The organism is Streptomyces sp. NPDC043861, assembly GCF_056435905.1.
This window is the reverse complement of sequence record NZ_JBWKDP010000017.1, coordinates 1-56922: the sequence shown is the minus strand read 5'-3', so window position 1 is coordinate 56922 and position 56922 is coordinate 1. Positions and strand designations below refer to the sequence as shown.

Genomic DNA, 56922 nt, shown 5'->3' with positions numbered 1-56922 from the left:
CGGTATCGGTGCCATGGGACCTCACCGTAGGCGGCAGCGGACGGTGACGGAAGTCCCGTCGAGCGGGCCTCCGTACATGTATCCCGATCCCCACGTACCTCAGCGGTCACACTTGTGTCACAGGATCACGACACGTGTTTGATGTTGACGCCTCCATTCGCACAGCTAAACGGGGCAGCCCGCGCACGAATTCCACCGACCCCGCGGGAGGCCGTCACAGGAAAACATTCCCATGACGGAATTCGCCCCGCCGAACCCCCTTCTCCAACTACCGCGCAACCACCGCGAGACCAGGAATTCATCATTCCTTATGGACTCCCTACTTCAGGACAAAGCGGCCCGTCACCCATACGCGTATCGCGCCGTGTCCGCATCCGTGTCCTCACCCTGTCGGGTGGTCCCGCACACCTAGCATCGTGGCTCCAGCCCGAGACCGGACCAGGGCCGAACCACGACCGGACGAGGCCCGCACCGGTGACCGCGAGGGGGCAACGATGGGGACGGACACCGCGGGGCCGACAGCAGCCGTGACTCCCCTGCGGCGGCGGGGCCGGCTCCTCGTGGACTGGCTCACGACGACCGACCACAAGAAGATCGGGCATCTCTACCTGGTCACATCGTTCGGCTTCTTCCTGGCAGCCGGGTTCCTGGCCATGCTGATGCGGGCCGAGCTGGCCCGGCCCGGGCTCCAGCTGATGACGAACCAGCAGTTCAACCAGGCGTTCACCCTGCACGGCGCGATCATGCTGCTGCTCTTCGCGACGCCGACCTTCGCGGGCTTCGCCAATGAGATCGTGCCGCTGCAGATCGGCGCGCCGGATGTGGCGTTCCCACGACTGAACATGTTCTCGTACTGGCTGTTCCTCTTCGGCGGGCTGATGGTGCTGGGCTCCCTGCTGGTGCCCACCGGCCCCGCCGCGTTCGGCTGGACCGCCTATGCCCCGCTCAACAGCCTGGACCGGTCACCCGGCGTGGGCATCGATCTCTGGATCATGGGGCTCGCCTTCTCCGGCTTCGGCACGATCCTCACTTCGGTGAACTTCCTGACGACGATCATCGCGATGCGGGCGCCGGGCATGACGATGTTCCGGATGCCGATCTTCACCTGGAACATCCTCTTCACCACGATCCTGGTCCTCGCCGCCTTTCCGGTGCTGGCCGCGGCGCTGCTGGTGCTGGAATCGGACCGCAGGTTCGGCTCGGTGGTCTTCCAGGCCGAGAACGGCGGTGCGCTGCTGTGGCAGCACCTCTTCTGGTTCTTCGGCCACCCCGAGGTCTACATCATCGCCCTGCCGTTCTTCGGCATCATCACCGAGATCATCCCGGTCTTCTCCCGGAAGCCGGTCTTCGGCTACGTCACGCTCGTCGGCGCCACGATGGCCATCACCGGACTCTCGGTCGTGGTGTGGGCGCACCATATGTTCGCCACCGGGGCGGTGCTGCTGCCCTTCTTCTCCCTGCTGTCGTTCCTGATCGCCGTGCCGACCGGGGTGAAGTTCTTCAACTGGAGCGGCACCATGCTCAGAGGGTCGCTGTCGTTCGAGACACCGATGCTGTGGGCGGTCGGCTTCCTGGTGTCGTTCCTGCTCGGCGGGCTCACCGGCGTCATCCTCGCGTCCCCGCCGATGGACTTCCAGGTGACCGACTCGTACTTCGTCGTCGCCCACTTCCACTACACGGTCTTCGGCACGGTCGTCTTCGCGATGTTCGCCGGGTTCTACTTCTGGTGGCCCAAGTTCACCGGCAAGATGCTCGACGAGCGGCTCGGCAGGATGCACTTCTGGACGCTCTTCATCGGCTTCCAGATCACCTTCCTGGTGCAGCACTGGCTGGGTGCGGAGGGGATGCCGCGGCGGTATGCGGACTATCTGGCGGCCGACGGTTTCACCGCGCTCAACACGGTGTCCACCATCGGCGCCTTCCTGCTGGGCTCGTCCACGCTGCCGTTCCTCTACAACGTCTGGAGGACCGCGAAGTACGCGAAGAAGGTGGAGGTGGACGATCCCTGGGGCTTCGGACGGTCGCTGGAGTGGGCGACCTCGTGCCCTCCGCCCCGGCACAACTTCACCGCCATCCCGCGGATCCGCTCCGAGTCCCCCGCCTTCGATCTGCACCACCCCGGGTTCGCGGCACAGCGCGAACTGCCGCACGGCGGCCGGCCGGTCATTCCCCCAGAGCCCGGGACAGCCGGTCGCGGATCGTCCTGATGTGTTCGGCCAGCTCCTCCGGCTCCACGACCTCGAAGTCGAAGCCCATCATCATCACATGAACGACCATCACCTCGAGGCTCCCCGCCCCGGTGTGCAGCAGACAGCTGTCGGGTCCCTCGGCCTCCAGCGTGCCGGCCGACGGTGACACTGTCCCGGCTGCCTGCTCGGCCGGTACATGCAGCCTGATCACCGCCTTCGCGGCGTAGGCGGCCGTCGACACCCCTTTCGACACATACGCGGCGAGGTCCTCGGCGGGTGGTGTCCGCGGGGCGAAGCGCGGTCCGTGCGGCGGCTTCGGAGTGATCCGGTCGGCACGGAACGTACGCCAGTCCGCACGGTCCACGTCCCAGCCGACGAGATACCAGCGGTGCTCGGTGCACACCAGACGGTGCGGCTCCACCGTGCGCCGGGTGGCCGAACCGTTGTGGTCCTCGTACGCGAAGCGCAGCCGCTCACTGTCCCGACAGGCGTTCGCCAGCTGGGTCAGGACCGAGGGATCGACCTGTGCCCGTGGAGCGCGCAGCATCGGCACGGTGAAGGCGTTGAGTGCGCCGACCCGGCGCCGCAGCCGATTGGGCAGCACCTGCTCCAGCTTCGCCAGGGCGCGTACGGAGGTCTCGCCGATGCCTTCGATGCCGTTGCCCGCGGCGGTGCGCAGGCCGACGGCGACCGCGACGGCCTCGTCGTCGTCGAGCAGCAGCGGCGGCATCTGGGCGCCCGCTCCGAGCTGATAGCCGCCGCCCGTGCCCGGGCTGGCATTGACGGGGTAGCCGAGCTCGCGCAGCCGCTCGACGTCCCGCCGCACGGTGCGCGGGGTGACGCCGAGCCGGTCCGCGAGATCGGCACCCGACCATTCGCGGTGGGCCTGCAGCAGGGAGAGGAGGCGCAGAAGTCGTGCCGAGGTTTCCAGCATGGGGCCGAGTCTGCCAGGCATCGAGGACAGCAACTGTCCGCAAGGCCTCCCGCCGTGAGGGACACGGCGGAAGAGCAAGGGAACGAGGACACGGCCACGGGCCCGGAGAACGTCGGGCAGCAGGAGAGTGCCGTGGAGCAAGGTGGAGCAAGGTGGAGCAAGATGGCAAGGAGAGTGCCGTGGACCGGGCGAGCCGGGAGATGCTTCCCTTCAGGATCGAGGTCCCTCAGGGTCGGAGTTCGACCGGCGCGGGCACGTCGCCGCCCCGGAGGTCCCCGAACTGCCGGCCGGGGGACGTCCGGGAAGCGTTCTTCAAGTCACTTCGCGGTCAGGCGCACGCACAGGTCGTTGTCGTTGCTGTAGCACGGCGTGGCCCGGTACTCGCCGGCGTCGTGGACCGGATAGACGAAGATGCTCTTCCGGTCCCACACGTCGTCGAGGAGGCGGGAGATCCGCACCGGTTTCGCGCCCTCGGACGGGCGCAGCCAGAGCGTCCACATCTGCTGCTTCACCACGGGCGCCTCGACGAGCGTGGCGTACGGCAGGGTGAAGCCGAAGGCTCCGCCGCCCTCGCTCGTCACCGCGAGCGGATGCACCTTGCCCCCGAGCCGCGCCTCCGCGACCGCGCCTTGGCCGAGCACGGCCCCGTACAGCACGCCCTCGACCACACAGGATCCCTGCTCGAAGCCGATGTCCCCGGCCTCGGCGTGCGGGTCGCGCACCCAGGAGCGCAGCGCGAGCAGCCCCTCCGCCGTCGGGTAGGGCACGCGCACGGCGACCCGGCCGGCCTCCGGAACCCGGTCCATGAGCGCCCTCAGGTCGCGGATGCCGGGCTCCACGGCGGCGCCGTCGTCCCTGAAGGCATCCCAGTGGCCCTCGGCGAGCTCCACCGTGCTGGGCAGGACGGCCCGGGAGCGGTCGCCCCCGGCCGAGGTGAGCGGCAGCCGCACGGTGTCCCCGGGGGCCGTGCCGCCACGCCGGCGCAGCACCAACGCCGCATCCTCCGCCGCAGCCCCGGCCATGTCGAAGGTGACGCCCCCGGCGGAGTCGGCGATGCAGTCGGCACGCGGCGTCAGCCCGCCCGTGGACGTGGTCATGCCGTTCTCCTCTTCCGGATCACATCTGCGGCCTTGTAGCGCAGACCGTACGCCCCGTCGAGCACCAGACCGCGCGAGCGGTGCACGGCGTCCCGCAGCGCTCCCCGCGAACGGCAGTTGGTGCCCTGGGCGATCAGATCGGCGAAGAGCGCCTCGTGCCGTTCCGCGATCCGGGCGGGGTCGAAGCGCTCGGCGGCCTTGCGGGCCGCCTCTCCGGTGCGCCGGCGCAACTCGTCGTCGTTGATCAGGTCGAGCAGCGCATCGGCGATCGCGTCCTCGTCGCCCACCGGTACCAGCCGTCCGTCGATCCCGTCCCCGATGATCTCGCCGGGCCCGTGCGGGCAGTCGGTGGAGACGACGGGAACGCCGCAGCGCATCGCCTCCACGATGGTCATCCCGAAGGACTCCCTGCTGGAGGTGACGGCGGCGAGCGAGCCCTTGACCCACTCCGGCTCCAGCGGATTGGCCGGTCCCATCAGGAAGACGTGGTTGTGCAGCCCGCGCTGTTCGATCAGCCCGCGCAGTGCACCCCGCTCGTTGCCGGTCGCATCACCGGTGCCGTAGATCCGCAGCCGCCAGTCGGGACGGGCGGCGACGACCTTGGAGAAGGCCTTGACCAGCAGGTCGTACCGCTTGACCTTGGTGAGCCGCCCGGCCGCGATCACCCACTTGGCGGCGGGGTCGGCAGGCGCCACATTCGGTGCGGGCACGCTGTTGGGCACGGACTCGATCCGCACACCGGGCAGCTTCAGCTGTGTGCGGTAGGCCCGGGCGTCGGCCTCGGTGACCGTCGTGACGGCGTCGAGCAGAGCGTAGCGGTGGCCGATCTCGCGGCGCAGCCGGTAGCCGTGGCTGTCCAGCGTGAGGTGCTCCTGACCCACACGGACCGTGCTGCGCGGGGCATGGCGGGCGATGTGGACGTTCAGACCGGGGCGGGTACCGACGACGACATCAGCCTCCAGCGACTTCAGATGGGCGGCGATACGCGCGTCGGTGAGCCGGCTGTACTGCTTCCAGCGGCCGTCGCCACGCGGGAACACCTTCGCGGGACGGGAGTATTCCGGGTTCGCGGTGTCGTTGGTGGGACTGCCCTTGCGCAGATCCACGAGATGGCGCATCACGACACCGGCGGGGGCGCCGAGTATCGGCTCCTCACGATGCCGGAAGACCGAGACGATCTCGACGTCGTGCCGCTCGGCCAGGATCCGGGCGAGGTTGAACGTCGTGCGGATCGTCCCTCCGATCCCGTACGCGTTGTGGAGCAGGAATGAGATGTGCATGCGCTGCCGCGTCCCCCGATGTTCATGATGGTCAGTGATGGACTGTACTCGCCGCGTGCAGGCGGTCCGTGGGCCGGGGACGCTGAGCCCATTCTCCGTCAGTTCGCCGCTCCCCGCTGCTCCGGTGCCTGCTGTGCAGTCAACGAGCCACGGGCGGAAAGGTCTTACGGGCGGGCCGGGGCTCGTGTGCCGCAACGCCTTCGTGTTCGGCCGTCGCGTCAGCCGTCGTGCCGCGCGGTGGCACGTTCGAGCGTCCGAACATCGATGTGTCGACTTGACGATCTGTCGCTCACTACCCCTTCACGCGTGACTCCTGCCGCGGATCGCCCGTTGTGCTCGTTATGAGCCGGGGACCCCCCGGCACCAACCAAGCACCGAGTCCGAGGAGCCACCCGTGCCGCGCATGCTCGACGTCAGCGAGGACGTACGCGCCGAGATCGGCGACGAAGAAGCCGACCGGCTGCTCGCCGGCGAGAACGCCCCGGGCAGCTACGACTGCACCTCCTGCCGCACCCCGGGGGACTCCGAGCAGGAACGGACCAGCACCGTGCTGTTCGTCGGCGAGGAGACCGCCGTACTCGCGTTCGCCCACGCCACCTGCATCCCTTCGCAGGTCGTCCAGGTCGCCGAGGAGCAGCTGAGGGGCGCCGTCCGGTCGATCACCGGCGAGACGCCCGCCCCGGCCGCCTATGGCGCCCCCGCGGCCCAGCCGGACCAAGCCGCGGGGAACGCGGCCCCCGGGCCCGCCGTGCTCGGCGTCACCAGCGGTCTGGTGCTGATCGGGGACGACCTCCACCCGGCACTCGTCGTCGAACCGACCGGGCCGATCGCCCGCCCCGGATCGCTGGGCGGCGGCGACGACTTCCTGCCGCTGCTGATCGAGCAGGGATTCCTGCCCGTGTCCGCGATCAACGAGGTGCCCCCGTCGCTGCACGGATGGTCGGTCCTGCTCGCCATGGGCCAGCTGCACGCCGTGCTCCAGCCGGGCACGGGCGGTGGCGGCCAGGTCGCCTGGTGGCAGGCCCATCAGCCGCTCCAGGTCACGGAGGGCTGGCGCACCGCGGCCAACAAGTCCCACAGGGTCCTGGTCTTCGCCGCCCCTGTCGGCTCCATCGGTCAGCAGCCGCGCGAGGACCTGCTGCGTGACGCGCTGGAGAAGGCGGCGGCGAACGGGCGGCTGGTCGCCGCCTCGATGCCGCTGGCGGGCACGTGACCCGGCTGGGGCCCTGCGATGGGTCCGGGCTGACCGGACCCATGCCCCGATGCGCCCCTCCTACCCCCGCCGAACTGCGATTTCCCGGACCGGCCCGCATCCGACGGGCATGAAGGTCGTTGGCTCATACGTGCACACATACGACCCCCTCCACGAGCCGTACCCGAGCCACATCCCCTCGGCCACCCCGATCTACGACGCCTTGTACTCCGAGTACCGGAGGGCGTTCCGGGCACTGCCCGGGGACCGGAGCGGCGAGGAGGATCTCGGCTTCAAGGGCTTCGGATCCGGTCCCCACAGCAGCCACACCGGATTCGGCTCAGGCTTCAGCTCGGGATTCAGTGGGGATCTGAGCATCTGGCAGGCCGGCGTCCGGCGGCGCACCGGGCAGCATCACGCAGCCCCTGCGGCGCTGCCGCCGGCGCCCCGCAGGGGGCTCTGACCGCCGCGGACATCATCCGAAGTGGCCGGGGCGTCTGTCGCCCCGGCCACTCGGTCGTTGTCGCGGGTCACCGCGGGCCGTCGGGTCCGCGGCTTCCTCCTGCCCCGTGGGCTACTTCTTCCGGCCGCGCTTCTCCCGAACCCGCACCGAGATGTGGATGGGTGTCCCCTCGAAGCCGAACTCCTCGCGCAGCCGCCGCTCGACGAAGCGCCGGTACCCGTGCTCCAGGAAGCCGGACGCGAAGAGCACGAAGCGCGGGGGCTTGGTGCCCGCCTGCGTACCGAACAGGATCCGCGGCTGCTTGCCGCCGCGGATGGGGTGCGGGTGGGCGGCGACGAGCTCACCGAGGAAGGCGTTGAGGCGGCCGGTCGGGACGCGGGTCTCCCACCCTTCCAGGGCCGTCTCGATCGCCGGGACCAGCTTGTCCATGTGCCGGCCGGTCGAGGCCGAGACATTGACCCGGGGCGCCCAGGAGACCTGCTGCATCTCCGTCTCGATCTCGCGCTCCAGGTAGTAGCGACGCTCCTCGTCGAGGGTGTCCCACTTGTTGTACGCGATCACGAGGGCACGGCCCGCCTCGACGGCCATCGTGATGATGCGCTGGTCCTGGACGGAGATGGACTCGCTCGTGTCGATCAGTACGACGGCCACCTCGGCCTTCTCGACGGCGGCGGCGGTGCGCAGCGACGCGTAGTAGTCCGCGCCCTCCTGGAGGTGGACCTTCTTGCGGATACCGGCGGTGTCGACGAACTTCCAGGTGGTGCCGCCGAGTTCGATGAGCTCGTCGACCGGGTCCCGGGTGGTGCCGGCCATTTCGTTGACGACGACCCGCTCCTCGCCGGCGACCTTGTTCAGCAGGGACGACTTGCCGACGTTCGGGCGGCCGATGAGCGCGATGCGGCGCGGGCCGCCGACGGCGGCGCCGAAGGTCTGCGCAGGGGCCTCGGGGAGAGCCTTCAGCACCTCGTCGAGGAGGTCACCGGTACCGCGGCCGTGCAGCGCCGAGACCGGGTACGGCTCACCGAGCCCGAGCGACCAGAGCATCGCGGCATCGGCCTCGGCGGACGGGCCGTCGACCTTGTTGGCGGCGAGGACGACGGGCTTCCCGGCGCGACGCAGAAGCTTGACGACGGCTTCGTCGGTGTCGGTGGCGCCGACGGTCGCGTCGACGACGAAGACCACCGCGTCGGCGGCCTCGATCGCGAACTCGGCCTGGGCGGCGACGGAGGCGTCGATGCCGAGGACGTCCTGCTCCCAGCCGCCGGTGTCGACGACCTTGAAGCGGCGGCCGGCCCACTCGGCCTCGTAGGTGACACGGTCGCGGGTGACGCCCGGCTTGTCCTCGACGACGGCCTCGCGGCGGCCGATGATGCGGTTGACCAGGGTCGACTTGCCGACGTTCGGACGTCCGACGACAGCGAGGACGGGGAGCGGGCCGTGACCGGCCTCCTCGATCGCGCCCTCGACGTCCTCGAGGTCGAAGCCCTCCTCGGCGGCGAGCTCCATGAACTCCGTGTACTCGGTGTCGCCGAGTGCCCCGTGGTCGTGCTGGTCGTTCATGAAGTCCGTTTCCTTGATCTTCCGTGGTGATCGGTGAGCGCCCGGCAGGCCCGCGGCCCGGGGGCTCACTACTTGAAGTCTCGCTCAGCGCCCGGTGAGGCGCCTGGCGTTTTCCAGGTGGGCGGTGAGCCGCTCCTGGATGTGTACGGTCGCCTCGTCGAGCGCGGCGCGCGTGCGACGGCCGGTGCCGTCGCCCGCGATGAAAGCATCTCCGAAGACGATGTCGACACGGCTGCGCAGCGGAGGCAGCGCACGTATCAGCCGTCCGCCCCGCTCACTGCTTCCCAGCACGGCGACCGGGACGATCCGGGCTCCGGAGCGTACGGCGAAGTAGGCGAGGCCGGCGCGGATCGAGGTGAAGTCGCCTTCGCCCCGGGTGCCCTCGGGAAAGATGCCGAGGACGCCGCCGTTCTCGAGCACGCCGAGGGCATGGGTGATGGCTGCGCGGTCGGCGCTCGTGCGGTCCACCTTGAGCTGCCCGATTCCGGTGAGGAACGAGCCGAGGGGACCGATGAAGGCCTCTTTCTTGATCAGGAAGTGAACCGGCCGGGGGGACGTGCCCATGAGCATGGGCCCGTCGATGTTGTGCGCGTGATTGACGGCGAGGATCACCGGGCCGGCGGCCGGTACCCGCCAGGCGCCGAAGATGCGGGGCCGCCACAGCCCGTGCATCAGACCGATGCCGATCCGCCGGCCGACGGCGGCGCCCTTCGCGGACGGAACGGTCACTTCGCGGCCCGCTTCTCCTCGTGTCCGGCCGTGCTCCGCCGCTCCTCGACCAGGGTCACGACGCACTCGATGACCTGCCGGAGGGTGAGCTCGGTGGTGTCGACCTCGACGGCGTCGCCCGCCTTGGCGAGCGGGGAGGTCTTCCGGCTGGAGTCGGCGGCGTCCCGCTTGATCAGCGCCTCGCGGGTGCTGGCGAGGTCGGCCGCCTCCTTGCCCTTCAGCTCCCCGCTGCGGCGGGCGGCGCGGGCCTCCGGGGACGCGGTCAGGAAGATCTTCAGATCGGCGTCGGGCAGCACGGTCGTACCGATGTCACGGCCCTCGACGACGATCCCCTTCTCCGCGGCCGTGGCGATGTTCCGCTGCAGCTCGGTGATCCGGGCACGTACCTCCGGGACCGCGCTGACCGCGCTGACCTTGGAGGTCACCTCCTGGGTACGGATCGGACCTGAGGCGTCCAGGCCATCGACGGTGATCGTCGGTGCGAGCGGGTCGGTACCGGACTCGATCACGGGCTTGCCCGAGGCGTTCGCGATCGCGGCCGGGTCGGCGATGTCGACCCCGTTGCTCAGCATCCACCAGGTGATCGCCCGGTACTGCGCGCCTGTGTCCAGGTAGCTCAGCCCCAGCTCTGCGGCGACCGCCTTGGAGGTGCTCGACTTGCCCGTGCCAGAGGGGCCGTCGATGGCGACGATCACGGATTCCACGGTGTCGGAGACCTTCCTCATACGCGTCTACGGGCAGGCCGGAATGCCAAGGTGCCCCGGACAAGGTTACCGAGTGCGGCAGAGGGCCCGTGCACCGCTTTCACGGACGGGCCCCGAGACCCCGCCGGGCGGCGCCCGGCGGGGGCAGTTCCGGCGACCGAGCCGAGGGGCCCCGCCCCCCGAGCGGCACACCGCCGGTGCGGTGTGCCCTACCGGCGGCGAACCGAGCCTCGGGACGGGCGGGGCGCGGCCCCGCTACTGCCGAAGGGCCCAGCCCCGCTCCCGCAGTGCGGTGCTCAGGACCGTCGCGGCGGTCGGCTCCACCATGAGCTGGACCAGACCCGCCTGCTGGCCCGTGGCGTGCTCGATGCGGACGTCCTCGATATTGACGCCCGCGCGACCCGCGTCCGCGAAGATGCGGGCCAGTTCGCCGGGCTGGTCGCTGATGAGCACGGCGACGATCTCGTACGTGGCCGGAGCCGCGCCGTGCTTGCCGGGAACGCGATCGCGGCCCGCGTTGCCGCGGCGCAGAACGTCCTCGACGCCGGCGGTGCCGTCGCGGCGCTTGTCCTCGTCCGAGGACTGGAGAGACCGCAGGGCACGGACCGTCTCGTCGAGGTCGGCCGCCACACCTGCGAGGACGTCGGCGACCGGACCCGGGTTCGCGGAGAGGATGTCGACCCACATCCGCGGATCCGATGCCGCGATACGGGTGACGTCGCGGATGCCCTGCCCGCAGAGCCGTACCGCCGTCTCGTCCGCGTCCGCCAGCCGCGCCGCCACCATCGACGAGATCAGCTGCGGGGTGTGGGAGACCAGCGCGACGGCCCGGTCGTGGGCATCGGCGTCCATCACCACCGGAACCGCCCGGCACAGCGCGACCAGCTCGAGCGCCAGGTTCAGCACCTCGGTGTCGGTGTCCCGGGTCGGTGTGAGCACCCATGGCCGGCCTTCGAAGAGGTCGGCGGTCGCGGCGAGCGGGCCCGAACGCTCCTTGCCGGACATGGGGTGCGTACCGATGTACGCGGACATGTCCACACCGAGGGCTTCGAGCTCCCGCCGCGGTCCGCCCTTCACGCTGGCCACGTCGAGATAGCCGCGCGCGATCCCGGCACGCATGGCGTCGGCGAGCGCGACGGGCACGAACGCCGGCGGCACGGCCACGATCGCGAGGTCGGCACGCCCCTCGAGTGCCTCGTCCGTACCCGCGCCGAGCGCGGCCGCGGTCCTCGCCTGCGCCGGGTCGTGGTCCTGGAGGTGGACGGTGACGCCCCGCCCGGCGAGGGCCAGTGCGGCGGAGGTGCCGATCAGCCCGGTTCCGATGACGATCGCGGTCCTCACTGGGCGATGTCCTTGCGCAGGGCGGCCGCGGCACCGAGGTACACATGCGCGATCTGGGACCTGGGCTTGTCGGACTCGATGTGCGCGAGGATCCGCACGACCCGGGGCATGGCCCCCTCGATGTCCAGTTCCTGGGCGCAGATGAGCGGTACGTCGACGATGCCGAGCCCGCGCGCGGCCGCGGCCGGGAAGTCGCTGCGCAGATCCGGCGTGGCCGTGAACCAGATGCTGATCAGGTCGTCCGCGGTGAGCCCGTTGCGCTCCATGATGGCGGTGAGCAGCACGCTGACCTGCTCGTCCATGTGTCCGGCATCGTCCCGTTCCAACTGGACGGCCCCCCGGACGGCTCGTACCGCCACGTCACGCTCCTTCACTCGGCAACAGCTCCGGCCAGCGTAGTCAGCCGCCCGGACGTACCAGCGCGGCGACCGCCCACCGAGACACGGGGACGGCCGCCGCGGACGGCGCGCGGAATACGATCAGATCCGCTGGGCCTTGATCAGCTCCTCCAGGGAGCCGCTCTTCGGGAGCTGTCCGTTCGGCGTCAGCCTGTCGACGGCCTTCGGCAGGGACTGGGCAATCTCGTCGGCCGCCTGCTGCGTCGACACTCCCGTCTCCTGTGCGACCTTCTCCAGGGTCTTGTCCGGCAGCGCCTCGGTGATCTGTGCGCCGCTGACCGGCTTGTTCTCGCCTGTGCCGATCCAGGACTGGGCCTGCTCGACGAGACCGGACTTGGTCAGCATGTCCATCAGTCCGGCGAGCGGGTTACCGCCGTTCGCTCCCGCGCCGCTGCTCGCGCCCTTGGCTCCGTTGCCACTGAAGGCGCCGAGAAGCGCGCCCAGGATGTTTCCGGCACTGCTCTGACCGCCGGTCTGGCCGCCGCTCTGCCCGCCGCCGAGGAGACTGCCCAGAAGACTGCCGAGATCGTTTCCCGCCATGGTCCTGCCTTTCGCGGAGTGGAAAAAGGGGGGATCACGGTCAATGTCACCCACACTCGGCGCTGCCGCCACCTGGACCACTACGGAGCGTCGACCGGTGGACACATCGCGTCACGTCCGTTTGCATGGAGTTCTCACTGCCCGCCATCCCTGCGGGAGGGGTCGATGAAGCACCCAGGACCACTGATCACCTTGTTCGTCGGGCTGGCGCTCGGTCTGTTCATGCTCTCGCTCAACGCCACCACAGGTGAGCCCGCGCCCACATCGCGTCAGCGTCCGGCCACCAGTGCGGCGCCGAGTGCGCGTCCGAGTCCGCCCGTGTCCCCCTCCCCGACGCCGACCCCGCCGCCCGCGGCCACCACCGCGGCCGCCCAGCCGCAGACCGAGTACGCGGGCCGCACGACCGACGACAGCGCGTCCGTCGCCATCTCGCTCCGCGGCGACAAGGCCGTCGCGTACTTCTGCGACGGCCGCACCCAGGAGGCATGGATGCGCGGGCCGGTGGAGGACGACGGGGACATGCATCTGAGCAGCAGCGAGACCAACGCGAAGCTGGACGCCGTCCTGACCGGGGGCAAGGTCACCGGAACGGTGCAGATCGGCGACCGCAACTGGCCGTTCACCGCCGACAAGGCGGTCAAGCCGTCAGGGCTGTACCGCGCCACCGCCCAGGTGCGTGGCGCCGAGCTCAGGGGCGGCTGGATCATCACGCAGGACGGCCGCCAGGTCGGCATCGTCAGCCGAGACGGCAAGCCCGCCGCCGCTCCCCCGATCGACCCGGCCACGGGTGCCGTCACCGTGGACGGCACCGAGCTGACCGCCCGCCCCGTCGTCCCCTGAGCGTCCCCGAGGTGCGTCATGAGTGTGGACCCGAATGCGCGGAGCGGAGACTTCCCGCCACCTCCGCCGCCACCGCCCCCGTCCTCGTCCCCGCCCGGGGTCACCGGCTCCGGGGCTGTGCGCTTCCTCCTTCCCGCCCTGGTCGCAGCGGCCGTCGCGGTCATCCTCGGGGTGTACGGGAAGGTGCACGACCCGTCCGCCACCGCGTTCAATCTGGCGGGTTTCACCAGCCCGAGCGCAGTGAAGTCCTGGCTGGCCACGGGCGCCCTGCTGTTCGCCCTCGTGCAGCTCTTCACCGCGCTCACGATGTACGGGCAGATGCCGGGCGTACGGACCGCTCCTCCCTGGACGCCCGTGCTGCACCGCTGGTCGGGACGGGTCGCGTTTCTGCTCAGCGTGCCCGTGGCCGTGCACTGCCTGTATGCGCTCGGCTATGAGACGACCACCGCGCGGGCGGCATGGCACTCGTTCCTCGGCTGCTTCTTTTTCGGGGCATTCAGCGCAAAGATGTTGCTGTTGCGCATGGAGCGACTGCCGGGGTGGCTGATGCCGCTTGTCGGCGGGCTGGTTTTCGTCACGCTCACCTTGGTCTGGCTGACCTCGGCGCTCTGGTTCTTCCGCACGTTCGGAGTGACGACATGAGTGACCGCGCGAGCAGTAAGGGCACCACCCGCCGTACGGTTCTGGTGACCGGCGGCGCCGCCGTCCTGGCGGCAGCCGGCTGCACCAAGTACGGGGACGAGAGCGGTGGTGGTGAGTCGTTCGAGCCGGCACCGACCTCGCCCGGCTCGTCCCCCGCCCAGGAGAACGGCAGCGCTCAGCCCCCCGCCGGTGAGCCGCTGGGCACCACCTCCGAGGTGCCGGAGGGCGGCGGAAAGGTCTTCGAGGAGCAGAAGGTCGTGGTGACCCAGCCGACGCGGGGCGACTTCAAGGCGTTCACGGCGATCTGCACCCACCAGGGATGCACGGTCGACAAAGTCGAGAACGGCACCATCGACTGCCCCTGCCACGGAAGCAAGTTCCGTATCGAGGACGGCTCGGTGGCGCGCGGTCCGGCACAGCGGCCACTGGAAGCGAAGAAGATCACCGTTTCCGGGGAGCAGATCCGCCTCACGTAGCCTGTCGCGCATGACTCCCGAGGCACTCGTACGCGATCACACGATCTACTCCTGTGTGATGGGCTCCCGGGCCTTCGGACTGGCGACGGAGGACAGCGACACGGACCGCCGCGGGGTCTATCTGGCGCCCACCCCGCTGTACTGGCGCTTCGACAAGCCCCCGACCCATCTGGAAGGGCCTGCCGACGAGCAGTTCAGCTGGGAACTGGAGCGTTTCTGCGAGCTGGCGCTGCGGGCCAATCCGAACATCCTGGAGTGTCTCCACTCCCCTCTCGTCGAGCATGTCGACGACACCGGTCGCGAACTGCTCGCCCTGCGCGGAGCGTTCCTGTCGCGCCAGGCCCATGTGACGTTCGTACGCTACGCGGACGGACAGCGCCGCAAGCTGGAGGCAGACGTACGGCAGCACGGGGCACCGCGCTGGAAGCACGCCATGCATCTGCTGCGGCTGCTGGGGAGCTGCCGGGATCTGCTCCGCACCGGCCGGCTGGTCATCGACGTGGGCGACGATCGCGAGCGCCTGCTGGCCGTCAAGCGCGGCGAGGTCCCCTGGTCCGAGGTCGAGTCCTGGATGATCCGGCTGGCCGAGGAGGCGGACACGGCCGCTGCGCGGACGCCGCTCCCCGAGGACCCGGACCGCGCCCGCGTCGAGGATTTCCTCATCCGCGCCCGTCGGGCGTCCGCCATGTGAGCGGCCTTGGGGAACATCGGTACAGCTTCTCCGCGATCCCCGGACCGGGGACGCCCTTGTTGGGGTCGTGGAGGCCGGTGAGCGGGCCCGTGAGGAGCAGAACCCTCACAGATGGTCGTTCATGAGAGAGGGCTACGGTTTCCTCCGATGTCCGCGGCGATGGCCAATCGGGAGGCTAGCCGGTGGCACGCGTGTGCGAGTTCGGGCGGGCGGAGATCGGTGAGTTCGGCATCGAAGGTGGCGAGGATCCCGGCGATGCCGGCCCAGGACCAGGCGCCGAGGGTGAGGCGGCAGTGCTCGGTATCGAGGTGTTCGACGACCGAGCCGCTTGGTGCCCAGCGGGCGACGATGCCGGCCGGCAAGTTGAGTCGGGCTTTGCCGGTGCACTCCCAGGCGGCGGGGGTGTCGCCGCGATCGTGACTGCTCATGACGAACTGAGCGAGGTCGTCGTAGGGAGGCTGGCGCGGACCGAAGCGGTGTGTCGTGGGGCGGGGGCGGAGCCGGTCGACACGGTGCACTCGCCACTGGTGGTCTCCGAGGTCGTAGGCGACCAGGTACCAGCGGCCGGCCCAGACGACCAGATGGTGGGGCTCGATGCGGCGGGCGGGCAGGAAGTCGTCGTCGCCGGTTTCGGGGCGTGAGCCGTCGGGGCGCAGCGTTTCGGTGACGAGTACGTGGCGGTGGCGCACCGCGGCCCCGACGGCGGTGAGCGCGGTCGTTTCGATGGGGGGTGTGGGGAACTCCCAGTAGTTCTGCAACCTGGTCAGGCGTAGGGATTTCATCGATTCCCGCAGCGCGGCGGGCATGGCCTGTTCCAGGGTGACCAGCGCCCGCGCTGCGTCGTCTCTCAGGCCGAACACCGTGCTGGGCGCGGTTTGCAGGGCCACCGCGACCGCAAGGGCCTGATCGTGGTCGAACACCAGCGGCGGGAGGGTGTGCCCTGCGCCGAGCTGATAACCGCCATCGGGCCCGTGGACGGTGGTGATCGGGTATCCGAGCTGGCGCAGGGTCTCGATGTCACGGCGGACGGTGCGCTCGCTGACCCCGAGCGCGGTGGCGAACTCGCGCAGGGGCCACAAGCGGCGCGATCCGAACAGGGACAGGAGTCGCAAGGCCCGTCGTGAGGTGTCCGCCATCGTTCCATCATCCCCGGTAGTGGCCACTCCGTGTCCACTACCGGTGTCACTGTTGAGTGCCCGTGCAGGCAAACAGTGAGGGAAAAGGACGGACAGGTATGCGTGTTGTCGTGGTCGGTGGCGGGATCGGTGGACTCGCACTGGGGGCGGGGTTGCGCCGCAGAGGGTTCGAGGTGGCGGTGTTCGACCGCGACACCGACGTGGCGGCGACAGGCGGTTACCACATCACCCTGGACGAGCGGGCCCAGTCGGCGCTGCGTGGGTTGGTGGCGCCGGAGATCATGCAGCGGCTGCTGGCGTCGGCGTCCGCGCTGCGGCTGCGCGACCGCGACGCGTTCTGGGACCGTCACGGCCGACTGCTCGGCCGCGGGCCGGATCTCAGCGGCGATTCCGGCATCGATGTCGATCGCATCACTCTGCGCATGCTGCTGGCCGAGGAGGTCGGCGATGACCTGCATCTGGGTCGGACGGTGTCCGAAGTCGGCCAGGGCGACGACGGCGCACCCCGAGTGCTGTTCGCCGACGCCGCACCTGTCCCGGCGGATCTGGTGGTGGGCGCGGACGGCACCCACTCCCTGGTTGCCCAGCACCTGGCGGGAGGCCGGACCAACAGCCCGGCGGGCATCATCGGGTTCTCCGGCCGTACCCTCCGCACGGATTTGAGTCCCGGTGAACAGCAACGGCTCGGACCACGATCAGGGCTGGCGATCGGCCCACGGGGTGCAGCGCTGTACGTCGGCTTCCTCGACCCGGTCGGCAACGCCACGCTCGACGCCCCCGAGCTGCGGATGTCCGTCACCACCGGTCCCACCTACATCTGGGGCGCCATGTTCCCCGAATCCCCCGCGACCGACTCCCTACGCGAACTGCGCGACGGCGAGTTGCAGGCCGCGCTGCTCGGACGGTTCCGCGAGCAGGGCTGGGCCGAGCACACGCTTGAAGTCATCGCCCGCGCCGACCCGCACAGCGTGGCCGCGTACCGCTTCAATGCCGCCTCGACCCGCGCCACCGAGCTCGCGCCATGGCCTGCGGGCCGCATCACCGCGCTTGGCGACGCCGTCCACGCGACACCACCCACCGCCGGAATGGGGGCCGGCGCGGCAATCCGCGATGCTGCCGCCCTGCTTCAGCACCTGGGCGACGTCAATGACGGCGATACGACGACAGCCGAGGCCGTGAGGCAATTCGAGGCGGGGATGCGCCGGCGCGGCAGCGAGGTCCTCACCCTTGCCATGAGAACGGTCCGCTTGATCCTGGCCACCGACACCACAGTCGGCGCCGCCGCTACCGCCGTGACCACCCCGATCCTGGCCGCTGCCGCCCGGCTGCGTCATCGATGATCAATGTCGGGTGAGCCGCGCGCTCGTCCTCGGGTCCGTCGTCATCGTCGGCCGGCTCCACCGCGCCCGGGTCACGCACACACGACGGGTCCTCGACGCCGAGCTGCGCAGCCAGGTGCTCGACCACCGGCCACGGCACCGTGAGGGAGTCCTCCAGGAACAGCCCCACGTAGCGGACTGTGCACATCTGGAGGGCAAGCCCCATGGGTGATGCTGGGTACGCCGTAACGCGATCAGGCCGCGGTCCACGTCGTCCAGGAAGAAGAACCGCTCCAGCTCCGGACGCGTGGGCTCCTCGGCGAACTTCCCGTACGCCTCAGCCCGCTCATCAGTGAGTACTCCACCGGCATGCCCGAACCGTAGCCAGGATCCACCCGGGATCAACGATCCTTCAGGGAACCCGAGTAGCGCAGACGATCACTGTGCCGGCCGACCGTGATCGTTCTCAGCGCCAACGGCTGTAACGATGTTTCCCGAGGCCGGTGAGGGTCAGCGCGGCTCCGGGCCGCGCGCGGCAGGCACGGCATCCGGTGACGCCAGGCGCACCCGCACGACGAAGTCGTGCAGTTCTTCGCGCACTCCCGGTTCCAGCGGCAGCTGCGAGTCGGCACAGGCAGAGTCGAGTACGCCGTGCAGCTCCTCGAAGTCCGCACGGACGGCCTCGGCGTCCATTCCCTGGGCCAGGCCGTGCTCCGCCGCGGTCTTCGCCTCGATCAGCTCGGGCAGGTACGCCGGTGCCTGAACCTCTTCCAGCAGGGTCGGCAGATGGGCCTGGACCTGCTGCGCCCGCATCAGATGTATTCCGGTCAGCAGCGCTCGGAACGCATAGAGCACCGGCTTCATTTCCCCGGTCTTCATGAACAGCCGCCACTGTGTGTTCGCGAACCCGCGGTAGTGGTGTGCATGGTGCCGGGTGAGTACTCCCGGAGCCAGCGCCACCAGCTCCGCGTGCTCCGGCGTCGTGTGCACCACCAGCGGCGACAGCAGCTGCTCCAGCACGTACCCGTTGCGCCGCAGCATCAGCCGGACGAACTTCCGCACATCGTGCGTGACCAGGTCCATCTCGGTGCCGTCCCGGTCCCACATCCGGGACCGGGTCTCCTCCGGTTCGTCCAGCCCGATGAGCCGCTCCACCGGGAGCACATGGACCCCCCGCAGGTCCACGTCGGAGTCCCGCGAGGGGAATCCGTAAAGGTGCGCACCGGAGACGGTCGCGAACAGCAACGGATCGGGCTGTTCGGCGACGACGGGCGAGAGGTCGGTACTCAGGGCATCCAGCACGGATCAAGCATCCCAGAGAGCCCCCAGCGTCAGCAGCTCGCTCCGGTACTCGATCCGTTCCGCCCATTCCTTGGGCCAGGCACGCGCCCCCAGGTGCGCCCCCGCGAAGGCGCCGGCGAGGCAGGCGATCGAGTCGGAGTCGCCGCGGGTGCACGCGGCGCGCCGCAGGGCCAGGAGGGGCTGCTCGGGGAAGAGAAGGAAACAGTGCAGCGCCGTCGCCAGGGCCTCCTCGGCGATCCAGCCGTCGCCGGTCGCGAGGCAGGGGTCGTTCTCCGGGTCCGCGTCGCGCTGCGCGGCGGCCAGTCGTTCCAGGGCCCGCAGGCACTCGTCCCAGCCGCGCTCGATGAAGTCCTCGGGCGTGGCGTCGTGCGCGTACGTCCACAGGTCGCCGAGCCAGCGGTGGTGGTAGCGGGAGCGGTTCTCGTAGGCGTACGAGCGCAGCCGGCCGACCAGACCCAGTGGCTCCGTGCCCTGGGCGAGCAGGAACACGGCACGGGCCGTGAGGTCGGACGCGGCCAGCGCCGTGGGGTGGCCGTGGGTGAGCGCGGCCTGGAGCTGAGCCGCGCCCGCACGCTGTCCTTCGCTGAGCCCGGGCACGAGCCCGACCGGTGCGACGCGCATATTGGCGCCACAGCCCTTGGAGCCGATCTGGCTGGCCTCCTGCCACGGCATGTCGCTGTCGAGCTTGTGGCAGGCGACCAAGCACGTGCGGCCGGGGGCGCGGTTGTTCTCCGGGGAGTGGTACCAGTCCACGAACTCCTCGCGCACCGGGCGCGTCAGCCGCAGCGGCGCGAGCAGTCCGCGGTCCATCGCGGTACGTATCCCGCGCGCGAGGGCGAGGGTCATCTGGGTGTCGTCGGTGACGATCGCAGGCTTGGGCAGCGGCATCTCGCGCCACGGCCCGAACTTGGCCAGGATCGACGGCACATCGTTGAATTCGGTGGGGAAGCCGAGCGCGTCACCGAGCGCCAGTCCGGTCAGGGTGCCGGTGGCGGCCTGCTTGGTGGCGGTCCTCGTGGCGGTCATGTCGGGCGCCGTCCTTCCGGTCGCAGGAGGGGAGGATGCAGGGCGTTCGCCGGCCCCGCACGGTAGAGCGCGGCCGGTTTCCCCCGGCCGCCGGTCAGGCGCGCGGCTCCCGCCATCGCCTCGACGAAGCCGGGCGTGGTGAGGACCTTGCGCCGGAAGTTGGGGCGGTCCAGCTCGACGCCCCAGACCGTCTCGTACACCTGCCGCAGCTCGCCGAGCGTGAACTCGGCCGGGCAGAAGGCGGTGGCGAGGCAGGTGTACTCGAGTTTGGCCCCGATCCGTTCGTGGGCGTCGGCGAGGATGCGGTCGTGGTCGAAGGCGAGCCGGCCGTGACTGCCGTGGGGCATCCACTGGGCGTGCGCGGCGTCACCGCCGCCGTGCGGCTCCGGCAGGTCCGGTATCAGCGCGGTGTACGCGACGGACACGACCCGCATCCGGGGGTCACGGTCCGGGTCGCTGTAGGTACGCAGCTGCTCCAGGTGGAGCGCGGCGGCCGTGCTCGCCGACAGGCCGGTCTCCTCGGCGAGTTCGCGGCGCGCGGCCTGGCCCGCGGACTCCCTCGGCAGCACGAATCCGCCGGGCAGCGCCCATGCGCCCTTGTACGGCTCCTGGCCCCGTTCGATGAGCAGCACATGCAGCTCGCCGTCGCGAACCGTGAAGACGGCGAGGTCGACGGTGACCGCGAAGGGAGGGAAGGCGCGGGGGTCGTAGCCGACGGGGTCGTCGCTCTCGGACATGTCGCTCACCGCCTCTCGGGAAGGGGGTCGGCGAAGTGCCAGCCCTCGGCGAGCAGGGCGTCGACTGCTGCGACGGCCCGGGACAGCCGTTGTTCGTGCGGGCCGCTCAGCGTGATGAACCTCCGTCCGGTACGGGCGAGCTGGGCGGCGAAGCGTGCGGTCATCCAGGGTCGCAGGTGCTCGCCGTCGCGCAGCCCGTCGTCCTCGAACGGTACGGCCCGGTGGTCGGTGAGCAGCCACAGATCACCGCGGCCGCGCGCCGCGATCTCCGCGACCTCGTCGTTGGGCCCGCCCAGGTATCTCTCGTGCCAGATGGTCGTCGCAAAGGCGTCGGTGTCGCAGATCAGCACGGGTGAGCCGATGCGCGCCGCGGCGTCCTCCCGTTCGGTCTGCCGTGCGGCGATCACCGGAAAGTCGTCGGTGGAGAACCGCACGTCGGACCAGCCGGCACCGGGCCGCACGGCACGCAGCCGGGCCAGCATGCGCTCGCTGAACTCCCTGCCGTACTCGGGTACGCAGCCGGTGCGCGACCAGACTCCGCCGCGTCCGCGGAAGTGTTCGGCGAGTGCCGTGGCCAGGGTGGTGGTGCCGGTCGACTCGGCGCCGATCACAACGACGCGGCGGGCGAGTGCGGCACGCACGGGCGGCTCCAGGAAGTCCCAGCAGCCGACGGGGTCCTTGCGCACGGCGGTGCCGGAGACCGGGAAGACGGTACGGCCGGGGTCCACGCAGACGGAGTCGGCGCGGAAGCGGCGGGCGAGTTCGTCCCCGTACGCCTCCGAGGTGAAGACGGCGTTCACCCGCTCCGGGACCGCCGCGCGGAACACCTCCATGTGGGCGTCCCAGACCGCCGGGTCGGTCAGGTCCACGGGGATGTCGTCGATGGCGCCCACCACCCGTACGCCGGGGTGCACTTCACTCATCCACGCCATGCGCTCGTCGAGCGGGATCGACTCGACGGACGCGGCACAGACGAGCACGGTGAGCCGGTCGCAGCGGTCGGCGGCGGTGCGTACGAGGTGGTGGTGGCCGGCGTGCGGCGGGTAGAACTTGCCCAGTACGAGGCCGTGCCGGTAGCGCTTCATGCCGTCGCCTCCACCAGCTGTCGTTCGCGCGCGGACCGGTCGCACGTCCAGTTGCGCAGGCCCTGTACGCAGAGGGCCATGAAGCCCACGTACAGCAGCGACGTGAGGTAGAGCCCCTTGTGGGCGTACAGCGGTACGTAGACGATGTCGGCCGCGATCCACAGCCACCACGACTCCAGACGCTTGCGGCACTGCCCGTATGTCGCCATGAGGGACAGAGAGGTGGTCAGCGCGTCCCAGAAGGGGACCGTCGAGTCGGTGGCGTGGTGCAGCAGCAGGGTCAGCCCGAGGGTCCCCACCACCCCCGCCGCGAGCAGCCAAGTCCACTCGATGCGCGTGGTACGGCGCACCGGGAGGGCGTCGGAGCCTGGTCCACCCCCGTGGGTCCAGGTCCACCAGCCGTACACGGCGAGGGTGATGAAGACGACCTGCAGCGCCGCGTCGGCGTACAGGCCGGCCTGGGCGAACAGCAGGACGAAGAGGGCGTTGTTGGCGATGCCGACGGGCCAGTTGGCGATGTGCTGACGGGCCACGAGCCAGACGCACAGCGCACCGCTGCCGAATCCGAGGACTTCGGTCCAGCTGACCGGTGTGTCGAGCAGCGTGAACAGCGGCCGCTGCAGTGGTTGGAGTACGTCTGCCAGGCTCACGCCCCGCCCCCTTCTTAAGAGTCACTCTGACTATAAAGGCGAAGGGGCGGGCGGGACAAGCGCGGAAGAGCCGCCGGCCGCCGCCGGAACCATCGCGGATGCCGCCATGAGTAGGCTGACGTGCCGCAGGGTGCGGGACGGCGTCCTTCGCTCCCGGCAGCCATGGTTCTTGTTCGAGCTCCTGGAAGGGATCCGGAATGAGCAGGCCCGTGCTGCACAGGCGCTTTCCCGGGCTGACCGCGTCGCTGCCGCACCTGGCGCTCGGCGACGGGCCGACGCCGGTGCGCGAGTTGCCGGGGCTCACGCGAGGAGTCCCGCTCTGGTGCAAGGACGAGAGCGGATTCGGCTCGGGAGGATGGGGCGGCAACAAGGTCCGCAAACTGGAGTGGATCCTTCCCGATGTACGGCGTAGCGGGGCGGGCACGATCCTCACGGTGGGCGGTCTCGGCACGAACTGGGGCCTGGCCACCGCCCTCTACGCACGGGACCAGGGCCTGCGGACCGCCCTCGCGCTGATCGACCAGCCGGTCGACGACCACGTCCGCAAACAGATCGAGCGGCTCCGGCGGTCGGGCGCCACCCTCCACTTCACCCGTACGAAGCCCCGGACGATCGCCGCCGCCCCGTGGCTCTTCCTGCGCCATACGGCACGCGGACGGCTGCCGTACTTCCTCCCGGCAGGCGGTTCCGCGCCGGTGGGTACGCTCGGTTACGTCGAGGCGGCCCTCGAACTCGCGGACCAGATAGCCGCCCAGGCGCTCCCCGAGCCCGCCCATGTGGTCACCGCGGTCGGCTCGGGCGGAACGGCCGCGGGACTCGCGCTCGGCCTCCGGCTGGCCGGACTGGAGCGCACACGGGTCGTCGGGGTCGTCGTCAACGACACACTGCGGCTCGACGCGGACGCCGTCGCCGCCCTGGCCGGAAGAACCGAACGGCTGCTGCGCGAGCGGGGAGCGGACATCCCTCCCGTGCGGATCGCGCCGGACGATGTGACGATGGTGCGGGACTGGCTGGGACCCGGATACGGACACGCGACGCGCAGGGCACTGGAGGCACAGCACCTTGCTGCCGGCACCGGCCAGTTGGAGCTTGAACCGGTCTACACGGCGAAGGCCCTGGGCGCCCTGCTCGACTTGGCGGCCGAGGGCCGCCTCGGCAGCGGACCCGTGCTGTTCCTCCAGACCCACGGGCCCCGGGACGTCGTCTGAGCCCAGGCCCGGGCGACGCACGGCGCTTGCTGCTTCCGCACCCGGGTGTCGGACACCCGCGCACCCCGGTGTCAGACACCCGCCAGGGCGTCCCGCAACCGCCGGGCCTGCTTGATCAGTTGGGACGACCCGGCCCGCTCGGCGATCGCGGTCACCTCGGGCACGTCACCCCGCGCACCCGATCCCTGTGCGCAGTCCGCGCCGATGGCCAGCAGCGCGCCGTGCCGCTGAGGGCTGGTGTGGGTCAGAAGCCCGGGAAGTGCGGCGGCCATGACCTCCCAGACCGGGCCGGTGCCACCCGGCGCCGCGGCCGCCGCACGGAGCGAGTCGGCCAGCAGCGGCACCTTCAGAGTCCCCAGACCCACCAGCTCACCGATCTCACGGCCGAGCAGCGCACCGTCCAGCCGGCCCCGGTCGGCGAGCAGCCCCAACGCGCGTGCGGCGGCCAGCCGGTCGCCCTCCGGCTCCGCGGCGAGTCCATAGGCCACGGCCAGATGCACGGCAGGCCCGGCCGGGCCCTCGCTCATGGCCAGCTCGGGGAGGAACTGCGGTGCACCGCAACCGTTCCGGTCGGCGACCGAGGCGACCTCGGCCAAGTGCCGGGCCGCCACGATCTCGGGGTGCCACGGCAGCACCGAGACCTCGTACGCGTCACGGCCCGACAGGCCCCCATGCGCACAGCCGATGTGCGGCTCGAACCTCCGGAACAGCGACCAGAAACGTCTGGGGAACTCACCGCGCCCCTCGATGGCCTCCGTCCCCACGAGGATGCGCCGTCCTCTGCGGGCACCCCAGCGCCTGCTGGGCCGCTCCGGCTCGCCGGCCTCCCGTTCCCGCGACCACGCCGGGTGTGGCAGTCCGCCCTGCCGCAGCCAGGCGACGACCCGAGGCCCCTCGGGAAGCTCCAGGGCCTCCGCCGCCCGCAGCACTTCGGGCCCGGGCGGACCGCCTCCGCAGCGCAGCAGCGCCAGGCCCAGGTCCGTCGGACCGGGACGCGCTCCCGCGCGCTCGTACTCGATGAGACGGGCGACGAGGTCGTACGCCTCCACGGCCCCGCCCGGCCGGCTCGGTTCCGACAGCAGGAACGGGACGGGATCGCCGGCCCGCAGCCTGCCGCAGATCTCGCTCATCCGCGCGCCGACGATGTAGGCCACGGCCTGGTGCAGGCACAGCTCGAGCCAGCCCCGCTCGCCGTCCTCGCCGGGCCCGTCGGCCTGCACGGGCTCCACGGCGCAGGACACCACGGCGCGCAGGAGGCGTCCGCCGGTCGGGCTCCGGCCGGCCCTCCCGCCGAGCTCCCCGAGAACGGGTCCGAGGGCGCGGGCAAGCCGGTCCCGGTCGCGATACGACCAGACCACCACGGAGTTGAGCAGCCGCTCGAACGTCGCGACGCCCGGGTCGCCCCGGCGGAGCAGTTCCGCGACCTCCTCGGCGAGTTCGCCGAGCGGCAATGCTGTGGACTTCCCCTCGATCATGTGCCGAAGGCTAGCCCGCGGCGCCGACAACGGTTCCCGGAGGCGGTGTTGGGCCTCGCGAGCCGCCCCACCCGTGCCCGCCGCAGGGCGACTGTCAGAGGCCGACTTCCTTCATCAGCATGCCGACCTCGGTGTTGGTCAGCCGGCGCAGCCAGCCCGACTTCTGGTCGCCCAGCGCGATCGGGCCGAAGGACGTGCGTACGAGCTTGTCGACGGGGAAGCCCGCCTCGGCGAGCATCCGGCGCACGATGTGCTTGCGGCCTTCGTGGAGCGTGACCTCGACGAGGTAGTTCTTGCCGGTCTGCTCGACGACCCGGAAGTGATCGGCGCGTGCGTACCCGTCCTCGAGCGGGATGCCGTCCTTGAGGCGCTTGCCGACCTCGCGGGGAAGCGGTCCCTGGATCGCGGCGAGATAGGTCTTCTTGACGCCGTACTTGGGGTGGGTGAGACGGTGGGCCAGCTCGCCGTGGTTGGTGAGCAGGATGATGCCTTCGGTCTCGGTGTCGAGGCGGCCGACGTGGAAGAGCCGGGTCTCGCGGTTGGTGACGTAGTCACCGAGGCACTGGCGGCCGTCGGGGTCCTCCATGGTGGAGACGACACCGGCGGGCTTGTTGAGCGCGAAGAACAGGTACGACTGGGTGGCGACGGTCAGGCCGTCGACCTTGATCTCGTCCGACTCCGGGTCGACGCGGACTCCCTGCTCGATCACGATCTTGCCGTTGACCTCGACACGGCCGGCGTCGATCAGCTCCTCGCAGGCGCGGCGCGAGCCCACGCCCGCGCGGGCGAGCACCTTCTGCAGCCGTTCGCCCTCCTGCTCCGCTCCCGGGAAGGTCTTGGGCGTCTTGATCTGGGGCTTGTTCGCGTAGCGCTCGCGGTTGCGCTCCTCGGTGCGGGCGTCGTACTCGCGGGAGCGGGCCGGGGCGGTGCGGCCTCCGCCACGCTGCGGAGACTGCTTCGGGCCGCCCTTGGCGCCGCCGCGGGCAGCCGCACCCCGGCCCTTCTTCGGCCCGTCGGCCGCCGAACCCCCGACGTCGTAGCGGCGCTCCTCGGGACGGGGCTTGCCCGCGCGCTTCTGCTTGTCGTCGCGAGAGTTACCGGCACCCCGGTAGTTGCCGCGTCCGCTGCTGTTCCTGCCGCTGCTTCGCATCAAAGTTCCGTTGGATTGTTCGGATGTCTGTCATCGTCTGTGTCCGGAGCGTCCGGATCGAACGACGGGACTCCTTCCTGGGTCTCGGCCTCGATCGCGTCCGCCTCGGGGAGGAACGGTGCCAGCTCCGGGAGCTCCTCCAGACCCCGCAGGCCCATCCGCTCCAGAAAGTAGTTCGTCGTCCTGTACAGGATCGCACCTGTTTCGGGTTCCGCGCCCGCCTCCTCGACGAGACCGCGCTGGAGGAGGGTGCGCATGACGCCGTCGCAGTTCACTCCGCGCACGGCCGAGACCCGGGAACGGCTGACGGGCTGGCGGTACGCGACCACCGCGAGCGTCTCCAGGGCAGCCTGGGTGAGCCGGGCCTGCTGCCCGTCGAGGACGAAGCGCTCGACGGCCTCCGCGTGCTCGGGGCGGGTGTAGAAGCGCCACCCGCCCGCGACGAGGCGGAGCTCGAAGCCCCGGCCCTGGACCGTGTACTCGTCGGCGAGCTCGCGCAGGGTGTCGGCCACCTCCCTGCGGGGCCGCTCCAGGACCTTGGCGAGGTGTTCCTCGGTGGCCGGCTCGTCGACGACCATGAGGACGGCTTCAAGGGCGGGCTTGAGGTCACTCATGGCTTCTCCTCCGGGTTCTCGGGGGCTCGGTCGAATTCATCGGTCACCCTCACCTGGGCGACGGCATCGCCCGCGGCCCAGGTGATGACCAGCTCCCCCAGGGCGTCCTCCTGGTCGAGGGCGACCGCCTTCTCACGGTAGAGCTCGAGGAGGGCGAGGAAGCGGGCGACGACGGTGAGGGTGTCGTCGACGCCCTCGGTCAGCTCTCGGAAGCTGACCCGCCCGCGCTCGCGCAGCATGCCCACGACCACCTCGGCCTGCTCGCGCACGCTGACGAGCGGTGCGTGGATGTGGTCCACGTACACCTGCGGCTTCGGCTTCGGCTGCATCGCCTTGACGGCGAGCCTGGCGAAGCCTTCGGCGCCGATGCTGATGACGACCTCGGGGAGCAGCTCCGCGTGGTGGTCCTCGAGCCCGACGGTGCGGGGGTGGCGTCGGGCCTCCTCGTCGAGGCGGCTGCTGAAGATCTCCGCGATCTGCTTGTAGGCGCGGTACTGCAGCAGTCGCGCGAACAGCAGGTCCCGCGCCTCCAGCAGTGCGAGGTCCGCCTCGTCCTCCACCTCGGCGGCGGGCAGGAGACGGGCGGCCTTCAGATCGAGCAGCGTCGCGGCGACGACGAGGAACTCCGTGGTCTGGTCGAGGTCCCAGTCGGGTCCCATGGCCCTGATGTGTGCCATGAACTCGTCGGTGACCTTGGACAGGGCGACCTCGGTCACGTCCAGCTTGTGCTTGGAGATCAGTTGCAGGAGGAGATCGAAGGGCCCCTCGAAGTTCGCCAGCCGCACGGTGAAGCGTCCGTCGTCGGCCGGGGTGGGATCTTCCGGGGACGTGCCTCCGGGGGCCACGTGCTCCGGGTCCCGCACCGGCGCGGTGCCGTCCGCCGTGGCCGTGGCCGTGTCCGCTCCGGCACCGGAGCCGGCCGATTCGCCCGGCCGGGCCGTCGGCCGGGCGGCGGGGGCTCCTGCGTCCGTGGCCATCTCGACGGCGACGGGGCTGGGATCGCCGGGCCTCGCGGAGGCCGACCGCCCTGTCGGGCCAACGGACTCCGGCGTTCCACGCAGCAGGGACGGGGATTCCTCCCCTGTCCGCGCGAGGTGCAGGGACGCGTCGTGCGTCTCCACGTGTCCGGGGCTCCCGCACACGTCCACGTCCGTCGCGGCTGCGCTCACCCGGGCGGGGCTCGTGTCCTGCGCCGGGAGGGCCGGTCGCTGCGCGGCGGGGGACGGGTGGGGGCCGGCCTCGACGTCTCCTGGGCCGGATGTCCCGGTGTCCGTGAGCGCCGAGGGCGTGGGGCCGGGGCCAAGGGACTCCGCCGTCCCGGGCGCCGCGCCGGGGGGCACCTCGGGCACCGGGGGCAGGCCGTCGGAACGCGGCCCGGACGCGCCCGGGCCGCGGCCCAGCACGCGACGGGGGGCACGCGGGGCGGGGGCGGAGGCGTCGTCGGTGGGGGGCATGGTGGTCCAGAGTGCGGAAAACGAAGGGGCGCGCGCAGGCTACCCCGTCAGCGGCCGCGAAGCCGTCGCACCAGGATGCTCGCGTCGCCCCGGGACTCCAGGTCCGCGAGTACGACGGCGACCGCCTCGCGCACGATGCGTCCGCGGTCCACGGCGAGCCCGTGCTCTCCGCGGAGCACGAGACGTGCGTGCTCGAGGTCCATCAGTTCCTCGGCCGAGACATAGACCGTGATCTTCTCGTCGTGCCGCTCGCGCCCGCTCGGCCGGCGGCTTGCCGAGGAGCGGCCCCGCCGCCGCGGCGCCGCCGCCGCGGGGGCGGCGGAGCCGGATCCGGGGGCGGCCGCAGCGCGGCCCTTCGCCGCTGCGGTCTGATCGGCCTCCGTGGCCGCGGTCCGGCTCCGCGGCTCGGCGGTCTCCGCCTCGTCCGCCGGGGAGTGCTCCTCAGCGGCGGAGGACGGCTCCTCCGCCGGAGCGGGAGCCTGGGCGGGTACCGGTACCCTCGCCTCCTGGCCGGCGCCGTTCGCCGCCCGCCTCGGGGACGACGACTGCAGCCCCATGCCCCCGGTCGTACGGAACAGCTCGTCGGCCCCGGGCAGACTCACTCGGCGTGACACCGGGCGAGCACCTCCCTGGCGAGCTGACGATAGGCGGCGGCACCGACCGAGTTGGACGCGTACGTCGTGATGGGCTCACCCGCGACCGTGGTCTCCGGGAAGCGCACCGTGCGCCCGATGACCGTGTGGTAGACGTGGTCGTCGAACGCCTCGACGACGCGTGCCAGCACCTCGCGGCTGTGGACGGTGCGCGAGTCGTACATCGTGGCGAGAATGCCGTCGAGCTCCAGGTCGGGGTTGAGCCGCTCCTGGACCTTCTCGATCGTCTCGGTCAGCAGCGCCACACCGCGCAGGGCGAAGAACTCGCACTCCAGCGGCACGATCACCTTGTGGGCGGCCGTCAGGGCGTTCACCGTGAGCAGGCCGAGCGAGGGCTGGCAGTCGATCACGATGTAGTCGTAGTCCTGCATCAGCGGCTTGAGAGCCCGCTGCAGTGTCGACTCGCGCGCGACCTCGCTCACGAGCTGGACCTCGGCCGCGGAGAGGTCGATGTTGCTCGGCAGCAGGTCCATGTTGGGCACGGCGGTCTTCAGCAGGACCTCGTCCGCGGACATGCCCCGCTCCATGAGCAGGTTGTAGACCGTGAGGTCGAGCTCCATCGGGTTCACGCCGAGACCGACCGACAGGGCTCCCTGCGGGTCGAAGTCGACGAGCAGGACACGCCGTCCGTACTCGGCGAGTGCCGCGCCCAGGTTGATGGTCGACGTCGTCTTGCCGACGCCGCCCTTCTGGTTGCACATCGCGATGATCTTGGCGGGACCGTGGTCGGTCAGTGGGCCCGGGATCGGGAAGTACGGCAACGGCCGCCCTGTGGGTCCGATCCGCTCACGGCGCTGGCGGGCCGCATCGGGCGCGAGTGTGGCCGCGTACTCGGGGTCGGGCTCGTACTCGGCGTCGGGGTCGTAGAAGTGCCCCTCGGGCACCTCGTCGTAGGCGGCGAAGTGGGTGGACTCTCGGCCACTCTCGTTGCCGGCCATGGCGTTCACGTGTTGGCCGTCCATCATCTTCATCGTGTGGGCTGTCGTCGTCATGTGCTGGTGGGTCGCGAAGGTTCGGACAGCGACAGAGCCGACAGCTTCGAGCCCGGACTCAGGACCGTGGTCCCGCGCGGGCGGTACCTCCATGCCCTCGGGGCATAGGGGGCGCATGCCTGCTTGACCACCCCCGGGAGAAAATGTCGACTCATTCACAAGTCGTCTTACCTCCTTGGACGTGACCAGGAAACTTATCGATTCGTCAGCGTGGCACCATGCCGACGGTTTGCGACTCTATGGCGTGTCACCGGTCCGCAGCAACACAATCCGCCGGACCCGGCCCGATGTGTCGGCGACCGAACACCCCGCTGTCAAGGGCGCGCAGGGGCCGGTCCGTGTGTTTCGCGGGTGTACGAAACGGCTAAAGAGTTACGTTCGAGGCGAGTTGAGCACGGACGGTGACGTGTCCGGACACACGTCCGGCCGGACCTTGCTCGACAAGGTCCGGCCGGATACGCGAGGTTGACGACCAGTATTGACTGGTTGGTCGCTTGTCGTCGCCGAACGCGTCAGCCGAGCAGCGCGCCCAGTTCGACGGACTCGAGGCCGTGCGCCTCGGCGACCTCCTTGTAGACGACCTTGCCGTCGTGGGTGTTGAGACCCTTGGCCAGCGCGGGGTCACGGCGCAGGGCCTCCACCCAGCCGTTGTTGGCCAGGGACACGATGTACGGCAGCGTCGCGTTGGTGAGCGCGTAGGTGGAGGTGTTCGGCACCGCACCCGGCATGTTGGCGACGCAGTAGAAGACCGAGTTGTGGACCGGGAAGGTCGGCTCGGCGTGCGTGGTGGGGTGCGAGTCCTCGAAGCAACCGCCCTGGTCGATGGCAATGTCGACAAGGACACTTCCGGGCTTCATCTTGGCGACGAGCTCGTTGGTGACCAGCTTCGGGGCCTTCGCGCCCGGGATCAGCACGGCGCCGATGACGAGGTCGGCCTCGATGACGGCCTTCTCCAGCTCGTAGGCGTTGGACGCGATCGTCTGCACCTTGGTGCCGAAGATCCTGTCGGCCTCGCGCAGCTTGTTGATGTCCCTGTCGAGCAGGGTCACATGGAAGCCCATGCCGACCGCGATCTGGGTGGCGCTCCAGCCGGAGACACCGCCACCGATGACGACAGCCCTGCCCGCGTGGGTGCCCGGGACACCGCCGGGCAGGACGCCACGGCCGCCGGCCGAGCGCATCAGGTGGTACGCACCGACCTGGGGGGCCAGCCGGCCCGCGACCTCGGACATCGGGGCGAGCAGCGGCAGCGCACGGTTCGCGGTCTCGACGGTCTCGTACGCGATCGCGGTGGTACCGGACTCGAGCAGGGCGTCGGTGCACTCACGGGAGGCGGCGAGGTGCAGATAGGTGAAGAGGGTCTGGTCCTTGCGGAGCCGGTGGTACTCCTCGGCAATGGGTTCCTTGACCTTCAGCAGCAGGTCGGCGGTCGCCCAGACCTCGTCGGCGGTGGGCAGGATCTGCGCACCGGCGGCGACGAACTCCTCGTCCGTGATCGAGGAGCCGACACCTGCGTTGGCCTCGATGAAGACCTGGTGGCCGTTGCGCACGAGCTCGTGCACGCCGGCAGGGGTGATCGCCACCCGGAACTCGTTGTTCTTGACCTCGCGGGGGATGCCGACCTTCACGTCGATCACGGTCCTTGGCTCAGGGGGATTTCTGGTGCAATTCCATACTTACCCGGATGCGCCCGGCGCAACGGATAGACCGGGGGGCGACCCGGCAGAGCCAGTCTAATGAAGGACTTCTCGCTGTCTAGCCTTGCAAAGCAAAATTCTCAGATGGAACCACTACGGATTTCGCAGGCCGGAAGAGTCGCGGTCAAGCAACTGCTCGGCAGCGGTGCGATGCAGTCGGGCCGCGGTCGGATCACCCAGACGCTCCAGCGTGTCGGCCAGCCTGAGCTGCAGCGCAGCCTGGAGTCGCACCTCTCCGGCCTGCCGTGCCCAGGCGACGGCCTCCTCACATGTGCGCAGGCATTCACGCGGCCTCCCTGCGTACTCCTGAACCCTCGCCACCTCGCCCAACGCCCGGGCGTGGGCGGGCAGATCGCCGAGCCTGCGGTATCCGGCCGCGGCGGCGCGCCAGCTGCGCAGAGCCTCGCCGTAACGGCCGGCATAGGTGTGCACGGTGCCGAGGCGGCTGTACAGCCGTGCCTCGTCGGCACGCTCGCCCCGGGCGAGACGCTGGGAGAGGGCGCGCCCGTACCAGTCGGCGGACCGCTGCCAGTCCTCGAGCTCCTGATATGCGCCGCCTACGGATTCCATCGCGCGACCCATGGCGTACGGGTCCTTTGCTCTGCGTCCGGCCTCCAGAGCCGATCTGTAGCGCAGCAGTGCGTCCTCGGCGCGGCCGGTCTGCGCATCCAGATCGCCGAGGTTGAGCAGTGCCGCGGCCTCCTCGCGGTGCAGCTGACGGCGCTCGGCGACACCGAGAACCAGCTGATGGAGTCCGTACAGCTCGGGCGCCGCCGCTTCCGCACCACGATGCGCGACCAGCGCGCGTACGAGTGCGGCGATCAGACGGCGGGCAAGGGTGTCGAGCTCGCCGTCGGCGACGGCGAGACGCGCCGACGCGGCCAGCATGGGGCGGCGGGCCAGCAACCATGCCCCTGCGGCCTCGGCGCTCGGGAAGCGCAGGGCACGCGGCAGTCCGGCGAGCCTGCGGCGGTCCGCCGACCCGTCGGGCTCGGTGACGGCCCGGCAGGACTGCAGGAGCCGTACGGTCCGCTCCAGCATCCGGGCCCGGGCCAGCTGGATCTCGGCGGGCCGGTCGTGGACCGTCATCAGCTCGTGCAGGACGGGGGCGAGGCAGCCGGGCACCTCGTACGGCTCGGCGTCCGCGCCCGCCCGCAGCAGCCCGAGCGAGGCGAGGTCCTCGAGTGTCGTCCGGGCGACCGAGAGAGAGCAGCCGGCCAGCGCGGACCCGGTCTGCTCGTCGATGAGCCCGGCGGGCGCGAGGGCGAGCATCCGCAGCGTACGGGCCGCGGGCTGCGGCAGCGATTCGTACAGGAGCCGGAAGGCACGGGCCAGCGGGCGGGCGCCGGCGGGCTGCTCGGGGTCGTCCGGGAGTCCGCGCAGCCTCTTCGCGGCGTCGGCGACGGAGGCGTTGGGGCGGGCCGCCAGCCAGCCGCCGGCCAGGACCATCGCAGCGGGCTGTCCGCCGCACTGCTCGACGAGCAGCTCCGCGGCCTGCGGGTCGACGGTGATCCGGACCTCGCCGGTGAAGCGGCCGAGCAGCTCGATCGCCGACTTCGGGTCCATCCCGCCGAGGGTGCAGGGACGCACGTCGGGGATTCCCGTGAGCGGACCCTGTGCGACCGCGAGGACCAGGCAGTCGGGGTTGTCGGGGATCAGGGGGTCGACCTGTTCTGCGTCGGCCGCGTCGTCGAGGAGCAGCAGGCAGCGGCGTTCGGCCAGCGCGTCGCGGACCATTCCGGTGAGTTCGTCCTGGTCCCCGCCGGGCGGGGGGACGATCCCCAGCGTGTCCAGCAGCTCGCCGGCGGTGCGCTCGGGGGGAACGGGAACGCCGCCCGGCTCGGTGAGCCGGGCCAGCAGCACCCCGTCGGGATAGTCGTCGGCCAGCTGCCGGGCCAGTTCGCCGGCGAGCGCGCTCCGGCCGGAGCCGGGCCGCCCCGCGATCAGCAGCACCCTGGCGCGCGGCGCCTTCCGCCCCGAGATGGTGTCGAGACCGGCCCGCTCGATGTCGGACCGCAGTGCCTTCAACTCGCGCTGGCGCCCGATGAATTGCCCACCCACACCGATGACGGTCCCATGCCCCGGACGCTCCGTCGCCGCGGGGGCGTCCGCCGGTGACGGGCGGCCCTGGGAGGAGGGACCGTTCGCATCCACCGACTGATCCCTCACGGGCCACGCTCCAGTCCGCCACCGCACGAGCCGAACCCGACGGGGTTCCCCGTGCGGGCGTTACGAGCGTAGGACAGTCAACTCGCCCGACCGCACCGGGCGCTGCGGCGCGTGGCCCCGGGTTCCCTCGATCGGATCAGCGGATCGTCGCACCGGGGACGGCGCGCGGAGCGCAGTGGGGGCGCGCCCGCACGCGAACACCGTGCGCCCGAGACGTGCCCGCACAGGAAGCCGTCCGCCGACGGGCACGACCCCGCGGCATCCGGTGTGCGGCTCCGGGTCCGAGGGCTCGGCAGACATCGTGCAGGCGTCCGCGAGCCCCGCGGGTCTGCGCAGCCCCCGGGCCCACAGGGTCAGGCCACGGCCCTTATGCGCCGAAGGGCCGTGCAGGCCAGGGCGCCTCCGCAGGGCGCAGGGACTCCACCCCGTCGCCCGCCAGCGCCGCCGTGAGTGACAGCACGCCCACGACCAGGCAGTTGTTGTGCAGCTCCCCTGCCAGAACACCCCGCACCAGGTCCTCCAGCGGCACCCGGGCCAGTTCCATGTCGGCCTCCTCCTCGGAGACCTGGAAGCGCTCGCCCTCGGCGGCGGAGAGATCGCGGGCGAGGAAGATCCGCACGGCCTCGTCACAGCCGCCCGGCGTGGTGTAGACGTCGGCGAGGACCCGCCAGTCGACCGCCTTGACGTGCGCCTCCTCGTACAGCTCGCGCTGCGCGGCGGTCAGCGGGTTCTCGCCGGGGACGTCGAGGAGGCCGGCGGGGATCTCCCAGAGCTTCTGGCGCACGGGGTGCCGGTACTGGCGGAGCACGAGGACGCGACCGGACTCGTCCAGGGCGAGCACCGCCACGGAGCCCGGGTGGACCTGGTAGTCCCGGCGCGCGACCGTGCCGTCGGGCATGACCACGTCGTCGGTGCGGACACTCGTCTTGTTGCCCTGGAACGGGGTCGCGGTCGCGGTGACCCGCCACTCCTCGGGGGTGTCCTTGATGGTCATCTACGTCCTCCCAAACGCCGGAACCGGGGCACGGGACCTCTCTCGGTCCGTGCCCCGGTCCACCGTAATGCCTTTGCGTTACTTGCCCGTCTTGCCCACTGCCTGCTGCCGCTCCACGGCCGCCTTCACCAGGCCCGCGAAGAGCGGGTGGGGGCGAGTGGGACGGGATCGCAGCTCGGGGTGGGCCTGGGTGGCGACGAGGTACGGGTGCACCTCGCGCGGGTACTCGACGTACTCGACCAGCTTGTTGTCCGGGGACGTGCCCGAGAAGACGATGCCGGCCTTCTTCTCCAGCTCCGCGCGGTAGGCGTTGTTCACCTCGTAGCGGTGGCGGTGGCGCTCCTCGACGTAGGGCTGGTCGTCGTACACCTCACGGACGATCGAGCCCTCGGCGAGCTTCGCCGGGTAGAGCCCGAGGCGCATCGTTCCGCCGAGGTCGCCCGCGCCCTCGACGTACGCCAGCTGCTCCTCCATCGTCGAGATGACGGGGTGGGCGGTGGCGGCGTCGAACTCCGTCGAGTTCGCCTCGGCGATCTCGGCCAGGTTCCGCGCGGCCTCGATCACGATGCACTGCAGACCGAGGCAGAGTCCCAGCAGCGGGACCTTGTTCTCGCGGGCGTACTGGATCGCGCCGACCTTGCCGCTCACACCGCGGTCGCCGAAACCGCCGGGGATGCAGATCGCATCCACGTCGCCGAGCTGCTTCGCCGCGCCCGCCGGGGTCCTGCAGTCGTCCGAAGCGACCCACTTGATCTTGACGCGGGCACGGTTGGCGAATCCGCCGGCGCGCAGCGCCTCGGTCACCGACAGATAGGCGTCGGGAAGGTCGATGTACTTGCCGACGAGCGCGAGGTTCACCTCGTGGTCGGGGTTGTGGACACGGTCCAGCAGGTCGTCCCAGATCGTCCAGTCGACGTCACGGAACGGCAGGTCGAGCTTGCGCACGACATACGCGTCCAGGCCCTCGGTGTGCAGCACCTTCGGGATGTCGTAGATCGACTTGGCGTCGATGGCCGCGACGACGGCCGCCTCGTCGACGTCGCACATCAGGGAGATCTTGCGCTTGATCGCGGTCGGGACGTCGCGGTCGGCGCGCAGGACGATCGCATCCGGCTGAATACCGATGTTGCGCAGCGCGGCGACCGAGTGCTGCGTCGGCTTGGTCTTCAGCTCGCCGGACGGGCCGATGTACGGGAGCAGCGAGATGTGCACGACGAAGACGTTGTCCCGGCCGACCTCGTGCCGGACCTGGCGGACGGTCTCCAGGAACGGCAGCGACTCGATGTCGCCGACCGTGCCGCCGACCTCCGTGATCACGACGTCCACGTCCTCCGTGGCCATACGGCGGATGCGGTGCTTGATCTCGTTGGTGATGTGCGGGATGACCTGGACCGTGTCGCCCAGGTACTCGCCGCGCCGCTCCTTGGCGATGACGGTCGAGTACACCTGACCGGTGGTGACGTTCGCGGAGCCGTCCAGATCCACGTCGAGGAAGCGCTCGTAGTGACCGATGTCCAGGTCGGTCTCGGCACCGTCGTTGGTGACGAACACCTCACCGTGCTGGAACGGGTTCATGGTGCCAGGGTCGACGTTGAGATACGGGTCGAGCTTCTGCATCGTGACCCGCAGACCCCGCGCCTTGAGCAGCGCACCGAGGCTTGAGGCGGTCAGGCCCTTGCCCAGAGAGGAGGCGACACCCCCGGTGACGAAGATGTGCTTGGTCGTCGTAGCTGTCGAGGATCGAGCCGGCATGGCCAAGAGGGGGCTCCCGTGGTCGCGAGGTGGTCGTGCGTACCGGCGAACCCACTGTGAGATCCGGAGAGACTCCCGGTGGTGCCGTCGCTGCGGTTCGGGGGTCTGCGCCCACCGGTCCACGGGCTACCAGGGTATCAGCGCCGAGGGGAGACTGCTTCCGGCCGTACAGGGCATCATGGCCATCACGGGCTTCTCCGGACTCACCCACCGCTCACCCGTTCGGCGGCACCGTATTGCCAGGAGCGTCGCGCGGATCACCGACGTGCGTCGTATCCTGCTCGGACACTTGATTCTGAATCTCGCTGCCGAGCCAGGCCGGCGATCGGCACCATCCCCGCCCTTCACCCGGAACAAGAGCTCGTCAACGACCAATTGACACCCTTGACCGCAGTAAGCGCCACGCAGGGCGGACGTGGCCGTTCGACTGGAGATCCATGGCCGGGCGCATCGAGGACTACGCACTCATCGGAGACATGCAGACCGCTGCCCTGGTCTGCCGGGACGGCACGGTCGACTGGCTGTGCCTGCCCCGCTTCGACTCGCATGCCGTCTTCGCAGGGCTGCTCGGCACCGAGGAGCACGGTTTCTGGCGCCTCGGGCCCGCATATCCGGGTCACGCCGAGCCCCCGACCGCCGACCGCCGCAGGTACCGCGGTGACTCCTTGATCCTGGAATCCGAGTGGGACACGCCACGCGGCACGGTCCGTGTGACCGATTTCATGCCGCCGCGAGACGGGGCACCCCAGCTGATCCGGATCGTCGAGGGTGTGAGCGGTCGCGTTCCGATGCGCTCCGCGCTGCGGATGCGGTTCAGCTACGGCCGGGTCGTGCCATGGGTGCACAAGGTGGAGAACCGGACGGTCGCGGTCGCCGGCCCCGACTCGGTGTGGCTGGACACGCCGGCGGAGACGTACGGCAAGGACCTCACGACTTACTCCGACTTCACCGTCTCCCCCGGCGACCGGCTCGCCTTCACCATCAGCTGGCAGCCCTCGCACCGGGAGCAGCCCGCGCTCCCCGACCCCGAGGGGTCGCTGGACGCCACCGAGGAGTTCTGGCGCGAGTGGGTCGAGCACTGTACGTACCACGGCCCCTACCGTGAGTCGGTGGTCCGTTCGCTGATCACGCTGAAGGCGCTGACGTACGCCCCGACCGGCGGGATCGTCGCCGCCCCGACCACCTCCCTGCCGGAGGAGATCGGCGGCGTGCGGAACTGGGACTACCGCTACACCTGGCTGCGCGACGCGGCGATCACCCTCTCCTCGCTGTTGCGCACCGGCTATCGCGAAGAGGCGCGGGCCTGGCGGGAGTGGCTGCTGCGCGCAGTCGCCGGAGACCCGGAGAACCTGCAGATCATGTACGGGATCGCCGGCGAGCGTGAACTCGGCGAGGCGGAGCTCGACTGGCTGCCCGGCTACGAGAACTCCGGTCCGGTCCGGGTGGGCAACGGAGCGGCCAACCAGCTTCAGCTCGATGTGTACGGCGAGGTCACCGAGGCCCTGCACCTGGCGCACATGACCGGACTGTCGCGCAACGACTACGCCTCCGTACTGCAGCTCAAGCTCATCAGGTACCTCGAGGACCACTGGGACCAGCCCGACGAGGGCATCTGGGAGGTGCGCGGACCCCGCCGCCACTTCGTGCACTCCAAGGTGATGGCATGGGTCGCCGTCGACCGCACGATCAAGCTGATCGAGTCGGGCGACGCGGACGGCCCGCTGGAGCGCTGGCGCGAGCTGCGCGACGACATCCACCGCGATGTCTGCGAGAAGGGCTACGACAAGGAGCGGAACACCTTCACGCAGTCCTACGGCTCGAAGGAGCTCGACGCCTCCCTGCTGCTGATCCCGCAGATGGGCTTCCTGCCGCCGGACGACAAGCGCGTCATCGGCACGATCGAGGCGATCCAGCGGGAGCTTTCCACGCCGGACGGTTTCGTCCTGCGCTACCCGACCGCGGGCGACGAGGCCGGGGTCGACGGTCTCGAGGGCGACGAGGGCGCCTTCCTGGCCTGCTCGTTCTGGCTCGCCGACGATCTGGCGATGATCGGGCGGGTGGACGAGGCACGGCGGCTGTTCGAGAAGCTGCTGTCCCTGCGCAACGATCTCGGGCTGCTCGCCGAGGAGTGGGACCCACGGCTGCAGCGCCAGGTGGGCAACTTCCCGCAGGCGTTCAGCCATGTTCCGCTGATCGACACGGCGCTGCGGCTCACTGCCTCCGGCGCGTACGGAGGCTGAGGGGGACCGCCCCGGAAGTGCGCGGCAGGACCGCAGCTACCTACGATGAGAAGGTCCTGTTCGCGCCCCGGAAGGGGGCATCATGGCGCCCCAACCCGTCGCGGAGCCGGCCCTGAGCAGGCTCCGCGAAACTCTGGCCGGTGAAGCCATCACCCCGGCCGACGCGGGTTACGACGAAGCCCGCGCCGTCTTCAACGCGATGATCGACCGACGGCCCTCGCTGATCGTCCAGTGCGAGTCGGCGGCGGACGTGGCCGCGGCGATCCGCTTCGGCCGGGAGAACGGTCTCGAGCTGGCCGTACGCGGCGGGGGTCACAGCGTCGCGGGCCTCGCCGCCACCGACGGCGGTCTTGTCATCGATCTTCGCCGCATGCACGCGGTCACCGTGGACCCGGACGCCCGTACGGCACACATCGGCGGCGGAGCCACGATGAGCCATCTCGACCGGGCCACCCAGCCGTTCGACCTCGCGGTCACCGGCGGCCGCGCCTCCACCACCGGGGTGGGCGGCTTCACGCTCGGCGGCGGATCGGGCTGGCTGGAGCGGAAGTTCGGTCTTGCCTGCGACAACCTGGTCTCCGTCGATCTGGTGACGGCCGAGGGCACCGAGGTCCGCGCGAGCGAGGACGAGAACCCCGAACTCTTCTGGGCGCTCCACGGCGGCGGCGGCAACTTCGGGGTGGCCACGTCCCTCATACTCGCACTGCATCCGCTGCCCGCGATGTCGGTCGCGTTCCTGTTCTTCCCGGCGGCCAGGGGAGCCGAGGTGCTGCCCGTCTACCGGGAGGTGCTGGAGTCCGCCCCGGACGAGGCCGGCGGAGGCTTCATCTATCTGACCGGGCCGCCCGAGGACTTCATGCCGGAGCACCTGGTGGACAAGTCCGTGTGCCTGGTACTTGTCACCTACGCGGGAACCGAACCCGAACTGCGCCGCGCGGCCGGGCCACTGCTCGCTCTGGGCCACGAGGCGGAGGTCGTCATGGAGCTCCCCTACGCCGAGCTGCAGTGCATGATCGACGATCCGCCGGGACTGCGGAACTACTGGTCGGCGGAGTATCTCCACGCCCTGCCGGACGAAGCCCTGGCCGTCTTCTGCGAGCGCGCGGACACCATGATCGTGCCCTCGAACTCGCAGCACATCCTCTTCCCGATGGGCGGCGCGATGGCGCGGGGCGACCTCGGCCATCCGTTGCCCTGGCGGACCGCAGCGTGGGTCTCCCACCCCTTCGGCATCTGGGAGAACCCGGCCGACGACGCACGTGGCAGGCAGTGGGTCCGTGATGCGCGAGCCGATGTCATGCCCTGGTCCATCGGGCAGGTGTACCTCAACTTCATCGGCAACGAGGGCGAGCAGCGGGTGGTGGCCGGCTTCGGCGCCGAGAACTACCGGCGACTTGCCGCGGTCAAGGCCGACTACGACCCGGACAACGTGTTCAGCCTGAACCACAACATCAAGCCCGGCTGACAGTTGTCCTTGGAACTTTTGCCCAGGTAGCGTCCCGGCAATGGAAACACAGGGCGGAATCACCGTGCAGCGGGCGCTGGAGCTGCCCGGACTCCGCAGTGGGCTCCCGGAGGTCGTGGCCTGCGCCGACCGGCTCAACCGCACCGTCCGCTGGGTGCATGCCGGTGAGGTCCCGAACATCGCATCGCTGCTCAAGGGCGGGGAGTTGCTGCTCACCACCGGTCTCGGCCTGGGGACCCGGCCGGCCGAACAGCGCACGTTCGTACGGCGGCTCGCGGACCGCGGGATCGCAGCGCTGGTCGTGGAGCTGGGGCCGAGGTTCGCCCGGCTGCCCGCCACGATCGTCGAGGCGGCCAAGGCCGCCGGGCTGCCGCTGATCCAACTGCACCGCGAAGTCCCCTTCGTCTCGGTGACGGAGGAGGTGCACACCGAGATCGTCAACGGGCATTACGCACTGCTGCAGCGCGCCGAGGAGGTGCACCGGCGGTGCACGGAGGCATTGCTCGGCGGTGGCGGAATCCCTCAAGTGCTGCGGATTCTGGCGGACTTCACAGCCAATCCGGTGTTCCTCGAGACCACGGACGGGCAGTTGCTGTACGCGGCGGGCACCGAGGCGGGGCCCGCCGCGGCCGACCCGCTCCAGGTGTGGGAGGGACTGCGCGGCCAGCGGACCGCTCGTGAATCGGGACCACCTGCCGGGGCGGTGCTGGTGGATGTGCCCGGCGGGGGTCATGGGGCCGGCGCGGTGCGGGCCCGTCTCGTCCTCCTCGCCGTCTCCTCCCCTCTGCTCCCGGTGCACCGGATGGCGGCCGAGCGGACCGCGGGGGTGCTCGCGGTGGTCCTCATGCAGGCCCGTCAGGAGGAGGAGCTGGCCGCCCGTGGCCGTGGTGACTTCCTGACCGACCTCGCCGAGGGCCGCATCACGGCCGAGGACGCACCGGAACAGGCCCGGGTGCTGGGCTTCAAACCGGGCGAAGGCCCGCTGCTGCCGGTGGTGATGCGGCTGTCCCCCGAGCTGACCCCGTCGGGAAGCTGGTCGTTGCTGGCCCGCGCGCTGCACGAGGAACTGTCGTCGCTCGGGGTGCCGGTCCTGCTGGGCGTGCGCCCCGTCGAAGGCCGTGTCCCGCTGCTGATCGGCCTTCGCACCGAGCCCGAGCGTACGGCGGTGGCGGACCGGGTTGCCGCCGCGCTGCGCGCCGGACTGGAGCGAGCGGGCCTGGACCGCACCGGAGCCCATCCGCCCGTTGTCGTCGTCGGCGTCGCCGGCGGCTGGGCGGCGGCCTCCGCGGGCCTGCGCCACGCGGCCGAGACGGCGACTGCGGCGCTGGGCCTGTCCGACCGGCCCTGGTACGACGCGCGCCGCCTCGACATCGATCTGCTGCTGTGGCGGCTGAGGGACCACCCTGACCTGGCGGCCTTCGTGGAGCGTGCGATCGGTCCGCTGCGTGACCACGACCGCGCCTCCCGTCCGCCCCTGATGCCGACGCTCGAGACCTATCTGGCCCACGCCGGCCGCAAGGCGGAGACGGCACGCGAACTGCACCTCAACCGCCAGACCCTCTACAACCGCCTTGCCCGTATCTCGGAGTTGCTCGGCACGGACCTGGACGACCCCCAGACGGTGCTGGCCCTTTCCCTGGCACTGCGGGCACGGCGCCACACCACTCCTTGAGCGTTGTCCCGCCGTACCGGCAGTACCAGGCGCCCGAGGACATCCCAGGGCACCCCCCGTAGCCCTCGGGGCGGGCCCGGGGTGCCCCCACGCCGCGTTGCCGGAAACGCCCGGACACATCCGGTAGGAGCACGCCCCTGTGCCGGCCTCCGGGCGGGGGTACCCGCACCGCCGCCCTGCGATGCTGCCCCTCGGCTCCGGCGGGGCTGGGGAGACCTTGTACCGACACCGCGCGCAGGTCCACGGGTCCACCGCCACCGCCACCGCCACCGCCACCGCCACCGCCACCGGGGATGACGGGACAACACCCTCAGTACGGTGCGGGGCGGGGCTGGTTGAGTTCGTCGTAGATGCTCAGGATCTGGGCAACGGTCTCGTCCTCGGTCGGCCAGGTGGCCGCCTGTGCCCGGCCGGCTGCGGCCAGCCGGTGGCGGAGGGCCGGGTCCGCGAGGAGCCCGGTGACCGCCGTGGACAGGGCGCCGGGGTCGCCGTAGGGGACGAGCTCCGCGGCGGGGCCGACGAGTTCGGGGATGCCGCCCACACGGGTCGCGACGAGGGGGACGCCGAGGCGGAGAGCCTCCTGGGCGAAGAGGGAGCGGGCCTCCCAGCGGCTGGGGAGGACCGCGATGTCGGCCGCCGCGAGAAGGTCCGTGATGTCGTCACGGCGGCCGACCAGCCGCACCGGAAGGCCCTCCGCCTCGATGCGTCGCTGGAGCGCCGCCCGCTCGCGCCCCTCCCCCGCGATCACGAGCAGCGGTGCGGGGTCTAGCCCGAGCCAGCCATGGGCCGCATCGAGGAGGGTGGTGTAGCCCCGGCCGGGTTCGAGCCGGCCGGCGGCCATGAGCAGGGGGCGGTCGACGGCGCCCAGGTCCGCACGGGCCTTGCTCTCGTGGCCTCCCGCGGACCGGCGGGGTCCCGGTACCGAGACCGGCGAGAGCCGGGCGTCCCGCGCCCCCCTCTCGCGGGCCCGGTCGACGAGGTCGGACGACGTTCCGAGCACAACCGCCGCCGCCCGCACGGCCCTGCGCTCCAGCAGCCGCAGCACCTGGCCCCGTGCACCTGTGGCGTGCGCCCGCGTGTGCCAGGTGACGACGAGCGGCGCCCGGTGCTGCCTGCCGAGGGCGAGTGCGGCGCGGCCCGCGGCGTGCAGTCCGTGAGCGTGCACGACATCCGCATCCGAGCAGGCCGCCCGCAGCGCACCGACAGCGGCCGGATCGCTGCGCCGGGGTACGGGCACGAAATGCGCTCCGGCGCCGAGGAAGTCGTATTCGTGCTCGAGGGACGCGGGGGCGCACACGGTCACCCGCACCCCCCGTGCCACCAGCCCCGCGGCCAGTGATCTGACGTGAGCGCTGCTGCCCGCGCTGTCGCCGCCCAGAACCTGGACCGTACGCAGCTGTGTCACGCGCCAAGGATGCCAGCCCGTACGAACGTTCCGGCACCGTCTTGGCGTCGACCCCGTGTCCGGCGCCTCAACTCCGGGACCGGGATCACTCACATGGGTGAGCGCGCGAGTTCGGTGATCCGGGCGCCGTACACCGTCGCCGCGATCAGTCCGGCCGCGTGGGCGGCCAGTCCCCCACGGCCGTTCGCCGCGGCGACGGCGACGCCGACGGCCGCACCGAGCGCATGCGCGCCCGCGTCGCCGAGCATCGTGGCCTCGCCCAGATCATCGGCGAGAACGGTGGCCGCGGCACCCATGGGGGCGGCTGCGAGCGGGCCCCTCGGCAGCCCCGGCGCGCCCAGCGCGAGAACGGTGAGCGCACCGCGTCCGGGGCGTACGTCGACGAGGTTCACCAGGTGCGCGCTACCGGCGATCACGACTCCCGCGAGCACCTTGTCGAGGGGCCGCTCCTTCATCAGTGCCCCCGTGACGAGCGCGGCAGCACCGATCCCGAACAGCTTCACCGCCCCGCTGGTGACCTCGCCGTGCCTCAGCGCCCTCAGATGCTCCCCGAACCCCCGCCGGTCGTCCCCGGCGACGTCGTCGTACGCTCCGCACGCCCCGGCCGCGAGCACCGCAACAGCGGCCCCTGGCACACCGGCGGCCACCACGCCCACCGACGCGCCCACGGCCACGGCGGGGCCCGCGCAGAGGTCGACAGTCCGCCCGGCGTAATTGGTGCGTTCCCACCGCGCACTTCCCCGGGTGGCCGCCCTCAGCACGCGGTACACCACCCGCGTCGTTCCGACACCCACCGCGGACACGCCGACCCTGCCGAACGTCTTCATGAGCGGCACCTTAGGCCGGAGGGCGCGAGGTGCCGGTGGGAGGGGCCGCCGCATCAGGCTTCCGCGATGTCATCGGGGCGGCCACCGGGCCGCCCCGACGGCACTCCGCCCGCCCGCACAGCGGGTGCACCCCCGATGCCGCCCACGCCCACACTCCTGGCGCCGCCGACGTCCGTCCGCTGCCGGGGGCCACGGCGGAGCGCCGGGACACCCGTCCCGTCGGGCACACGGCGTCCTGCGCGCACCGGGTCCCGGATGCGGCACCGCAGCGCCCCCTCGGGCCGGCCAGGCGCTTCGGAAGAGGAGCCCCGGTCCACCCGGGAGAACCCCGCTGCGCGGCAGGCCGTGCACCGGGAGCGGCGGGGCGCGACAAAGCCCCCTACGCCTCCGAGCGCGCCGCCGCCAGCAGTTCCTCCGCATGGGCCCGTGCCGTCTCGGAGTCCTCCTGCCCCGCGAGCATCCGCGACAGCTCCCGCACCCGGTCCTCGCCCTCCAGCACGGTGACCCCGGACCGGGTCACGGACCCGTCGTTGGTCTTCTCGACCAGCAGCTGACGGTCCGCGAACGCCGCCACCTGGGGCAGATGGGTGACCACGACCACCTGCGCGGTCCGCGCCAGCTTCGCCAGCCGTCGCCCGATCTCCACCGCCGCCTTGCCGCCGACTCCGGCGTCGACCTCGTCGAAGAGATAGGTGGGCACCGGGTCGGTGCCCGCGAAGACGACCTCCACCGCGAGCATCACCCGCGACAGCTCGCCGCCCGACGCACCCTTGGCGATCGGCCGCGGCTGGGCGCCGGGATGAGGGGCGAGCAGCAGTTCGACCTCGTCCGCGCCGGACGACGAGTAGGCAACGGTACGACCGCCCACCTCGATCCCGTCCGGATCGTCGGACTGACGGATGTCGATGGTCACACGCGCGTGCGGCATCGCGAGGTGCGCCAGCTCCGCGGTGACCGCCTCGGCGAACCGGGCCGCCGCCTCGGTACGGGCGTCGGTCAACGCCTGTGCCAGCCCGGAGAGTTCGACGCGCAGCGCATCACGCTCCACGGTCAGCTCGCCGATCCGGTCGTCGTCGCCCTCCAACTCGGTGAGCCGGCCGGAGCTCTCCTCGGCCCAGGCCAGCACGGCGTTGATGTCCTCGCCGTACTTCCTGGTCAGCCCGGTGAGCGCGGCACGCCGCTCCTCGACCGCCGCCAGCCGCAGCGGATCGGCGTCGAGATCGTCGGCGTACCCGGCGAGCTCACCCGCCACATCGGCGAGCAGGATGGAGATCTCGCCCATCCGGTCGGCGAGCGCGGCCAGGGCGGGGTCGTGGGAGCGCACGGCGTCCAGGGCCCGGCCCGCGCCTGCGACCAGGGTGGCGGCGTCCACGCCCTCGGGGTCCTCGGGGTTCCCCGCGAGTGCAGCGTGTGCGAGGGAGGCTGCCGAGGCCAGGGCTTCGGCGTGACCGAGTCGCTCGGCCTCGGCGGCCAGCTCCACGTCCTCGCCGGCACGCGGCTCGACGCCCGCGACCTCGTCCAGCCCGAAGCGCAGCAGATCCGCCTCCTGCGCCCGCTCGCGGGCGCGTGTGGTCAGCTCGGCCAGTTCGGCGGACACGGCCTTGAGCCGCCGGTAGGCGGCCACGTACTTGGCATGCGGCCCGGCGACCGCGTCGCCCGCGTACCGGTCCAGGGCCTGCCGTTGCCGGGCGGGCTTCAGCAGTCCCTGCTGGTCGGTCTGCCCGTGCACGGCGACGAGCTCGTCGGCCAGCTCCGTGAGCATGCCGACGGGCACCGAACGGCCCCCGAGATGCGCACGCGAGCGCCCCTCCGCCGAAATCGTCCGGCTGATCAGCAGCGCACCGTCGTCGAGTTCGGCACCGGCTTCCTCGGCCCGTACGACCGCGGGGGTGCCGGCGGGCATGGTGACCCGCCCCTCCACCACCGCCGACTTGGCGCCGATCCGCACCAGGGCAGGGTCGGCGCGCCCACCGAGCAGCAGCCCGAGGCTGGTGACGACCATGGTCTTGCCCGCACCGGTCTCACCCGTCACCGCGGTGAATCCGGGGGACAGCTCGACGACAGCATCGTCGATGACCCCGAGCGACCGTATCCGCATCTCCTCCAACACGGGGAAGACCTTACGAGGTCGGGGGCCGCGTGTGCGACGGCCCCCGCCCCGCATTCACGGAGTCGCAGGTGGGCGCCCCCGCGATCACCCTTCGGTGGGACCTGCGCGGCCACGGCCACCCCGCCGCGCAGACCGTACGGAAGGGCACCGGAACCGGCCGTCCGGGCGGCCCGGCAGCCCCGCCGTGGCCGGAACCGTCCACGGCGGGCTCCGGAGCGGCGTGGGCCCACGGGGCTGCCCCGGTGACCGTTCCCGGGTGCCCTGGGCTCGTCCACGAGCCTGTCAGGGACCTGTTCCCCTTCCACTCCGGTGCGGCCCGGGCCGGATCAGTGCGGCGCGCCCCTCCACCCCGACACCGGCAGCGCGAACTTCGCCACGAGCCGGTCGGTGAACGACGCGTGGTGCAGCCGTGCCAGCCGCACCGGCACCGCCCCTCGCCGGACCTCCACCCGTGCCGCCGGCGGCAGCTCGATGGCGCGGCGTCCGTCGCACCACAGCACCCCGTGGGGGGTGTTCGGCTGCACCTCCACGGCGAGGACGGATGTCGGGGAGGTGACCAGCGGCTTCGCGAAGAGGGCGTGCGCGCTGATCGGAACCAGCAGCAGGGCCTCGACCTCGGGCCACACCACAGGGCCGCCCGCCGAGAAGGCATAGGCGGTCGAGCCCGTCGGGGTGGCGCAGACGATGCCGTCGCAGCCGAATCCGGTCACGGGACGGCCGTCGATCTCCAGAACGACTTCGAGCATCCGCTCGGGCGAGACCTTCTGCACGGCGGCCTCGTTGAGCGCCCAGTCCCGGTGCACCACATCGCCGTTGGTGCGCACGGCGACGTCGAGGGTCATCCGCTCCTCGACCTCGTAGGCCCGCGACACGACCCGGTCGACGACCTTGTCGAGGTCGTCACGCTCGGCCTCCGCGAGAAAGCCGACCCGACCGAGGTTCACGCCGAGCATCGGCACCCCGGAGGCCCGGGCGAACTCGGCGCCGCGCAGCAGCGTCCCGTCACCGCCCAGCACGATCAGCAGCTCACAGCCGTCGAGCACCTCGGGGGTGGCCTCGGGGACCGTCTCCACGGCCGCCGGGAGCGGCAGGTCGGCCGCCTCGAAGGCGAGCACCCGCACGCCCAGGCCGGCCCGCAGCAGGCCCTGGACGACGAGTTCGGCACTGCGGATGGCCGCGGGCCGCCCGGTGTGTGCCAGCAGGAAGACGGTACGCGTACGTGTCTGCGTATCCGTGTTCGTATCGGTCAACGCGGCCCCTCCGCCACTGCACGATCGACATCCGTCGGGTCGAGGTCCGGTGCCCCGGCCCGGAGCCACAGAAAGTACTCGACATTTCCGGAGGGTCCGGGCAGCGGACTGGCGGTCACACCCAGCACACCGAGGCCGAGCTCAGCGGCCTGCCGTGCCACGTTCCTCACCGCCTCGGCGCGCAGCTCAGGGCTCCGCACCACTCCACCGCTCCCGAGCCTTTCCTTGCCGACTTCGAACTGCGGCTTGACCATGAGGACAAGATCGGCGCCCGGTGCCGTGCACCGCACGAGTGCGGGAAGCACCAGGCCGAGGGGGATGAAGGACAGGTCACCGACGACCAGGTCCACCGCCTCCCCGTCGATCATCTCCAGGGTCAACTCACGCACATTCGTACGGTCCTTGACCATCACGCGTTCATCGCTCTGCAGGGCCCAGGCGAGCTGGCCGTAGCCGACGTCCACGGCGACGACATGTGCGGCCCCCGCGCGGAGCAGTACATCGGTGAAGCCACCGGTGGACGCTCCCGCGTCCAGGGCGCGCCGGCCTTCGACCTTCAGCCCCAACGGCACGAAGGCGGCGAACGCGCCGGCGAGCTTGTGGCCCCCCCGCGAGACGTAATCGGGTTCGCTGTCGTCCTGGGCGACGACGATGGCGGCGCTGGTCTCGACCTGGGTGGCGGACTTGGTGGCGGTGTTGCCGCCCACGGTCACCCGCCCTGCCGCGATCAGCTGGCTCGCATGCTCCCGCGAGCGGGCCAGCTTGCGGCGTACCAGCTCGGCGTCGAGGCGGCGGCGTGCCACTCCTGCCACGTTCGGTTCAGCTCCTGTGGTCGTACGGGTCGTCGGGTCGGCCCGAAGGGCCCTGGTGGAGGCTCTCGGCCGGGTGACCGACGGGCCGCTGGGGCACCGGCGGCCCCTGACGCGCATCGAGCGCCGTCAGCGTGTCCCGCAGACCCCGGTGTACATCCTCGTACACCTCCACATGTCCGTCCGCCGGGAGGTGGTCCGCATCGGCAAGCCGCTCCAGGTGGGCGTCGACCTCGGCGTTGCCGGTGGGGACGCGATCGACGCCGAGAGGCGCGGGAGCGGCGGGGTCGGACACCTCGGCCACGGGCACGGCCTCTTCGGCCGGTTCCATCGAGTCGCTCATGCCCAGACGCTACCGCGAAGCCCTGGGGTACCGTCGGTCACGATGGCGACCACGGAGGAGTGCCGCAGCGCACTCGACAGACTTTCGGACAATCTGGCGAAGGCGGACGGAGAGGTGCGCAGCGCGGCCGCGCTCGACCGTTCCCTGAGCTGCCACATCAAGGACCTCGGCATCACCTTCACCGGGCGCCTCACGGCGGGCCGCATCGAGGTGGTGGACACCCTGACCGGCCCTCCGGCGCAGAAGGCGGAGATCCGGCTCGCGATGACCGGTGACGATCTGGTGGCCATGGTCGACGGCGAGCTGAGCTTCGCGAAGGCCTGGGCCTCGGGCCGGGTCAGGCTCGAGGCCGGCTTCCGCGACCTCCTGCGCCTGCGGACGCTGCTGTAGGAGCCGATGCACCGGCGGATTCCGCCACCGGCGCGTCCGCGGCATGCGTGCGGCGCCGCGCCAACGGCACCACCAGCGGCGTACCCGTCTCGGGATCGTCGATGACCTGCGAGCGCACACCGAAAACCTGTTCGACCAGTTCTGTGGTGACGACGTCACCCGGCGCACCCTCGGCGGCGATCTCCCCGCCGCGCATCGCAATCAGATGCGTCGCGTAGCGGGCGGCCTGGTTGAGGTCGTGCAGCACCGCGACGAGGGTGCGCCCCTGTGTCTCGTGCAGCTCGGCGCACAGATCGAGGATCTCGAGCTGATGCTGGATGTCGAGGAACGTGGTCGGCTCGTCGAGCAGCAGGACCGGCGTCTGCTGGGCGAGCGCCATCGCGATCCAGACACGCTGGCGCTGACCTCCTGAGAGTTCGTCGACGTAACGGTCGGCCAGCTCCCCGACGCCGGTCGCCGCCATCGACTCCTGGACGATCCGCTCGTCCTCCCGGGACCACTGGCGCAGCAGCCCCTGGTGCGGATAGCGGCCACGGCCGACGAGATCGCCGACGGTGATGCCGTCGGGCGCGATCGACGACTGCGGAAGCAGGCCCAGCGTCCTGGCGACCTTCTTCGCGGGCATCGAGTGGATCGTCCGGCCGTCCAGCAGCACCCGGCCCTGGCGGGGCTTCAGCATCCGTGCGAGCGCGCGCAGCAGCGTGGACTTGCCGCAGGCGTTCGGGCCGACGATCACCGTGAACGAGTTGTCGGGTATCTCCACCGAGAGGCCCTCGGTGATCACCCGCTGGTCGTAGGCGAGGGTGACCGATTCCGCGGTGAGGCGCTGCATCGACGTACTCCTGAGGTTCTTCCTGGTCCGCTGCTGCCGGTCTGTGCTCGTTCCGTCCGGCCGGCGCGTCATATCCGCCCCGCCCTGCGCTCGGTGACGAGCAGCCAGAGCAGATACACGCCGCCCAGCACACCGGTGATGACACCGACCGGAAGTTCCCGGTCCCCGAACGCCGAGGTGGCGACCCAGTCGGCGGCAACCAGCAGTGCGGCGCCCATCATGGCGCTCGCCGCGATGTTGGGCCCGGGCGAGCGCGTCAGCCGGCGGGCGAGCTGCGGGGCACTCAGCGCCACGAAGACGACGGGACCGGCCGCAGCCGTGGCCACCGCGGTGAGCAGCACGGCAGCGCCCATGAGCACGGCCCGGGTCCCCTCGACACCGACCCCGAGCGCGTACGCCGCGTCGTCACCCATCTCCATCATCCGCAGCGGCCGTCCGTACGCCAGGCACAGCGGAATCAGCACCGCGCAGCAGATGAGCAGCGGCCAGAACTGGCTCCAGTCACGGCCGTCGAGGGAGCCGGTCATCCAGACGACAGCGCGCGTCGCATCGACGAGATCGGCCTCGGTGATGAGGTAGTGGATGGCACCGGTGAGCATGGAGGCGATGCCGATACCGACCAGGACCAGCCGGTAACCGTGGACTCCGCGCTTCCACGCGAGCAGATACACGGCCACGCCCGTCGCCAGTGCACCGACGATCGCACCGCCTGCGGTCGCCGGGGCGTCGCCCTTGAACAGGACGATCACGGCCAGCGCACCGACAGTCGCCCCCTGACCGAAACCGAGCACATCGGGACTGCCCAGCGGGTTGCGCGAGATGGTCTGGAAGACCGCCCCGCCCACGGCGAGCGCGGCACCGACCAACAGTGCCACCAGCACCCTCGGCAGCCGTACGTCCTGGACGATGAACTCCTGCGCAGGGGTGCCGTTGCCCAGCAGGGTCCCGACGACCTCTCCGGGCGCCATCGGGAAGTCCCCGCTGCCGACGAGCACGACGGCGACGAGCAGTGCGACAGCCAGAAGCAGCAGGGCAACGAGAAGCGCCCTCGGATCGACCCGGACGGAGAGCCCGCCGGGCGTGCGTATCGCCTTCACGGCCTTCACAGCTGCGCCATCCTCTTGCGGCGTACGAGATGGATGAACACAGGCCCGCCGACGAACGCCGTGACGACCCCGACCTGCAGCTCGGCGGGGCGCGCGACGACCCGGCCGATCACGTCGGACCCCAGCAGCAGCACGGGCGAGAGCACAGCCGCGTACGGCAGGATCCACCGCATGTCCGGGCCGGTGACGGCACGCACGAGATGCGGGACCATCAGGCCGATGAAGACGATCGGCCCGCACGCGGCGGTCGCCGCACCGCACAGCAGTGTCACCGCGAGCATGGCCATGATGCGCGTACGGGTCAGATGCGCGCCGAGCGCGCGTGCGGTGTCGTCGCCCAGCTCCAGCGCGTTCAGCGGGCGGGCGATCAGCAGCGCGAGCACGACCCCGGCACCGATGAACGGGGCCGTCTTCTCGATGGTCGCGGGATCGGCCGAGGCGAGCGACCCCACCATCCAGAAGCGCAGCCGGTCCAGCGCGGCCGAGTCCAGCAGCTGCACGGCATTGACATAGCCGAACAGCGCAGCGGTGGCGGCCGTCCCGGCGAGTGCGAGCCGTACGGGCGTCGCACCGCGACTGCCGCCGAGGACGTACACGACCACGGAGACCACGCCCGCACCGAGGAACGCGAACCACACGTACTGCCCGACCGACGTGATGCCGAGGAAACTGATGGCGGACACGACCGCGGCGGCGGCACCCGCGTTGACCCCGAGCAGTCCGGGTTCGGCGAGCGGGTTTCGAGTGAGTGCCTGCATCACGGCGCCCGCCAGTCCGAGCGCCACGCCCACCAGCAGCCCGAGCACGGTCCTCGGCATCCGGACGTCGTGAACGATCACGTCATGCCCGGTGCCGGTGTTCTCGAAGACTCCGTGCCACACATCCGCGACCGGGACCGACTTGGCACCGACGGCGATGCTCGCGACACAGACCAGCAGGAGGAGCCCGATCGAGAGCAGCAGTCCGACGGCCCGCAGCGCATGTCGTTTGCGCGGTTCGGACGCTGCGGACGCAGGATCCGCGCTCTGTTCGGGGGGACTTTCGACCAACACCCGGTTAGGTTAGCCTACCCTCTCCCATTACCACTTCGACGAGGGAACGGAGCGGGCGCCGGTGCCGGCGAGCCGAACGGGCGCACCAACTCACCAGCCCAGTCTCGCCAGTGCCTTCCCCGCATCGAGCGTGCTCGCCGCATCACCCGCCTGCGACCAGGCCGCCGCGCACAACGCCCGCAGCCCGTCCAGCGCTTCGCCCTCCCCGTCCAGTACGAGCGCGTCCCCGCGCACGGACGCGGTCCAACCGCCGCACCCGAAGCCGTCCCCGTGATCGGCCACCTGAGGCTGTCCCGTCAGCAGCCCCCGAAGATCCGCGTCCACATACGTCGGCCGGTGCTCCGGCTTCGCCGTCAGCAAGTGCGCCGCATCCGTCACCCCGGTCAGCACGAGCAGCGAGTCCACTCCCCCGTTGAACGCGCCCTCGATATCGGTGTCCAGCCGGTCCCCGACCACCAGCGGCCGCTCGGCACCCGTGCGCAGAATCGTCTCCCGGTGCATGGGCGGCAGCGGCTTGCCCGCCACCTGGGGCTCGGCCCCCGTCGCGATGCGTACCACCTCCACCGCAGCGCCGTTTCCCGGCGCGATCCCCCGCGCACTCGGGATCGTCAGATCCGTGTTGGACGCGAACCACGGCACACCGCGTGCGATCGCGTAGCACGCCTCCGCGAACCGCCCCCACTCCAGCCCGGGGCCGCCGTACCCCTGCACCACCGCAGCGGGATCGTCGTCCGCGGACATCACCGGCTCCAGCCCGCGCTCACGCAGCGCCACCCGCAGTCCGTCACCACCGATCACCAGCACCCGCGCACCTGCCGGGACCTGCTCCGCGATCAGTCTGGCCACCGCCTGCGCCGAGGTGATGACGTCCGCGGACTCAGCCGGTACCCCCAGCTCGGTGAGATGGACCGCCACCGCGTCCGGTGTCCGCAGCGCGTTGTTCGTGACGTACGCGAGATGCATCCCGCCCGCGCGCGCCGCACCGAGCGCCTCCACCGCGTGAGCAATCGCCTCCCCGCCCGCGTACACGACCCCGTCAAGGTCGAGCAGAGCCGTGTCGTACACCGTGCACAGCGCCTGCGCGCTGCCGCTCGGCCTGGTCCTGCCCCGCTCACCCATGCTGGTCGCTCCTCACTCGTGCCGTCCTCCCCAGATCATCGCGCATCGCCTCAGCCACATACGATGCATGAATGAACACAAGAGGTCATGCGGCCAACGGCGGCCTGCACATGGTCCCGTTCCGCGGACTGCGCTATGTCCCAGAGCGGGTCGGCAGCCTCGCCGCCGTGACCTCGCCGCCGTACGACGTCGTCGTACGCCCCGATGGGCTGCACCACCTGGAGTCCGCGGACCCGCACAACATCGTCCGGCTGATCCTCCCGCAGGCGGCGAGCCCCACCGCTCGCAACGAACAGGCCGCCGAGACGCTCGAGCGCTGGCTCACCGAAGGAGTCCTCGCGCCCGACCCCGTCCCGGCGCTCTATGTCTACGAACAGCGCAAGGGCGACATCCTGCAGCGCGGGATCATCGGGGCCCTGGCCCTTTCCACCCCGGACGAGGGCATCGTGCTCCCGCACGAGGACGTGATGCCCCATGTGGTGGCCGACCGCGCCGCCCTGATGCGCACCACGGCCGCCAACCTGGAACCGCTCCTGCTCACCTACCGCAGCGACGGAGCCTCGACCGGGGCCACGGCCGTGATAGAGCGGACCATTCTCGGCAGCCCGCTGCTGGCGACGACCACGGAGGACGGCTTCGACCACCGCCTCTGGTCGGTCACCGCCCCTTCGGATCTCGCCGAGATCTCCACGGATCTCACCCACCACCAGGCCCTCATCGCCGACGGCCACCATCGCTGGGCGACCTACCTCCGGCTCCGCGACGAACGGCCGGTTCCCGGGGCTTGGAACTACGGCCTGGTCCTGCTGATCGACACGGCCCGCTATCCGCTCCGAGTACGCGCCATCCACCGCCTGCTCAACCGTCTCCCGGTCCAGGACGCCCTTGCCTCCGTCGAGGGCCTCTTCCGGGTACAGCACATCGACGGGCCCCTCCCCGACGCCCTCGATGCGCTGGCCGCGGCAGCCCGCGAGGGCAACGCCTTCCTGCTCACGGGCGACGGCCGATTCCATCTGCTGGACCGTCCCGACGCCGCCCTGCTGGCGCGCTCTGTGCCCAGGGACCGTCCGGACGCCTGGCGGCAGCTCGACGCGACCGTCCTGCACTCCGCGCTGCTGGAGAACGTCTGGCGGATCCCGGACTCCCCCGAGGAGATCACCTACATCCACGACACCGAGGCCGCCGTCGACCAGGCCGAGCGGCGTGGCGGCACCGCGGTGCTGATGCATCCGGTACGGGAGGACGTCGTCCGGGACCTGGCCCGGCAGGGTGTCACGATGCCGCGGAAGTCCACCTCGTTCGGTCCGAAGCCGGCGACGGGCCTGGTCTTGCGGAGCCTGAGCGTGGACTGACGCGCTCCCTCGAGAACGACGGAAGGCCCGGCACCCCCGAGGGGGTGCCGGGCCTTCCGGTCGTCTGCGGGAACGTGTCAGGCCTTGGTGCCCTCGTCGGCCTCGTCGTCGTGCTCGTCGGCCTCGTCAGCGGCATCGTCGTGCTCGTCGGCGTTCTCAGCGGCATCGTCGTGCTCGTCGGCCTCGTCAGCGGCGTCAGCGGCGTCAGCGGCGTCAGCGTTGGCGGCGTCGTCCTCGGGCGTCGCGTCGGCATCACCCGCGGCTGCGGATGCGCCTCCGTCCGCCCCCTGGCCGTGCTCGTCCTCCACGGCATCGTCTTCGATCAGTGCGTCGACGAACTCGACCCCGTCCAATTCGGCGAGCCGGTCCGAGGCATCGGTGGACCCGTCCCTGTCAGCCTCGACGGCCTTGGCGAACCACTCGCGCGACTCGTCCTCGCGCCCGGCGGCCAAGAGAGCATCGGCGTAGGCGTAGCGCAGGCGCGCGCTCCACGGCTGCACGGAGTTCGACGCCAGCTCTGGGCTCTGCAAGGTGACGATGGCGGCGTCCAGCTGCCCCAGGTCACGCCGTGCGCCGGCCGCGACGAGCCGCATCTCGACCTGCCCCGCCTTGTCGAGCTTCTGCACCTCGGGCTCACCGGCCATCGCCAGCGCCCGCTCCGGCCGGCCCAGTCCACGTTCGCAGTCGGCCATGACGGGCCACAGCTCGGCGCTTCCGCTCATTCGCCGGGCTGCGCGGAACTCTGCGAGCGCCTCCGAGTACTTCTGCGTCGCGTACGCAGCGAAGCCCGCGGCCTCACGTACAGCAGCGACACGCGATGCGAGCCGCAGCGCCACCCGCGAGTACCCGTAGGCCTGCTCCGGGTCCTCGTCGATCATCCGCGCGACCATCACAAGGTTCTTCGCGACGTCCTCGGCGAGCGTCTTCGGCAGGCTCTGGAGTTCCTGACGCACGTCATTGTCGATCTCGTCGCCCGTGACGTCCTCAGGGATCGGCAGCCGCTTGATCGGCTCCCGATCCCGGTCACGTCCACGATCGTGGTCGCGGTCATCACGTCGTCCGTATCCACCACGGTCGTCACGTCCACGGTATCCGCCACGGTCGCGGCTGCGGTCGTCCCGGCGGAAACCACCACGATCGTCATCGCGACGCGGCCCACGGGGGCGGTCATCCCTGCGCGGTCCACGGTCATCCCGACGGTCGTCCCGACGGAAACCACCACGATCGTCATCGCGACGCGGCGCACGGTCGTCCCGACGGAAACCACCACGGTCGTCATCGCGACGCGGCGCCCGATCATCCCGACGGAAACCACCACGGTCATCGTCCCGACGCGGCGCCCGATCATCACGACGGAAACCACCACGGTCATCGTCCCGACGCGGCGCCCGATCATCCCGACGGAAACCACCACGGTCATCGTCCCGACGCGGCCCACGGTCGTCCCGACGGAAACCACCACGGTCATCGTCCCGACGCGGCGCCCGATCATCACGACGGAAACCACCACGGTCATCGTCCCGACGCGGCCCACGGTCGTCACGACGGAAACCACCACGGTCGTCATCGCGACGCGGCGCCCGATCATCACGACGGAAACCACCACGATCATCACGACGGTCGTCCCGACGGAAACCACCACGGTCATCATCGCGACGCGGCGCCCGATCATCACGACGGAAACCACCACGATCGTCGTCCCGACGCGGCCCACGGTCGTCCCGGCGGAAGCCACCACGGTCATCGTCCCGACGCGGCCCACGGTCGTCACGACGGTCGTCCCGGCGGAAACCACCACGGTCATCATCGCGACGCGGCGCCCGATCATCACGACGGAAACCGCCACGATCGTCACGACGGTCGTCCCGGCGGAAGCCACCACGGTCATCGTCCCGACGCGGCCCACGGTCATCACGACGGTCGTCCCGGCGTCCAAAGGCACGGTCGTCCCGCGGGAAGCGGCCCCCGCGGCCGTCATCACGTCGATCGTCACGACGGCCGTGACTCCGGTCGTCCCTGGGGAAGGAGCCACCACGTTCGTCGCGTCGATCATCGCGGCGGTAAGCGCCTCCACGATTGTCGTCACGACGGTCATCACGACGCCCGGATCCACTGCGGTTGTCGTCCCGGCGAGGCCCGCCTCGGTAACCGCCCCGGTCACCGCCACCGTCTCGGCGGCGCGGCTCGCGCTCCGGACGATCGTCGGAGGAGTTGGTGGACATCGCATGGCTCCTGTCTTCGGGTACCGCAGTCATTCTCGCGCAGTCGGCCATCCGACGCGCTTCGGGAAATATCAGGCAAAACAAAAGGACCCGTGGTCCCAGCTGAACGCTGGGACCACGGGTCCTGAAAGATTGTTCGGCGGCGTCCTACTCTCCCACAGGGTCCCCCCTGCAGTACCATCGGCGCTGAAAGGCTTAGCTTCCGGGTTCGGAATGTTACCGGGCGTTTCCCTAACGCT

50 protein-coding genes, 1 rRNA gene and 3 pseudogenes (1 of these 54 only partly in view) are annotated in these 56922 nt (G+C 71.0%); 14 read left to right on the top strand and 40 right to left on the bottom strand.

Translation table 11 applies throughout. The annotated features are described in order from the left end of the window. Window positions 1-15: the beginning of an I78 family peptidase inhibitor gene (locus AC068D_RS30705; RefSeq protein WP_478826371.1), read on the bottom strand. 201 nt of this gene lie to the left of the window's left edge; 15 of the gene's 216 nt are visible here — the first part of the coding sequence; it begins with the start codon at window positions 13-15; its stop codon lies beyond the left edge, outside the window. A gap of 479 nt (window positions 16-494) precedes the next feature. Here AC068D_RS30705 and ctaD point away from each other — a divergent pair, with 479 nt between their 5' ends. After that, a complete protein-coding gene (gene ctaD / locus AC068D_RS30700; RefSeq protein WP_478826480.1) occupies window positions 495-2207 on the top strand; it encodes an aa3-type cytochrome oxidase subunit I in 1713 nt (570 codons plus the stop codon). Here the strand turns inward: ctaD and AC068D_RS30695 are convergent. The 3 genes from AC068D_RS30695 to AC068D_RS30685 all read right to left on the bottom strand — a co-directional run bounded on the left by AC068D_RS30695 (window position 2164) and on the right by AC068D_RS30685 (window position 5500). After that, entirely contained in the window at window positions 2164-3123 is a 960-nt protein-coding gene (locus AC068D_RS30695) for a helix-turn-helix transcriptional regulator (protein WP_478826370.1), read from the bottom strand. The genes ctaD and AC068D_RS30695 overlap by 44 nt on opposite strands. Window positions 3124-3440: 317 nt before the next feature. Continuing rightward, entirely contained in the window at window positions 3441-4220 is a 780-nt protein-coding gene (locus tag AC068D_RS30690) for a hypothetical protein (RefSeq protein ID WP_478826369.1), read from the bottom strand. Then, window positions 4217-5500: a glycosyltransferase family 4 protein gene (locus AC068D_RS30685; RefSeq protein ID WP_478826368.1), complete on the bottom strand. Its 1284-nt coding sequence runs from the start codon at window positions 5498-5500 to the stop codon at window positions 4217-4219. The genes AC068D_RS30690 and AC068D_RS30685 overlap by 4 nt, the downstream gene beginning before the upstream one ends. A 394-nt stretch (window positions 5501-5894) precedes the next feature. On the opposite strand from AC068D_RS30685, the gene AC068D_RS30680 reads away from it, so the two are divergent. Together AC068D_RS30680 and AC068D_RS30675 are read left to right on the top strand one after the other, a co-directional pair. Beyond that, window positions 5895-6713, top strand: a complete 819-nt coding sequence (locus AC068D_RS30680) for a hypothetical protein (RefSeq protein WP_478826367.1) — start codon at window positions 5895-5897, stop codon at window positions 6711-6713. Window positions 6714-6843: 130 nt separating this feature from the next. Further along, entirely contained in the window at window positions 6844-7155 is a 312-nt protein-coding gene (locus AC068D_RS30675) for a hypothetical protein (protein WP_478826479.1), read from the top strand. A gap of 111 nt (window positions 7156-7266) precedes the next feature. Here the strand turns inward: AC068D_RS30675 and der are convergent, their stop codons facing one another. The 6 genes from der to AC068D_RS30645 form a co-directional block, all read right to left on the bottom strand. Further along, window positions 7267-8715, bottom strand: coding sequence for a ribosome biogenesis GTPase Der (der, locus tag AC068D_RS30670; protein ID WP_478826366.1), 1449 nt, complete (start codon window positions 8713-8715; stop codon window positions 7267-7269). 84 nt (window positions 8716-8799) lie between these two features. Then, window positions 8800-9444 (bottom strand): lysophospholipid acyltransferase family protein, encoded by a 645-nt coding sequence (locus AC068D_RS30665; RefSeq protein WP_478826365.1) that lies wholly within the window; start codon window positions 9442-9444, stop codon window positions 8800-8802. Beyond that, the gene (gene cmk / locus AC068D_RS30660) at window positions 9441-10169 is read right to left on the bottom strand and encodes a (d)CMP kinase (protein ID WP_478826364.1); all 729 of its coding nucleotides are present in this window, start codon (window positions 10167-10169) and stop codon (window positions 9441-9443) included. The genes AC068D_RS30665 and cmk overlap by 4 nt, the downstream gene beginning before the upstream one ends. Before the next feature lie 234 nt (window positions 10170-10403). Continuing rightward, window positions 10404-11489 carry a prephenate dehydrogenase gene (locus AC068D_RS30655; protein ID WP_478826363.1) on the bottom strand — a complete coding sequence of 362 codons (1086 nt, stop codon included), beginning with the start codon at window positions 11487-11489 and terminating at the stop codon, window positions 10404-10406. Next, window positions 11486-11848 (bottom strand): chorismate mutase, encoded by a 363-nt coding sequence (gene aroH / locus AC068D_RS30650; RefSeq protein ID WP_478826362.1) that lies wholly within the window; start codon window positions 11846-11848, stop codon window positions 11486-11488. The genes AC068D_RS30655 and aroH overlap by 4 nt, the downstream gene beginning before the upstream one ends. 120 nt (window positions 11849-11968) lie before the next feature. Then, on the bottom strand, window positions 11969-12427 hold the full coding sequence (locus AC068D_RS30645) for a YidB family protein (RefSeq protein ID WP_478826361.1): 459 nt from the start codon (window positions 12425-12427) through the stop codon (window positions 11969-11971). Between the two features lie 165 nt (window positions 12428-12592). Between AC068D_RS30645 and AC068D_RS30640 the strand changes: the two genes are divergently transcribed. Genes AC068D_RS30640 through AC068D_RS30625 form a run of 4 tightly spaced genes read left to right on the top strand, consistent with a single transcriptional unit; the run spans window position 12593 to window position 15076 of the window. Further along, window positions 12593-13267, top strand: coding sequence for a hypothetical protein (locus tag AC068D_RS30640; protein ID WP_478826360.1), 675 nt, complete (start codon window positions 12593-12595; stop codon window positions 13265-13267). 18 nt (window positions 13268-13285) lie between these two features. Then, on the top strand, window positions 13286-13909 hold the full coding sequence (locus AC068D_RS30635) for a DUF6529 family protein (protein ID WP_478826359.1): 624 nt from the start codon (window positions 13286-13288) through the stop codon (window positions 13907-13909). Continuing rightward, entirely contained in the window at window positions 13906-14385 is a 480-nt protein-coding gene (locus tag AC068D_RS30630; RefSeq protein WP_478826358.1) for a Rieske (2Fe-2S) protein, read from the top strand. Before AC068D_RS30635 ends, AC068D_RS30630 begins: the two co-directional genes overlap by 4 nt. Before the next feature lie 10 nt (window positions 14386-14395). Next, a complete protein-coding gene (locus AC068D_RS30625; protein ID WP_478826357.1) occupies window positions 14396-15076 on the top strand; it encodes a nucleotidyltransferase domain-containing protein in 681 nt (226 codons plus the stop codon). A 119-nt stretch (window positions 15077-15195) separates the two neighbouring features. Here the strand turns inward: AC068D_RS30625 and AC068D_RS30620 are convergent, their stop codons facing one another. Continuing rightward, window positions 15196-16212, bottom strand: a complete 1017-nt coding sequence (locus AC068D_RS30620) for a helix-turn-helix transcriptional regulator (RefSeq protein WP_478826356.1) — start codon at window positions 16210-16212, stop codon at window positions 15196-15198. Window positions 16213-16310: 98 nt separating this feature from the next. Between AC068D_RS30620 and AC068D_RS30615 the strand changes: the two genes are divergently transcribed. Further along, window positions 16311-17552, top strand: coding sequence for an FAD-dependent oxidoreductase (locus tag AC068D_RS30615; protein WP_478826355.1), 1242 nt, complete (start codon window positions 16311-16313; stop codon window positions 17550-17552). Window positions 17553-17625: 73 nt separating this feature from the next. Here the strand turns inward: AC068D_RS30615 and AC068D_RS30610 are convergent. The 6 genes and pseudogenes from AC068D_RS30610 to pnuC form a co-directional block, all read right to left on the bottom strand. Continuing rightward, a pseudogene (locus AC068D_RS30610) lies at window positions 17626-17902 on the bottom strand (DUF4158 domain-containing protein); the annotation flags it as partial. A gap of 139 nt (window positions 17903-18041) precedes the next feature. After that, window positions 18042-18833 carry a nucleotidyltransferase domain-containing protein gene (locus AC068D_RS30605; protein WP_478826354.1) on the bottom strand — a complete coding sequence of 264 codons (792 nt, stop codon included), beginning with the start codon at window positions 18831-18833 and terminating at the stop codon, window positions 18042-18044. A 3-nt stretch (window positions 18834-18836) separates the two neighbouring features. Further along, entirely contained in the window at window positions 18837-19859 is a 1023-nt protein-coding gene (locus tag AC068D_RS30600; protein WP_478826353.1) for an ADP-ribosylglycohydrolase family protein, read from the bottom strand. Further along, window positions 19856-20596 carry an NUDIX hydrolase gene (locus AC068D_RS30595; RefSeq protein WP_478826352.1) on the bottom strand — a complete coding sequence of 247 codons (741 nt, stop codon included), beginning with the start codon at window positions 20594-20596 and terminating at the stop codon, window positions 19856-19858. Before AC068D_RS30595 ends, AC068D_RS30600 begins: the two co-directional genes overlap by 4 nt. A 5-nt stretch (window positions 20597-20601) precedes the next feature. After that, window positions 20602-21681: an AAA family ATPase gene (locus AC068D_RS30590; protein WP_478826351.1), complete on the bottom strand. Its 1080-nt coding sequence runs from the start codon at window positions 21679-21681 to the stop codon at window positions 20602-20604. Then, window positions 21678-22331 (bottom strand): nicotinamide riboside transporter PnuC, encoded by a 654-nt coding sequence (gene pnuC / locus AC068D_RS30585; protein ID WP_478826350.1) that lies wholly within the window; start codon window positions 22329-22331, stop codon window positions 21678-21680. The genes AC068D_RS30590 and pnuC overlap by 4 nt, the downstream gene beginning before the upstream one ends. 197 nt (window positions 22332-22528) lie before the next feature. Between pnuC and AC068D_RS30580 the strand changes: the two genes are divergently transcribed. Further along, the gene (locus AC068D_RS30580) at window positions 22529-23539 is read left to right on the top strand and encodes a 1-aminocyclopropane-1-carboxylate deaminase/D-cysteine desulfhydrase (protein WP_478826349.1); all 1011 of its coding nucleotides are present in this window, start codon (window positions 22529-22531) and stop codon (window positions 23537-23539) included. Between the two features lie 71 nt (window positions 23540-23610). On the opposite strand, the gene AC068D_RS30575 is transcribed toward AC068D_RS30580, so the two are convergent. From AC068D_RS30575 to AC068D_RS30530, 10 genes and pseudogenes are all read right to left on the bottom strand, one after another. Then, window positions 23611-25014, bottom strand: a complete 1404-nt coding sequence (locus tag AC068D_RS30575; protein ID WP_478826348.1) for a DUF7824 domain-containing protein — start codon at window positions 25012-25014, stop codon at window positions 23611-23613. Window positions 25015-25108: 94 nt separating this feature from the next. After that, window positions 25109-26164 carry a pseudouridine synthase gene (locus AC068D_RS30570; protein ID WP_478826347.1) on the bottom strand — a complete coding sequence of 352 codons (1056 nt, stop codon included), beginning with the start codon at window positions 26162-26164 and terminating at the stop codon, window positions 25109-25111. Continuing rightward, a complete protein-coding gene (gene scpB, locus AC068D_RS30565) occupies window positions 26164-26778 on the bottom strand; it encodes an SMC-Scp complex subunit ScpB (RefSeq protein WP_478826346.1) in 615 nt (204 codons plus the stop codon). The genes AC068D_RS30570 and scpB overlap by 1 nt, the downstream gene beginning before the upstream one ends. Continuing rightward, window positions 26775-27899: a segregation and condensation protein A gene (locus AC068D_RS30560; RefSeq protein ID WP_478826345.1), complete on the bottom strand. Its 1125-nt coding sequence runs from the start codon at window positions 27897-27899 to the stop codon at window positions 26775-26777. Before AC068D_RS30560 ends, scpB begins: the two co-directional genes overlap by 4 nt. Window positions 27900-28279: 380 nt before the next feature. After that, a complete protein-coding gene (locus tag AC068D_RS30555) occupies window positions 28280-28846 on the bottom strand; it encodes a hypothetical protein (protein ID WP_478826344.1) in 567 nt (188 codons plus the stop codon). After that, window positions 28831-29970 (bottom strand): ParA family protein, encoded by a 1140-nt coding sequence (locus tag AC068D_RS30550; protein ID WP_478826343.1) that lies wholly within the window; start codon window positions 29968-29970, stop codon window positions 28831-28833. The genes AC068D_RS30555 and AC068D_RS30550 overlap by 16 nt, the downstream gene beginning before the upstream one ends. Window positions 29971-30389: 419 nt before the next feature. Then, entirely contained in the window at window positions 30390-31505 is a 1116-nt protein-coding gene (gene ald, locus AC068D_RS30545; protein ID WP_478826478.1) for an alanine dehydrogenase, read from the bottom strand. A gap of 149 nt (window positions 31506-31654) precedes the next feature. Next, a pseudogene (locus tag AC068D_RS30540) lies at window positions 31655-33641 on the bottom strand (hypothetical protein). Window positions 33642-34110: 469 nt separating this feature from the next. Then, window positions 34111-34737 carry an NUDIX domain-containing protein gene (locus AC068D_RS30535; protein ID WP_478826342.1) on the bottom strand — a complete coding sequence of 209 codons (627 nt, stop codon included), beginning with the start codon at window positions 34735-34737 and terminating at the stop codon, window positions 34111-34113. Between the two features lie 78 nt (window positions 34738-34815). Continuing rightward, window positions 34816-36489, bottom strand: coding sequence for a CTP synthase (locus AC068D_RS30530; protein WP_478826341.1), 1674 nt, complete (start codon window positions 36487-36489; stop codon window positions 34816-34818). Window positions 36490-36926: 437 nt separating this feature from the next. Between AC068D_RS30530 and AC068D_RS30525 the strand changes: the two genes are divergently transcribed. From AC068D_RS30525 to AC068D_RS30515, 3 genes are all read left to right on the top strand, one after another. After that, window positions 36927-38729 (top strand): glycoside hydrolase family 15 protein, encoded by a 1803-nt coding sequence (locus AC068D_RS30525; protein ID WP_478826340.1) that lies wholly within the window; start codon window positions 36927-36929, stop codon window positions 38727-38729. A gap of 82 nt (window positions 38730-38811) precedes the next feature. Then, a complete protein-coding gene (locus AC068D_RS30520; protein ID WP_478826339.1) occupies window positions 38812-40194 on the top strand; it encodes an FAD-binding oxidoreductase in 1383 nt (460 codons plus the stop codon). A gap of 40 nt (window positions 40195-40234) precedes the next feature. Beyond that, window positions 40235-41866 carry a PucR family transcriptional regulator gene (locus AC068D_RS30515; RefSeq protein ID WP_478826338.1) on the top strand — a complete coding sequence of 544 codons (1632 nt, stop codon included), beginning with the start codon at window positions 40235-40237 and terminating at the stop codon, window positions 41864-41866. Between the two features lie 310 nt (window positions 41867-42176). On the opposite strand, the gene AC068D_RS30510 is transcribed toward AC068D_RS30515, so the two are convergent. From AC068D_RS30510 to AC068D_RS30485, 6 genes are all read right to left on the bottom strand, one after another. Further along, window positions 42177-43271: a glycosyltransferase family 4 protein gene (locus tag AC068D_RS30510; protein WP_478826337.1), complete on the bottom strand. Its 1095-nt coding sequence runs from the start codon at window positions 43269-43271 to the stop codon at window positions 42177-42179. 89 nt (window positions 43272-43360) lie between these two features. Next, window positions 43361-44098 (bottom strand): hypothetical protein, encoded by a 738-nt coding sequence (locus AC068D_RS30505; protein WP_478826336.1) that lies wholly within the window; start codon window positions 44096-44098, stop codon window positions 43361-43363. A 379-nt stretch (window positions 44099-44477) separates the two neighbouring features. Further along, on the bottom strand, window positions 44478-46196 hold the full coding sequence (recN, locus tag AC068D_RS30500; RefSeq protein ID WP_478826477.1) for a DNA repair protein RecN: 1719 nt from the start codon (window positions 46194-46196) through the stop codon (window positions 44478-44480). A 338-nt stretch (window positions 46197-46534) separates the two neighbouring features. After that, window positions 46535-47458, bottom strand: coding sequence for an NAD kinase (locus tag AC068D_RS30495; RefSeq protein ID WP_478826335.1), 924 nt, complete (start codon window positions 47456-47458; stop codon window positions 46535-46537). Continuing rightward, window positions 47455-48270, bottom strand: coding sequence for a TlyA family RNA methyltransferase (locus tag AC068D_RS30490; protein ID WP_478826334.1), 816 nt, complete (start codon window positions 48268-48270; stop codon window positions 47455-47457). The genes AC068D_RS30495 and AC068D_RS30490 overlap by 4 nt, the downstream gene beginning before the upstream one ends. A 7-nt stretch (window positions 48271-48277) precedes the next feature. Then, the gene (locus AC068D_RS30485; protein ID WP_478826333.1) at window positions 48278-48610 is read right to left on the bottom strand and encodes a hypothetical protein; all 333 of its coding nucleotides are present in this window, start codon (window positions 48608-48610) and stop codon (window positions 48278-48280) included. A 42-nt stretch (window positions 48611-48652) separates the two neighbouring features. Between AC068D_RS30485 and AC068D_RS30480 the strand changes: the two genes are divergently transcribed. Continuing rightward, complete coding sequence (locus AC068D_RS30480; protein ID WP_478826332.1) at window positions 48653-49000, top strand: SCP2 sterol-binding domain-containing protein; 348 nt, start codon at window positions 48653-48655, stop codon at window positions 48998-49000. Here AC068D_RS30480 and AC068D_RS30475 read toward each other — a convergent pair. The 4 genes from AC068D_RS30475 to AC068D_RS30460 all read right to left on the bottom strand — a co-directional run bounded on the left by AC068D_RS30475 (window position 48948) and on the right by AC068D_RS30460 (window position 53109). Continuing rightward, complete coding sequence (locus AC068D_RS30475; RefSeq protein WP_478826331.1) at window positions 48948-49832, bottom strand: ABC transporter ATP-binding protein; 885 nt, start codon at window positions 49830-49832, stop codon at window positions 48948-48950. The two genes, AC068D_RS30480 and AC068D_RS30475, sit on opposite strands and share 53 nt — an antisense overlap. Before the next feature lie 68 nt (window positions 49833-49900). Further along, on the bottom strand, window positions 49901-50938 hold the full coding sequence (locus AC068D_RS30470) for a FecCD family ABC transporter permease (RefSeq protein ID WP_478826330.1): 1038 nt from the start codon (window positions 50936-50938) through the stop codon (window positions 49901-49903). After that, a complete protein-coding gene (locus tag AC068D_RS30465) occupies window positions 50935-51990 on the bottom strand; it encodes a FecCD family ABC transporter permease (RefSeq protein WP_478826329.1) in 1056 nt (351 codons plus the stop codon). The genes AC068D_RS30470 and AC068D_RS30465 overlap by 4 nt, the downstream gene beginning before the upstream one ends. 90 nt (window positions 51991-52080) lie before the next feature. Beyond that, window positions 52081-53109, bottom strand: coding sequence for an HAD-IIA family hydrolase (locus AC068D_RS30460; protein ID WP_478826328.1), 1029 nt, complete (start codon window positions 53107-53109; stop codon window positions 52081-52083). 71 nt (window positions 53110-53180) lie between these two features. Between AC068D_RS30460 and AC068D_RS30455 the strand changes: the two genes are divergently transcribed. Beyond that, on the top strand, window positions 53181-54461 hold the full coding sequence (locus AC068D_RS30455; protein ID WP_478826327.1) for a DUF1015 family protein: 1281 nt from the start codon (window positions 53181-53183) through the stop codon (window positions 54459-54461). 77 nt (window positions 54462-54538) lie between these two features. On the opposite strand, the gene AC068D_RS30450 is transcribed toward AC068D_RS30455, so the two are convergent. The 3 genes and pseudogenes from AC068D_RS30450 to rrf all read right to left on the bottom strand — a co-directional run. Continuing rightward, window positions 54539-55414 carry a tetratricopeptide repeat protein gene (locus tag AC068D_RS30450; protein ID WP_478826476.1) on the bottom strand — a complete coding sequence of 292 codons (876 nt, stop codon included), beginning with the start codon at window positions 55412-55414 and terminating at the stop codon, window positions 54539-54541. A gap of 339 nt (window positions 55415-55753) precedes the next feature. Beyond that, window positions 55754-56296: pseudogene (locus AC068D_RS30445) on the bottom strand (hypothetical protein); the annotation flags it as partial. A gap of 521 nt (window positions 56297-56817) precedes the next feature. Continuing rightward, a 5S ribosomal RNA gene (gene rrf / locus AC068D_RS30440) occupies window positions 56818-56922 on the bottom strand; the annotation flags it as partial.

Bases quoted from the DNA above. Each gene is read 5' to 3' on its own strand.
- AC068D_RS30620 (WP_478826356.1), bottom strand. From the start codon at position 16,212: ATGGCGGACACCTCACGACGGGCCTTGCGACTCCTGTCCCTGTTCGGA.
- AC068D_RS30690 (WP_478826369.1), bottom strand. From the start codon at position 4,220: ATGACCACGTCCACGGGCGGGCTGACGCCGCGTGCCGACTGCATCGCC.
- cmk (WP_478826364.1), bottom strand. From the start codon at position 10,169: ATGAGGAAGGTCTCCGACACCGTGGAATCCGTGATCGTCGCCATCGAC.
- AC068D_RS30455 (WP_478826327.1), top strand. From the start codon at position 53,181: ATGAACACAAGAGGTCATGCGGCCAACGGCGGCCTGCACATGGTCCCG.
- AC068D_RS30550 (WP_478826343.1), bottom strand. From the start codon at position 29,970: ATGGAGGTACCGCCCGCGCGGGACCACGGTCCTGAGTCCGGGCTCGAA.
- AC068D_RS30580 (WP_478826349.1), top strand. From the start codon at position 22,529: ATGAGCAGGCCCGTGCTGCACAGGCGCTTTCCCGGGCTGACCGCGTCG.
- recN (WP_478826477.1), bottom strand. From the start codon at position 46,196: ATGCGGATACGGTCGCTCGGGGTCATCGACGATGCTGTCGTCGAGCTG.
- AC068D_RS30460 (WP_478826328.1), bottom strand. From the start codon at position 53,109: ATGGGTGAGCGGGGCAGGACCAGGCCGAGCGGCAGCGCGCAGGCGCTG.
- AC068D_RS30535 (WP_478826342.1), bottom strand. From the start codon at position 34,737: ATGACCATCAAGGACACCCCCGAGGAGTGGCGGGTCACCGCGACCGCG.
- der (WP_478826366.1), bottom strand. From the start codon at position 8,715: ATGAACGACCAGCACGACCACGGGGCACTCGGCGACACCGAGTACACG.
- AC068D_RS30525 (WP_478826340.1), top strand. From the start codon at position 36,927: ATGGCCGGGCGCATCGAGGACTACGCACTCATCGGAGACATGCAGACC.
- AC068D_RS30590 (WP_478826351.1), bottom strand. From the start codon at position 21,681: ATGAAGCGCTACCGGCACGGCCTCGTACTGGGCAAGTTCTACCCGCCG.
- AC068D_RS30635 (WP_478826359.1), top strand. From the start codon at position 13,286: ATGAGTGTGGACCCGAATGCGCGGAGCGGAGACTTCCCGCCACCTCCG.
- AC068D_RS30615 (WP_478826355.1), top strand. From the start codon at position 16,311: ATGCGTGTTGTCGTGGTCGGTGGCGGGATCGGTGGACTCGCACTGGGG.
- AC068D_RS30485 (WP_478826333.1), bottom strand. From the start codon at position 48,610: ATGAGCGACTCGATGGAACCGGCCGAAGAGGCCGTGCCCGTGGCCGAG.
- AC068D_RS30630 (WP_478826358.1), top strand. From the start codon at position 13,906: ATGAGTGACCGCGCGAGCAGTAAGGGCACCACCCGCCGTACGGTTCTG.
- AC068D_RS30520 (WP_478826339.1), top strand. From the start codon at position 38,812: ATGGCGCCCCAACCCGTCGCGGAGCCGGCCCTGAGCAGGCTCCGCGAA.
- AC068D_RS30595 (WP_478826352.1), bottom strand. From the start codon at position 20,596: ATGTCCGAGAGCGACGACCCCGTCGGCTACGACCCCCGCGCCTTCCCT.
- AC068D_RS30505 (WP_478826336.1), bottom strand. From the start codon at position 44,098: ATGAAGACGTTCGGCAGGGTCGGCGTGTCCGCGGTGGGTGTCGGAACG.
- AC068D_RS30600 (WP_478826353.1), bottom strand. From the start codon at position 19,859: ATGACCGCCACGAGGACCGCCACCAAGCAGGCCGCCACCGGCACCCTG.
- AC068D_RS30480 (WP_478826332.1), top strand. From the start codon at position 48,653: ATGGCGACCACGGAGGAGTGCCGCAGCGCACTCGACAGACTTTCGGAC.
- AC068D_RS30515 (WP_478826338.1), top strand. From the start codon at position 40,235: ATGGAAACACAGGGCGGAATCACCGTGCAGCGGGCGCTGGAGCTGCCC.
- AC068D_RS30475 (WP_478826331.1), bottom strand. From the start codon at position 49,832: ATGCAGCGCCTCACCGCGGAATCGGTCACCCTCGCCTACGACCAGCGG.
- AC068D_RS30645 (WP_478826361.1), bottom strand. From the start codon at position 12,427: ATGGCGGGAAACGATCTCGGCAGTCTTCTGGGCAGTCTCCTCGGCGGC.
- AC068D_RS30625 (WP_478826357.1), top strand. From the start codon at position 14,396: ATGACTCCCGAGGCACTCGTACGCGATCACACGATCTACTCCTGTGTG.
- AC068D_RS30695 (WP_478826370.1), bottom strand. From the start codon at position 3,123: ATGCTGGAAACCTCGGCACGACTTCTGCGCCTCCTCTCCCTGCTGCAG.
- AC068D_RS30685 (WP_478826368.1), bottom strand. From the start codon at position 5,500: ATGCACATCTCATTCCTGCTCCACAACGCGTACGGGATCGGAGGGACG.
- AC068D_RS30640 (WP_478826360.1), top strand. From the start codon at position 12,593: ATGAAGCACCCAGGACCACTGATCACCTTGTTCGTCGGGCTGGCGCTC.
- AC068D_RS30575 (WP_478826348.1), bottom strand. From the start codon at position 25,014: ATGATCGAGGGGAAGTCCACAGCATTGCCGCTCGGCGAACTCGCCGAG.
- AC068D_RS30530 (WP_478826341.1), bottom strand. From the start codon at position 36,489: ATGCCGGCTCGATCCTCGACAGCTACGACGACCAAGCACATCTTCGTC.
- scpB (WP_478826346.1), bottom strand. From the start codon at position 26,778: ATGAGTGACCTCAAGCCCGCCCTTGAAGCCGTCCTCATGGTCGTCGAC.
- AC068D_RS30570 (WP_478826347.1), bottom strand. From the start codon at position 26,164: ATGCGAAGCAGCGGCAGGAACAGCAGCGGACGCGGCAACTACCGGGGT.
- ctaD (WP_478826480.1), top strand. From the start codon at position 495: ATGGGGACGGACACCGCGGGGCCGACAGCAGCCGTGACTCCCCTGCGG.